This is a genomic window from Pseudomonas fungipugnans (assembly GCF_029955235.1).
Taxonomy (GTDB): domain Bacteria; phylum Pseudomonadota; class Gammaproteobacteria; order Pseudomonadales; family Pseudomonadaceae; genus Aquipseudomonas; species Aquipseudomonas fungipugnans.
On sequence record NZ_JARBWL010000002.1, the window covers coordinates 1,149,541 to 1,207,211 of the forward strand.

The 57,671-nt window shown below is 58.6% G+C and carries 48 protein-coding genes, 3 tRNA genes and 1 other RNA gene (1 of these 52 running past the window's edge); 37 read left to right on the top strand and 15 right to left on the bottom strand.

What is annotated here, in order from left to right; genetic code table 11:
• Positions 1 to 10: 10 nt before the first annotated feature.
• Positions 11 to 1,900: a DEAD/DEAH box helicase gene (locus POF45_RS20025; RefSeq protein WP_282316523.1), complete on the top strand. Its 1,890-nt coding sequence runs from the start codon at positions 11 to 13 to the stop codon at positions 1,898 to 1,900.
• Between the two features lie 52 nt (positions 1,901 to 1,952).
• Here POF45_RS20025 and ssrA read toward each other — a convergent pair.
• From ssrA to POF45_RS20060, 7 genes are all read right to left on the bottom strand, one after another.
• Positions 1,953 to 2,341, bottom strand: a transfer-messenger RNA (tmRNA) gene (ssrA, locus tag POF45_RS20030).
• Between the two features lie 98 nt (positions 2,342 to 2,439).
• Entirely contained in the window at positions 2,440 to 2,721 is a 282-nt protein-coding gene (locus tag POF45_RS20035) for a hypothetical protein (protein ID WP_259499208.1), read from the bottom strand.
• 129 nt (positions 2,722 to 2,850) lie between these two features.
• Complete coding sequence (locus POF45_RS20040) at positions 2,851 to 5,661, bottom strand: FAD-binding and (Fe-S)-binding domain-containing protein (RefSeq protein WP_282316524.1); 2,811 nt, start codon at positions 5,659 to 5,661, stop codon at positions 2,851 to 2,853.
• Positions 5,658 to 6,329, bottom strand: coding sequence for a LutC/YkgG family protein (locus tag POF45_RS20045; protein ID WP_282316525.1), 672 nt, complete (start codon positions 6,327 to 6,329; stop codon positions 5,658 to 5,660). Before POF45_RS20045 ends, POF45_RS20040 begins: the two co-directional genes overlap by 4 nt.
• Positions 6,329 to 7,783, bottom strand: coding sequence for a LutB/LldF family L-lactate oxidation iron-sulfur protein (locus POF45_RS20050; RefSeq protein ID WP_259499214.1), 1,455 nt, complete (start codon positions 7,781 to 7,783; stop codon positions 6,329 to 6,331). The genes POF45_RS20045 and POF45_RS20050 overlap by 1 nt, the downstream gene beginning before the upstream one ends.
• A complete protein-coding gene (locus POF45_RS20055) occupies positions 7,780 to 8,604 on the bottom strand; it encodes a (Fe-S)-binding protein (RefSeq protein WP_259499216.1) in 825 nt (274 codons plus the stop codon). Before POF45_RS20055 ends, POF45_RS20050 begins: the two co-directional genes overlap by 4 nt.
• Positions 8,605 to 8,754: 150 nt before the next feature.
• A complete protein-coding gene (locus POF45_RS20060; RefSeq protein ID WP_259499218.1) occupies positions 8,755 to 10,449 on the bottom strand; it encodes a lactate permease LctP family transporter in 1,695 nt (564 codons plus the stop codon).
• A gap of 261 nt (positions 10,450 to 10,710) precedes the next feature.
• On the opposite strand from POF45_RS20060, the gene POF45_RS20065 reads away from it, so the two are divergent.
• A complete protein-coding gene (locus tag POF45_RS20065) occupies positions 10,711 to 11,478 on the top strand; it encodes an FCD domain-containing protein (protein WP_282316529.1) in 768 nt (255 codons plus the stop codon).
• 150 nt (positions 11,479 to 11,628) lie between these two features.
• Here POF45_RS20065 and smpB read toward each other — a convergent pair whose 3' ends face one another.
• Positions 11,629 to 12,111 (bottom strand): SsrA-binding protein SmpB, encoded by a 483-nt coding sequence (smpB, locus tag POF45_RS20070; protein WP_028623113.1) that lies wholly within the window; start codon positions 12,109 to 12,111, stop codon positions 11,629 to 11,631.
• Positions 12,112 to 12,229: 118 nt separating this feature from the next.
• Here smpB and POF45_RS20075 point away from each other — a divergent pair, with 118 nt between their 5' ends.
• Genes POF45_RS20075 through POF45_RS20085 form a run of 3 tightly spaced genes read left to right on the top strand, consistent with a single transcriptional unit; the run spans position 12,230 to position 14,382 of the window.
• Positions 12,230 to 13,633, top strand: a complete 1,404-nt coding sequence (locus tag POF45_RS20075) for a sodium-dependent transporter (RefSeq protein WP_259499222.1) — start codon at positions 12,230 to 12,232, stop codon at positions 13,631 to 13,633.
• Between the two features lie 7 nt (positions 13,634 to 13,640).
• Positions 13,641 to 14,075, top strand: coding sequence for a type II toxin-antitoxin system RatA family toxin (locus tag POF45_RS20080; protein ID WP_259499224.1), 435 nt, complete (start codon positions 13,641 to 13,643; stop codon positions 14,073 to 14,075).
• The gene (locus POF45_RS20085; protein WP_282316531.1) at positions 14,068 to 14,382 is read left to right on the top strand and encodes an RnfH family protein; all 315 of its coding nucleotides are present in this window, start codon (positions 14,068 to 14,070) and stop codon (positions 14,380 to 14,382) included. Before POF45_RS20080 ends, POF45_RS20085 begins: the two co-directional genes overlap by 8 nt.
• 60 nt (positions 14,383 to 14,442) lie before the next feature.
• Here the strand turns inward: POF45_RS20085 and POF45_RS20090 are convergent, their stop codons facing one another.
• The gene (locus POF45_RS20090) at positions 14,443 to 14,973 is read right to left on the bottom strand and encodes an outer membrane protein assembly factor BamE (RefSeq protein WP_259499227.1); all 531 of its coding nucleotides are present in this window, start codon (positions 14,971 to 14,973) and stop codon (positions 14,443 to 14,445) included.
• A gap of 97 nt (positions 14,974 to 15,070) precedes the next feature.
• Between POF45_RS20090 and fur the strand changes: the two genes are divergently transcribed.
• Complete coding sequence (gene fur / locus POF45_RS20095) at positions 15,071 to 15,475, top strand: ferric iron uptake transcriptional regulator (protein ID WP_259499229.1); 405 nt, start codon at positions 15,071 to 15,073, stop codon at positions 15,473 to 15,475.
• Between the two features lie 74 nt (positions 15,476 to 15,549).
• Here the strand turns inward: fur and recN are convergent, their stop codons facing one another.
• A complete protein-coding gene (recN, locus tag POF45_RS20100; RefSeq protein WP_282316532.1) occupies positions 15,550 to 17,223 on the bottom strand; it encodes a DNA repair protein RecN in 1,674 nt (557 codons plus the stop codon).
• A gap of 240 nt (positions 17,224 to 17,463) precedes the next feature.
• Between recN and grpE the strand changes: the two genes are divergently transcribed.
• From grpE to POF45_RS20140, 8 genes are all read left to right on the top strand, one after another.
• Positions 17,464 to 18,030: a nucleotide exchange factor GrpE gene (gene grpE, locus POF45_RS20105; RefSeq protein WP_259499232.1), complete on the top strand. Its 567-nt coding sequence runs from the start codon at positions 17,464 to 17,466 to the stop codon at positions 18,028 to 18,030.
• A gap of 102 nt (positions 18,031 to 18,132) precedes the next feature.
• The gene (gene dnaK / locus POF45_RS20110) at positions 18,133 to 20,049 is read left to right on the top strand and encodes a molecular chaperone DnaK (protein ID WP_259499234.1); all 1,917 of its coding nucleotides are present in this window, start codon (positions 18,133 to 18,135) and stop codon (positions 20,047 to 20,049) included.
• A 299-nt stretch (positions 20,050 to 20,348) separates the two neighbouring features.
• Positions 20,349 to 21,473 carry a molecular chaperone DnaJ gene (gene dnaJ, locus POF45_RS20115; protein ID WP_201194330.1) on the top strand — a complete coding sequence of 375 codons (1,125 nt, stop codon included), beginning with the start codon at positions 20,349 to 20,351 and terminating at the stop codon, positions 21,471 to 21,473.
• A 9-nt stretch (positions 21,474 to 21,482) separates the two neighbouring features.
• On the top strand, positions 21,483 to 22,289 hold the full coding sequence (dapB, locus tag POF45_RS20120; protein ID WP_282316535.1) for a 4-hydroxy-tetrahydrodipicolinate reductase: 807 nt from the start codon (positions 21,483 to 21,485) through the stop codon (positions 22,287 to 22,289).
• A gap of 259 nt (positions 22,290 to 22,548) precedes the next feature.
• On the top strand, positions 22,549 to 23,685 hold the full coding sequence (gene carA, locus POF45_RS20125; RefSeq protein WP_282316536.1) for a glutamine-hydrolyzing carbamoyl-phosphate synthase small subunit: 1,137 nt from the start codon (positions 22,549 to 22,551) through the stop codon (positions 23,683 to 23,685).
• A gap of 118 nt (positions 23,686 to 23,803) precedes the next feature.
• Positions 23,804 to 27,025 carry a carbamoyl-phosphate synthase large subunit gene (gene carB, locus POF45_RS20130; RefSeq protein WP_259499241.1) on the top strand — a complete coding sequence of 1,074 codons (3,222 nt, stop codon included), beginning with the start codon at positions 23,804 to 23,806 and terminating at the stop codon, positions 27,023 to 27,025.
• A complete protein-coding gene (greA, locus tag POF45_RS20135) occupies positions 27,022 to 27,498 on the top strand; it encodes a transcription elongation factor GreA (protein WP_282316537.1) in 477 nt (158 codons plus the stop codon). The genes carB and greA overlap by 4 nt, the downstream gene beginning before the upstream one ends.
• Before the next feature lie 28 nt (positions 27,499 to 27,526).
• Complete coding sequence (locus POF45_RS20140; RefSeq protein ID WP_282317446.1) at positions 27,527 to 27,931, top strand: MFS transporter; 405 nt, start codon at positions 27,527 to 27,529, stop codon at positions 27,929 to 27,931.
• A 9-nt stretch (positions 27,932 to 27,940) separates the two neighbouring features.
• On the opposite strand, the gene POF45_RS20145 is transcribed toward POF45_RS20140, so the two are convergent.
• Positions 27,941 to 28,249, bottom strand: coding sequence for a YhbY family RNA-binding protein (locus POF45_RS20145; RefSeq protein WP_162437901.1), 309 nt, complete (start codon positions 28,247 to 28,249; stop codon positions 27,941 to 27,943).
• 105 nt (positions 28,250 to 28,354) lie between these two features.
• On the opposite strand from POF45_RS20145, the gene rlmE reads away from it, so the two are divergent.
• The 16 genes from rlmE (at position 28,355) to POF45_RS20225 (ending at position 43,886) form a co-directional block, all read left to right on the top strand.
• Positions 28,355 to 28,987 carry a 23S rRNA (uridine(2552)-2'-O)-methyltransferase RlmE gene (gene rlmE / locus POF45_RS20150; RefSeq protein ID WP_003177853.1) on the top strand — a complete coding sequence of 211 codons (633 nt, stop codon included), beginning with the start codon at positions 28,355 to 28,357 and terminating at the stop codon, positions 28,985 to 28,987.
• Positions 28,988 to 29,187: 200 nt separating this feature from the next.
• The gene (ftsH, locus tag POF45_RS20155) at positions 29,188 to 31,098 is read left to right on the top strand and encodes an ATP-dependent zinc metalloprotease FtsH (protein WP_259499253.1); all 1,911 of its coding nucleotides are present in this window, start codon (positions 29,188 to 29,190) and stop codon (positions 31,096 to 31,098) included.
• An 8-nt stretch (positions 31,099 to 31,106) separates the two neighbouring features.
• On the top strand, positions 31,107 to 31,958 hold the full coding sequence (gene folP / locus POF45_RS20160; RefSeq protein ID WP_282316538.1) for a dihydropteroate synthase: 852 nt from the start codon (positions 31,107 to 31,109) through the stop codon (positions 31,956 to 31,958).
• A gap of 16 nt (positions 31,959 to 31,974) precedes the next feature.
• Positions 31,975 to 33,312: a phosphoglucosamine mutase gene (gene glmM, locus POF45_RS20165; RefSeq protein ID WP_259499257.1), complete on the top strand. Its 1,338-nt coding sequence runs from the start codon at positions 31,975 to 31,977 to the stop codon at positions 33,310 to 33,312.
• Between the two features lie 66 nt (positions 33,313 to 33,378).
• Complete coding sequence (gene tpiA, locus POF45_RS20170; RefSeq protein ID WP_259499259.1) at positions 33,379 to 34,134, top strand: triose-phosphate isomerase; 756 nt, start codon at positions 33,379 to 33,381, stop codon at positions 34,132 to 34,134.
• 4 nt (positions 34,135 to 34,138) lie between these two features.
• Positions 34,139 to 34,522 (top strand): preprotein translocase subunit SecG, encoded by a 384-nt coding sequence (gene secG, locus POF45_RS20175; protein ID WP_201194393.1) that lies wholly within the window; start codon positions 34,139 to 34,141, stop codon positions 34,520 to 34,522.
• A 22-nt stretch (positions 34,523 to 34,544) separates the two neighbouring features.
• Positions 34,545 to 34,630 (top strand) — tRNA-Leu (locus tag POF45_RS20180).
• 96 nt (positions 34,631 to 34,726) lie between these two features.
• A tRNA-Met gene (locus POF45_RS20185) sits at positions 34,727 to 34,803 on the top strand.
• A gap of 138 nt (positions 34,804 to 34,941) precedes the next feature.
• Positions 34,942 to 35,400, top strand: a complete 459-nt coding sequence (gene rimP, locus POF45_RS20190) for a ribosome maturation factor RimP (protein ID WP_259499261.1) — start codon at positions 34,942 to 34,944, stop codon at positions 35,398 to 35,400.
• A 47-nt stretch (positions 35,401 to 35,447) separates the two neighbouring features.
• Positions 35,448 to 36,929, top strand: a complete 1,482-nt coding sequence (gene nusA, locus POF45_RS20195; protein ID WP_007900474.1) for a transcription termination factor NusA — start codon at positions 35,448 to 35,450, stop codon at positions 36,927 to 36,929.
• Between the two features lie 27 nt (positions 36,930 to 36,956).
• Positions 36,957 to 39,482: a translation initiation factor IF-2 gene (gene infB / locus POF45_RS20200; protein WP_259499264.1), complete on the top strand. Its 2,526-nt coding sequence runs from the start codon at positions 36,957 to 36,959 to the stop codon at positions 39,480 to 39,482.
• Positions 39,483 to 39,641: 159 nt separating this feature from the next.
• Complete coding sequence (gene rbfA / locus POF45_RS20205) at positions 39,642 to 40,043, top strand: 30S ribosome-binding factor RbfA (protein WP_259499266.1); 402 nt, start codon at positions 39,642 to 39,644, stop codon at positions 40,041 to 40,043.
• A gap of 3 nt (positions 40,044 to 40,046) precedes the next feature.
• Positions 40,047 to 40,964 carry a tRNA pseudouridine(55) synthase TruB gene (gene truB / locus POF45_RS20210; protein ID WP_054616162.1) on the top strand — a complete coding sequence of 306 codons (918 nt, stop codon included), beginning with the start codon at positions 40,047 to 40,049 and terminating at the stop codon, positions 40,962 to 40,964.
• Between the two features lie 142 nt (positions 40,965 to 41,106).
• On the top strand, positions 41,107 to 41,376 hold the full coding sequence (rpsO, locus tag POF45_RS20215; RefSeq protein ID WP_003176135.1) for a 30S ribosomal protein S15: 270 nt from the start codon (positions 41,107 to 41,109) through the stop codon (positions 41,374 to 41,376).
• A 195-nt stretch (positions 41,377 to 41,571) separates the two neighbouring features.
• Entirely contained in the window at positions 41,572 to 43,677 is a 2,106-nt protein-coding gene (pnp, locus tag POF45_RS20220; protein WP_201114931.1) for a polyribonucleotide nucleotidyltransferase, read from the top strand.
• A 133-nt stretch (positions 43,678 to 43,810) separates the two neighbouring features.
• Positions 43,811 to 43,886: transfer RNA gene (locus POF45_RS20225), tRNA-Thr, on the top strand.
• An 11-nt stretch (positions 43,887 to 43,897) separates the two neighbouring features.
• Here the strand turns inward: POF45_RS20225 and POF45_RS20230 are convergent.
• Positions 43,898 to 44,437: a hypothetical protein gene (locus tag POF45_RS20230; protein WP_259499269.1), complete on the bottom strand. Its 540-nt coding sequence runs from the start codon at positions 44,435 to 44,437 to the stop codon at positions 43,898 to 43,900.
• Between the two features lie 295 nt (positions 44,438 to 44,732).
• On the opposite strand from POF45_RS20230, the gene POF45_RS20235 reads away from it, so the two are divergent.
• Positions 44,733 to 45,038 carry a DUF6388 family protein gene (locus POF45_RS20235; protein ID WP_259499271.1) on the top strand — a complete coding sequence of 102 codons (306 nt, stop codon included), beginning with the start codon at positions 44,733 to 44,735 and terminating at the stop codon, positions 45,036 to 45,038.
• 49 nt (positions 45,039 to 45,087) lie between these two features.
• On the opposite strand, the gene nadC is transcribed toward POF45_RS20235, so the two are convergent.
• Positions 45,088 to 45,936 carry a carboxylating nicotinate-nucleotide diphosphorylase gene (gene nadC / locus POF45_RS20240; protein ID WP_259499273.1) on the bottom strand — a complete coding sequence of 283 codons (849 nt, stop codon included), beginning with the start codon at positions 45,934 to 45,936 and terminating at the stop codon, positions 45,088 to 45,090.
• 363 nt (positions 45,937 to 46,299) lie between these two features.
• Between nadC and POF45_RS20245 the strand changes: the two genes are divergently transcribed.
• The 5 genes from POF45_RS20245 (at position 46,300) to POF45_RS20265 (ending at position 52,838) form a co-directional block, all read left to right on the top strand.
• A complete protein-coding gene (locus POF45_RS20245) occupies positions 46,300 to 48,510 on the top strand; it encodes a DUF1631 domain-containing protein (RefSeq protein ID WP_282316549.1) in 2,211 nt (736 codons plus the stop codon).
• 64 nt (positions 48,511 to 48,574) lie between these two features.
• Positions 48,575 to 49,135: a 1,6-anhydro-N-acetylmuramyl-L-alanine amidase AmpD gene (gene ampD / locus POF45_RS20250; RefSeq protein ID WP_259499278.1), complete on the top strand. Its 561-nt coding sequence runs from the start codon at positions 48,575 to 48,577 to the stop codon at positions 49,133 to 49,135.
• Positions 49,132 to 49,968 carry a regulatory signaling modulator protein AmpE gene (ampE, locus tag POF45_RS20255; RefSeq protein WP_259499279.1) on the top strand — a complete coding sequence of 279 codons (837 nt, stop codon included), beginning with the start codon at positions 49,132 to 49,134 and terminating at the stop codon, positions 49,966 to 49,968. Before ampD ends, ampE begins: the two co-directional genes overlap by 4 nt.
• A 1,598-nt stretch (positions 49,969 to 51,566) precedes the next feature.
• Positions 51,567 to 52,271, top strand: coding sequence for a methyl-accepting chemotaxis protein (locus POF45_RS29925; protein WP_409077945.1), 705 nt, complete (start codon positions 51,567 to 51,569; stop codon positions 52,269 to 52,271).
• A 177-nt stretch (positions 52,272 to 52,448) separates the two neighbouring features.
• Entirely contained in the window at positions 52,449 to 52,838 is a 390-nt protein-coding gene (locus POF45_RS20265) for a hypothetical protein (protein WP_282316553.1), read from the top strand.
• Here the strand turns inward: POF45_RS20265 and POF45_RS20270 are convergent, their stop codons facing one another.
• Together POF45_RS20270 and cra are read right to left on the bottom strand one after the other, a co-directional pair.
• Positions 52,839 to 53,615, bottom strand: coding sequence for a TatD family hydrolase (locus POF45_RS20270; protein ID WP_282316555.1), 777 nt, complete (start codon positions 53,613 to 53,615; stop codon positions 52,839 to 52,841).
• 3 nt (positions 53,616 to 53,618) lie between these two features.
• The gene (gene cra, locus POF45_RS20275; protein ID WP_282316556.1) at positions 53,619 to 54,614 is read right to left on the bottom strand and encodes a catabolite repressor/activator; all 996 of its coding nucleotides are present in this window, start codon (positions 54,612 to 54,614) and stop codon (positions 53,619 to 53,621) included.
• Between the two features lie 290 nt (positions 54,615 to 54,904).
• Here cra and ptsP point away from each other — a divergent pair, with 290 nt between their 5' ends.
• Positions 54,905 to 57,671, top strand: the 5' portion of a protein-coding gene (gene ptsP / locus POF45_RS20280; protein WP_282316557.1) for a phosphoenolpyruvate--protein phosphotransferase. It continues 95 nt past the right edge of the window; only the first 2,767 of its 2,862 coding nucleotides appear in the window; it begins with the start codon at positions 54,905 to 54,907; the stop codon falls past the right edge of the window.

Genomic DNA, 57,671 nt, shown 5'->3' on the forward strand with positions numbered 1-57,671 from the left:
GGCATACGACATGGCTTTACATTTTCCCTCTCGCACCACCTGCCGGTTTGATACTGCGGGCGAACGCCGCCTGGCTGAACGCCTGGAGAAGAAACTTTCGGACAATTGGCTGTGCTGGTTCAATGTGCCTGTGGGCCCGAAGGGCTTGCGGCCAGACTTTGTAGCGATGCATCCGCAGCGGGGAATTCTGGTGCTGGAGGTCAAGGACTGGAAGGTCGAGACCATCGCAAGCATGACTGCCGAGCACGCCAGGATTCACGCCGAAGGCCAATTGAAAACCGTCGCCAATCCGCTGGAGCAGGCGCGGATCAATACCATGGCGGCCGTGAGTCTGCTGCAGAGAGACCCTGCCTTGAAGCAACCGGCAGGCGCCATCCGTGAGGGTAATTTGCTGATGCCCTACAGCTGGGGCGTGGTGCTGACCGAGATCACCCGTAAGCAGTTCGAGAGCGCTGGGCTTGCCGATGTGCTTGCCCCACAGCGAGTGATCTGCCGAGATGAAATGACCGAGACGGTGGAGAGCGAGGATTTTGAGGCGCGTCTGGTACGGATGTTTGTTCAGATGTTCTCGTGCCGCCTCACAGAGGAGCAGATTGACCGAGTACGCTACCACCTGTTTCCAGAAGTGCGAGTAAACGTCTCACCCGGTCAGTTCGGTCTGTTCAGCGAACATGACGCGCCGGTGCCGAGTTTTATCAAAGTGATGGACCTGCAACAGGAGCAGTTGGCGCGGTCCATGGGCGAAGGCCATCGCGTGATTCATGGTGTGGCTGGCAGTGGCAAGACCATGATCCTGGGATATCGCTGCGTGTACCTGGCGCAAACCAGCAGCAAACCCATCCTGGTGCTGTGCTACAACAAATCCCTGGCTGGGCGTCTGAAACAGGTACTGGCCGCGCGTGGCCTCAGCGACAAAGTGTCGGTGCGGAACTTCCACGGCTGGTGCTGGGACCTGTTGAAGGCTTCGGGCGGCGAACTGCCAGACAATAAAATGAGCCCCGGGGACGCCAAGGCATTGCTTGAACGCAACGTGCTTCTGGGCGTTGCAAACGGGCAGATTGCCAAGGATCAATATGCCGGCATCTTGATCGATGAAGGCCACGACTTCCAGCCCGAGTGGTTCAAATTGGCCGTTGATCTACTAGATCCCGCCAGCAACTCCCTCTTGGTGCTCTACGACGATGCGCAATCCATCTATCGCGGCAGAGCCGGCAAGGGCGGCATGGAGTTCAGCTTCGCCAGCGTCGGTATCCAGGCATCAGGACGTACAACCATCTTGCGGCTCAACTACCGCAACACTCTGGAAGTGCTGTCTGTGGCCCGGGCCTTCTCCCTGGAACTGTTGAATGCCCGCGAAGCTCAGGAAGACAACGTCCCTATCGTCGCGCCACAAAGCGCCGGCAGACGAGGCCGCCTTCCGGAACTGCTGCACTGTGCAGCGCCTTGGCTGGAACGAGATTGTATCGTCGAGCGCCTTCGCGACGAACAACGCAGAGGGCGCGCGCTGGAAGACATGGCCGTCATTTACCGACACTCAACCCAGGCTGTGCGGATTGAAAAAATCCTGACGGACGCTGGCATCCCTTTCGTCTCCGGGCGCTCCAACAAAGACCGCAGCAAACTTTACGACGGTGCGGATGCGGTCAAAATTGTCAGCATGCACTCCAGCAAGGGCCTGGAGTTTGGCCTGGTGATCATCCCTTCTCTGCATGACATGCCGATCAAGGGCGAAGATGAGGCAGACGAAGCGCGCCTGCTGTACGTCGCCATGACCCGGACGATTGATCGGTTGGTGATGATGTACCGTGATCACTCCAGTTTCACCCGACGGGTCCACGAGGCGATCAGCACGGTCAGCGAACACCTGGCGCAGGTCGATACGGTAGCGTCGGTGGGGTGAACCCCAGATGCAACAAAACCCGCACTTGGCGGGTTTTGTTTTGCTTCGAGTTTGGTGGAGCCGGGGGGATTTGAACCCCCGTCCGCCAGTACTCCGCTGTCGGTACTACATGCGTAGCCGTTTCTATTAAGTTAACCCTCAGCGACCCGAAGGGCAGGGTGCTTTGGGCGAGTTGTGTAAGTTTTAGCCGCTTCGTCCACAACGTACTGCACGGCGATTCTGTTCTATATGACAATCACTTCGGGTTTACAGACATCCCCTAGTGATTGCTGGACCCGAAGGTACCAGGAGTGATGTCAGCTGCAATTAAGCAGCGAGAGCAACACCGTATTGGTCGTCATTGGCAACTATAAGTAGTTGCAACAGTGGATTTACGAGTTCTGTTACCAACTCGGCATGCACCTAAAGTTTCGCAACCGGCGTCGAATCCTAAACGGCCCCGAGCCTGTTGCTCTGTGAATCAAAGTGAGCAACAAGCCTGTGCAGTGTACGCCAACGCGGCTCAGAAGGCCAACCCGAAGGTTGACCTTGAGCGGCTATCAGCTTTTACCGTCTTTGTTCGCGTTGCGCAGCAACTGGATGGTCTGGGTGGTTTCGACAGTGCATTCCTTGGCGCTCTCTTTGGTGTTTTGCGCGTTGAGCGCCTTGGCTTTTGCAAGGCTAGCCTCTACCTGAGGTGCGATATCCGTCGTCGAGTACTGTGCCTTGGCGTTCTCGATGGTGTGAATATTTTCCGTGCATTCGTCTTTTGTAGCGGCAAACGAGGTGGACGCCATCAGCGATGCAGTAACGAACAGACCTAACAGTACAGAACGTTTCATGTGTATCTCCTTGAACTGAAGGTCCAGGCATCGCTGGCCATCAGGACGGGCTACCGGGTTTGGGAAGGCCCCGTATTGGCCGGGGCTTGATCAATGGACTACGGCGGCGCGTCAGGGTTCTATTTTTCTTCAGCGCGCCCTTGGCCGGGTGACGCGATCCACCAGATAGACCAGCCCGTGGTAGTCAATTTCACCGTGTTGCGTCAGACCGATCTCACAGGTGCGGCTGGTAGAAATCCCTTCGCCGCAGTGCTGCACCGCCTCTTTCAATGTCCTTAGCGAATGCGCGTTCAACTCTGGCGTCGTGAAGCCCTTGTCACCGGCAAATCCGCAGCAATGAATGCCCTCGGGGATCACCACGTTGTTGCTGCATTTTCGCGCCAGATCGATCAGCGCCTGGCTCTCGCCCAGATGCTGGGTGCTGCAGGTGACGTGCACCGCGATCGGTGCTTCCTGCGGCGTGAACTCCAGGCGATCCATCAAGTGCGTACGGATGAACCGCACCGGGTCGTACAGGTCCAGTCGAACTTCGCCCAGGTCCTGAACCAGTCGCAGAGTACAGGGGCTGGTGTCGCAGTAGATTGGGTCGAGCCCGCCACGGCTGGCGTGCAGCAACGCGCCGATCAATTCCTGACGCTTGTGTTCAGCTTGCTCGGCATAGCCTTTGGAGGCGAACGGCTGGCCGCAGCAGAGGTTGTCCTGATTGTCGGGGAAGACCACCTGGTAACCGGCTTTTTCCAGCAGCCCGCGGGTTTTGTCGTACAACGACATCTGCTCTTTATCACTTGCCGCCGGGCCCATGACCCGCGATACGCAAGCCGCCAGGTACACCACCCGAGGGCGTTCGTCCGACAAGGTCGGGCTAAAGCGAATGGCTTTTTCCGGCTGCGGCATGGCGCTGGTCCATTGCGGCACTTGGCCTTTGGACAGCCTCGTCAGTGTTGCTGAAACTTTCGCCAGTCGCGGCGCTCCCAGCAGCATCCGCGCACCGTTGGCCACGTGCAGGGTGAAGCGTGCACCTTGCAGAGCAGTGGCGAAATTCCCTTCAAGCCAGTTGGCGGTTTTCGTGTGCGTCGCGTTACGGCCGCGGAGCTTTTTCACCAGCTCGCCGGTATTGATTCCTACAGGGCAGCGCTGGGCACAGAGGCCGGTGGCGGCACAGGTCTCGATGCCTTGGTATTCGTAAGCCTGTTCCAGTTCAGTGGTGTCGATACCGGCACGTTTCTTTGCCTGAATATCGCGCCAGATCACGATGCGCTGACGCGGGCTGAGGGTCAGGCCTTTCGAGGGGCACACCGGTTCACAGAAACCGCACTCGATGCACTTGTCCACAATCTCGTCAGCGGCCGGCAGTGGTTTCAGGTGCTTTAGGTGAATTTGCGGATCGTCGCTGAGCACCACGTCCGGATTGAGAATGCCGTTGGGGTCGAGCAGGTGTTTGAGTTGCCACATCAACTGATAGGCATCGCTGCCCCATTCCAGTTCGACGAAGGGCGCCATGTTACGACCGGTGCCGTGCTCGGCTTTCAGCGAACCACCGAATTCCACCGCCACCAGTTGCGCCACGTCGTCCATGAACGCCTGGTAGCGTGCGACTTCTTCCGGGCTGTTGAAGCCTTGGGTGAAGACGAAGTGCAGATTACCTTCCAGCGCGTGTCCGAAAAGGATTGCTTCGTCGTAGTGATGTTTGTCGAACAGCTCGATCAGGCGGTTGACGCCAATGGCCAGTTGTTCCACCGGGAACGTCACGTCTTCGATGATCACGGTGGTTCCGGTTTTGCGCACCGCACCGACGGCGGGGAAGGTGTCCTTGCGGATTGCCCACAGTCGGGCGTTTTCCAATGGGTCTTCGGTGAAGTCGACCTGTTTCTCAACCGGGAATGCGGTCAGCGACGCCATGATCTGCGCCAGCTGTTCCTGTAGCAGAGTGGACGATGCGGCGCGGGATTCGATCAGTAGTGCACAGGCCTTATCCGACAGCTGCTGTACGAAAGCCGGCATGCCTGGTTTGTCCTGCACCGATCGCAAACTGCGTCGGTCCAGCAGCTCCACGGCGGACACCGACTGGTTTTTCAGCACGGTGACTGCGTTGCAGCAGGTTTCCACATCTGGAAACACGATCAGTGCCGAGGCCTTGTTCGGGTGGTCGATCACCGTGTCGTAAGTCACCGCGCTGATGAAACCGAGGGTGCCTTCGGAGCCGACCAGCAAGTGGCTCAAGATATCCACAGGCTCGTCGAAATCTACCAGGGCGTTGAGTGACAGGCCGGTGGTATTTTTCAGACGGTATTTGTGGCGGATTCTGGCAGCCAGTTCGGCATTTGCGCGAGTCTCGCGGCCCAACGTCGCCAGACGTTCCAGCAGTTCGCCATGGCTTTCGCGGAACGCCGCAATGCTGGTGGCGTCTTCGGTGTCGAGACGGCTGCCATCGGCCAATACCAAGCGAATGCCGGCCAGGGTGTGATAGGTGTTTTGTGCTGTGCCGCAGCACATGCCGCTGGCGTTGTTGGCGACGATGCCGCCGATCTTGCAGGCATTGATCGAAGCCGGGTCGGGGCCGATCTTGCGTCCGAACGGTGCCAGCCAGGCGTTGGCCTGGGCACCGATCACGCCCGGTTGCAGGCGGATTTGCATGCCCTGGCCGCGAATCTCGCGAGCGTTCCAGTTATCCCCCAATACAATCAGGACCGAGTCACTGATGGCCTGCCCTGAAAGACTGGTGCCAGCCGCACGGAAGGTGACCGGGACCTGGTCCCGTTGCGCCAGTTTCAGCAGCGCCACCACTTCGTCTTCAGACTCGACGCGGATCACCAGTTGCGGGATCAGCCGGTAAAAACTGGCGTCGGTGCCGAAGGCCAGTGTCGACAGGGGATCGTCGAAACGCCGACCTTTCGGGATCAGTTGCTGCGCATCACGCAGGAAAGCCGCGGGTAGGGTCATTGGTCCTCCAGGATCAACACCACCAGGTCTTTCGGGCCGTGAGCGCCGTAGGCCAGCACTTGCTCGATGTCGGCGGTTTTGGACGGGCCAGACACCAGCAGGGCATTGGTCGGCATGCCTTGAGCCCACTCGAACTCCTGCTGCACCTGATAGAAGTTGTCACGAATTTCACTGGCCTTGAGCAGGGCGAAATGCACCGGCGGCACCAGGCTCATCAGCCGCGGTTCTTCGCGCGTCGGCCACAGGATCAGACTGCCTGTGGCGGCAATTGCACCGAGGGTGCCGGTCAGGCTGGCGGGTGTGTCGTTAAACAATTCGGCTTTCCATTCCTCTACCGGGCGGTCGTAGGATTTGAGAGCAGGCAGGTCAGGATTATTCGCCCAATGCTGTGCGATGCGTTGACCGTGCGGCGTAGTCGGTGCGATCAACAGGCTGGGTAATTGCCGATCCCGCAGCAGCTGTACCAGCAGCTCGGGCCAGCCTTCACCGGAGCTCAGGTGGATTTCGGTGTGAACCGCTTCCATCAGTTTGCGCAACTGCGGGATGCGTTGTTCGGCGCTGTAAGTGTAGGGCTGGGTCACCAGTTCGACGTCGAAGTTGTCAGGCACTGGTGTGGCGCCGGTCAGACTTGTGCGCAATTTGGCGAGGATATTTTGCTTGGCGCTCATCAACGGTCTCCCTGTTTGGCCAGATGCTCGCGGGCCATGTCGTGCAATGAGCGGGCGGCGGGTTTCGGCGCGCTGTGATTTTGCGTCCATGGCCCGACGTTGCTCGGTGCGAGGGCGCGCAGGCGTGTGGCGAAGAAGACGAAAAGTCGATAGAGCGTCGGCGAGCTGTTGAGTCGGGCCCAGGCGTTCCAGATGAAACGTTCTTTGCGCGAATATTTGCTGCCCTGACCGCGCATGACTTGATGCGGGCTGTCCGGGGCCTTGACGTTTTCTTCTCGCAGGCGACGCAGCAAGGCCGGGATCGGAATTTTTACCGGGCAGACTTCACCGCAGGCGCCACACAGTGACGACGCGCTCGGATGGTCCGGGACTTTTGCCAGGCCCACCATGTGCGGCGTGATGATTTTTCCGATAGGGCCAGGATAAACCTCGCCATAGGCGTGGCCGCCGATTCGGGTGTAGACCGGGCAATGATTCATGCAGGCGCCGCAGCGGATGCAGTTCAGGGTCTGACGCAATTCACTGTCGGCGAAGGCCTGGCTGCGACCGTTGTCGAGCAATACCAGGTGCACTTCCTGTGGGCCGTCGAGCTCGTGTGCCTTGCGTGGGCCGGAGATCATGTTGACGTAAGTGGTGATCGGCTGGCCGAGGGCGGAGCGGGTCAGCAACGACAATAGCGGCACAACGTCGCGCAGGTTTTCAACGACTTTTTCGATGCCAGTGACGGCGATGTGCACCGGTGGCACGGTGGTCGACATGCGCCCGTTGCCTTCGTTTTCCACCAGCAGCAGAGTGCCGGTTTCGGCCACGGCGAAGTTGACACCGGAGACGCCGATGTCCGCTTCGAAGAATTTCTGCCGCAAGACGTTGCGACCGATCTGAATGAGTTGGTCAACGTCCTTGGTGTATTCCACGCCAAGTTTGTCGTGGAACAAGGACGCGACCTGACCGGCATTCTTGTGGATTGCCGGCATAATAATGTGTGAAGGCTTCTCGTGGTCGAGCTGGACGATGTACTCGCCCATGTCCGATTCCAGGCATTCAATGCCCTGTTCAGCGAGGACATGGTTCATCTCCATTTCTTCGCTGACCATCGATTTGCCCTTGATCACTTGCCGCCCCTCGTGAGCGCGGATGATCGAGAGGACGATGCCATTGGCCTCGTCCACCGTTTCCGCCCAATGCACTGTCACACCGTTGCGGGTCAGGTTCTGTTCAAGCTGTTCGAGCAAGTCGGGCAGCTTGGATAACGCACGGGCGCGGACAGCATTGCCCAGCACCCGAAGGTGTTCTCTTTCATGGGCATCGCTGAAGGACGCTGCCCGTTTGGTCATCAGTGAATCCATCGCGGTGCGAAAGTTGTTTCGCAATTGCGTGTCAGCCAAAGCCTCGTGAGCCCGGGCGCGGAAATCTTCTTCTACGGTAACCGTAGGAATAATCGTGGAAGTGCTCATCGGGCACCCCCGGTACGCGTCCACAGGAAGCTGGCCAGGTGTTGACCGCGTAACGCTTCCTTCTGTTTCTCCAGCGAGCCGTTGATGTTCATCAGACAGCCGCAGTCGGCACTGAGTACCTGGTGCGCGCCGGACTCCTTCAACGCGCGGGTCTTGTCAGCCACCATCGCGCCGGAAATGTCTGGCATACGGACGCTGAAAGTCCCGCCGAAGCCACAGCATTCACTTTCGTGGCTGTGATCAACGCGCTCCACGTTGCTCAACTGCGCCAACAGCTCGCGGCCATGCAGGTGGGTATTCATTTCACGGCGTGCCGAACACGAGGTGTGCAGCGCCACCTTGACCGGTTCACCGCTGTCCTTGAGCTGCACCTTGCAGACAAACAGCAGGAATTCGGCCAGCTCGTAGGTTCGGGCGGCCAGGGCCTGAACCTGTTTCAGCGTGTCCGGTTCGTCCTTGAACAGGTCGGCATAGTGCTCACGCAACATGCCGGCACAAGATCCCGACGGCACCACCACCGGATAGTCCCCGGCGAACAACGCCAGTTGCGAGCGCGCCACGCTGCGGGCCTGTTTGGTGTAACCCGAGGTGTAGGCCGGTTGTCCGCAGCAGCTTTGCCCTTGTGGATACTCGACACGAATGCCTTCGCGCTCCAGCAAGTGAATCGCGTCCATTCCGGCTTGCGGGTAGAACAAATCCACCACGCAAGTCCCGAACAAATAGACCCGCGACGGTTTTTCGTTGGGGTATTGCCGAGGCTCGGGCAGTGGCGGGGCGACACGGGTCGCGTTCGGCACAGCGTTGTAAAAAAGCTCGCTCATCAGGCGTGTCTCCGGGTGGTCCCGGTTATCCGTCCGTTGAGGCTGCTGAATATAAAGAGAGTTTCTTTCAGCAGCCTTACAGACCCGGTTGTGAATAGCTGACGCCGGAATCGTGGTCCGGCGTCGGTTTTTTCCGTGTTGCTTGTAGCTTTAGTGCACCAGCATGCCGGTGAACCAGTAGGCCTGAGCCAGGGTGATCAGACCGACAATCGTTGCAAAGAATAGGCTGTGCTTGAGGGTGAAGCGGAACAGATCCGACTCCTTGCCCACCAGACCCGTTGCAGCGCAGGCCACGGCGATCGATTGCGGCGAAATCATTTTGCCGGTCACGCCGCCACTGGTATTCGCCGCCACCAGCAACACATCGTTGACACCGATCTGGTGCGCGGTGGTCGCTTGCAGCGAACTGAAGAGCGCGTTGGAAGAGGTGTCGGAGCCTGTCAGGAACACGCCTAGCCAACCCAGGAACGGCGAGAAGAACGGGAACGCCGCGCCCGTTGCCGCCAGCACCAGGGCCATGGTCGAAGACATCCCTGAATAGTTGGTAACAAAGGCAAATGCCAACACCATGCCGATGGACAAAATTGGCCATCTCAGTTCGTAGAGGGTTTCTTTAAAAGTGGTAAGACCAGTTTTAAAATTGATCTTCAGCACCAGCATCGAGATCAGCGCGGAGAAGAAAATCGCCGTGCCGGTAGCGGAAATCGGATCGAGTTTGAACACGGCTGGAATGGCCGTCGGCGTGGTTACGATCGGCGCCACCTTGATCACCAGTTGATCAAGGTGCGGGATGGCGAAGTTGAATACCGAGCTGTACATCGCGCCGCCAGCGGCGAACATCGCCTTGAACGGTTTCAGGGTCCAGATAGTGACCAGCACAGTGAGGATCAGGAACGGCGACCAGGCCTTGAAAATGTCCAGCAGGCTGTAGGGCGATGCCACGCTGGTGCGCGGCTGGCCGAAACCGCCGACGCTGGCGGTGACGGTTGCGCCAGCCGTGGCGCCGGCAATCTGTGCGCCGGCAGTGCGTTTTGGCTGCCAGACTTTCAGGAACAGCGTCAGGGAAATCAGGCTGACCAGCGCCGAAGTGATGTCCGGCAGTTCAGGGCCGATGAAGTTCGAGGTGAAATACTGGGTAACGGCAAAACTCAAACCGGCAACCAGTGCTGCTGGCCAGGTTTCGCGCACGCCACGCATGCCGTCCATCATGAACACCAGCCAGAACGGCACGAACAGTGACAGCAGTGGCAGTTGGCGACCGGTCATGGCGCCGATCTTGAAGGCGTCGATGCCGGTCACTTGCCCGGCGACGATGATCGGGATGCCCAGCGCACCGAATGCGACCGGCGCGGTGTTGGCGATCAGGCACAAGCCTGCGGCATAAAGTGGGTTGAAGCCCAGCCCTACCAGCAGCGCGGCGGTAATCGCCACCGGCGCACCGAAACCGGCGGCACCCTCCAGGAACGCGCCGAAGCAGAAGCCTATCAGCAGCACTTGCAGGCGTTGGTCGTCGGTGATCGACAGCACTGAGCTGCGGATCACTTCGAACTGACCGCTCTTGACCGTCAGTTTGTAGAGGAATACCGCTGCGACAATGATCCAGGCAATCGGCCACAGGCCATAGGCAAAGCCATATCCGGCAGCAGCGAAGGCCATGTCGACCGGCATCTGGAAGGCGAAAATGGCGACGGCGATGGCCAATGCCAGCGTGATGCTGCCGGCCACGTGGCCTTTGAGGCGGAATACGGCCAGAGCCAGGAAAAAGAAAACGATGGGAATGACGGCCGCGAGCGCGGACACGCCGAGACTGCCGAGCGGGCTGTAGAGCTGTTGCCAGGTTTGCATATGGGGTGGCCCCTAATTGTTGTTGGTCAGGCACTGTCAGCGTTCTTGGTTAATTGGTAATACCAATTTACAATCGCTGTTGGCTAGGGTAAAAGCCTTGTGTGGGGTGTGTCAATTTGTCGCCCTGAAACTTTTGTCGAATAAGCGGTGCAGAGCGCATCTGACCCGCTCGATCAAGTGCGTTCTGGTAGGTGCTGGCGCAACGTCAATAGGCCAGAATAGAGAGCCCGGCGAGCTGCCGGGATCGTGGAGAAATGAGTTATGGGGTTTGATCAGATTCGTCAGCGCCGTCTGTCTGACGATATTGTCGAGCGGCTTGAGGGAATGATCCTCGAGGGCACGCTCACGTCCGGTGAGCGTCTGCCGGCTGAACGCGCGCTGGCCGAGCAGTTCGGCGTGTCACGCCCCTCGCTGCGCGAAGCAATTCAGAAGCTGGCGGCCAAAGGCTTGCTGGTCAGTCGTCAGGGTGGCGGCAATTATGTAGTGGATTCGTTGGGTTCGACGTTCAGCGATCCGCTTTTGCATCTGTTGGAAAGCAACCCTGAGGCCCAGCGCGATTTGCTGGAGTTTCGTCATACCCTGGAAGCGTCTTGCGCCTACTACGCAGCGTTGCGCGCCACCGATGTCGATCGTGAACGGCTGACGGCAGCGTTTGAAGAATTGCAGGATTGCTATTCGCGCCACGACGAGGTGAGTCGAGTGGAGGAAGGCGCGGCGGATGCGAAATTTCATCTGGCGATTGCCGAAGCCAGTCATAACGCGGTGTTGCTGCACACCATTCGTGGGCTGTTCGATCTGCTCAAACGCAACGTGGTGACCAACATCGGCGGCATGTACAAGCAGCGTACCGAGACGCGCGACATGCTGATCAGTCAGCACCGGGAGTTGTACGTGGCGATTATCGAAGGGCGGGCGGAGCAGGCGCGGGAAATTTCCAGCCGACACATCTTGTATGTGCAGGAAGTGCTGGAAGAGGTGCGTCAGGAAGTGCAGCGCATGGCTCGGGCGGAGCGGCGCAAGGGGATGTAGCGTCAGATTATTGTGGCGAGGAAGCTTGCTCCCGCTGGGGCGCGAAGCGGCCCTCGTTTGTCGCCGCCATCTCGAAGAATGCCGGCGACTGCTTCGCAGCCGAGCAGGAGCAAGCTCCCTCGCCACAAGACCCGCGGTCAGGCTGGAAGATTAATCTTCCTTGCCCTTGTTCCGCACTGCGCGCTGCAATTCGCGACCGGCATCGCGTTCGCGTTCGGTATCGCGCTTGTCGTATTCCTTCTTGCCCTTGCCCAGAGCGATCTCGCACTTGACCATGTGCTTGCTCCAGTACCAGGACAGGCACACGCAGGCATAACCCTTTTGCTGCACGGCAGCGGCCAGCTTTTCCAGCTCGCGCCGGTTGAGCAGCAATTTGCGGGTGCGGGTCGGGTCAGCAATGACGTGGGTGCTGGCGGTCATCAGAGGCGTAATGTGGCTGCCGAGCAGCCAGGCTTCGCCATCCTTGAGCAGCACGTAACTGTCGACCAGTTGCAGCTTGCTTGCCCGCAGACTTTTTACTTCCCAGCCGGCCAGGACCAGACCAGCCTCGAACCGATGTTCGATGAAGTAATCGTGTCGCGCCTTTTTATTTTGCGCGATGGTCCCTGTTGGGTGTTTCTTCTGTTTAGCCATAGGGGCGGCATTATAGGGAGTTGCACGCGAGTCGGCTACGGTATCGCTACGTGCTTGAGCAGGTTGATTGAATCCCGGACAATGCGGCCTCTTTTTCGAACGCTTGGGCGTGATAACGATGTCGACAGAAAAGGTTTCTGTCCACGGCAGTTGGGCTAGCCGTTGGGTCTTCATACTCGCCGCGACCGGTTCGGCCGTTGGGCTGGGTAGTATATGGAAATTCCCCTACATGGTCGGCGTCTATGGCGGCGGCGCGTTCGTGTTGATGTTTCTGGTCTGTATTGCACTGATCGGGGTGCCGGTCATGCTGGCCGAAACCCTGATTGGCCGGCGCGCCCGGCAAAGCCCGGCCAATGCCTTGAAGGTGCTGGCGGTGGAGGCGGGGCACTCGGGCAAATGGTCCTGGGGGGCCTTCGCCGGGATGATCACGGCGCTGCTGATCCTGTCTTTCTATAGCGTGGTCGGCGGCTGGTCGCTGGATTACATCATCGACATGGGCCGTGGCGACTTTCAAGGCGTGACGGCAGATCAGGTTGGCGCCTACTTTGGCAATGTGATCTCTGATCCGTGGCGCCTGACACTTTGGCACACAATATTCATGGTGCTGTCGGCCGTGGTGATTGCCAAGGGCGTGGTCGCCGGCCTGGAGCGCAGTCTGCGCATCATGATGCCGCTGCTGTTCGTGATGGTTATCGTGCTGTTGGGTTACAGCATGACCACCGGCCACTTCATGGAGGGCGTGCATTTCATGTTCGACTTCCACCCGGAGAAAGTCCTCGACGGCTTGCTGCCGGCCATGGGGCACGCATTCTTCTCCCTGAGCGTGGGCGTGGGGTCGATCATGATCTACGGCGCCTACATGCCGAAGAACTCGTCGATTTCCGGCACCGTCGTCGGCGTCGCGTTGCTCGACACCTTTGTTTCTCTGGTGGCCGGTCTGGCGTTGTTTCCGATTGTGTTCGCTGCGGGCCTGAACCCGAGCGAAGGTCCGGGCCTGATGTTCGTCAGCCTGCCATTTGCCTTTGGTAACGTCGCGTTCGGCCAGTTGATGGGCGTGGTGTTCTTTGTCCTGGTGGCGGTTGCCGCGTGGAGTTCTGCGATCTCCCTGCTGGAGCCGATGGTGGCCTACCTGGTCGAGCGCACTAAAGTCAGCCGCGCCTGGGTGACATTCTGGTTGGCGTTTACGTGCTGGTTTTTCGGTTTGGGCACGGTGTTTTCCTTCAATATCTGGAAGGAAGCCAAATTTTTCGTGAACGAAGGCGGGATGTTCCATCTCTACCAATGGGGCGCTGCCGGCGGGCTGGACTTCTTTGGGGTAATCGATTTCTTCACCTCGCGGATCATGTTGCCACTCGGTGGTTTGTGTTTCGTGGTGTTTGCAGGCTGGATAATGGGGCGTGAGGCGGTGCGTGACGAGTTGTCGATTCGCAGCCCGGCCCTGTTTGCCCTGTCCCTGTTTTTGATGCGCTATGTGGCGCCCATCGGCATTCTCGTAGTATTTGCCGCCCAGCTGTGGAAGTGACGCTGACATGACGACACACATTCAACGTTCGGCCCTGCTGCCGTATCCGGCGCAGGCGCTATATGACCTGGTCAATGACGTGGCTCGCTACCCTGAGTTTTTGCCGTGGTGCTCGGCTGCCGAAGTCCTTGAAAGCTCCCCTGAGCACATGCGTGCCAGCGTTGGCGTGGCCAAGGGCGGGCTCAGTCAACACTTCGTGACGCGCAATACGCTGGTGCCGGGGCAGTCGATCGAGATGAATCTCGAAGAGGGGCCGTTCAACCAGTTGCACGGCGTCTGGGTGTTCAAGCCTTTGGGCGAGAAGGCCTGCAAGATCAGCCTGGACCTGTCGTTCGATTATGCCGGGCCACTGGTTCGCGCAACGTTGGGGCCTTTGTTCAATCAGGCCGCCAATACGCTGGTGGACGCGTTCTGTCAGCGTGCCAAGCAGATTCATGGTTGAGCCGGTGGTCGACATTGAAGTGGTGTTTGCTGCCATTGATCGCCAGGTGCTGCTCACGGCGACGGTGCCGGCAGGCACAACGGTGCGGGCTGCTCTGCTGTTATCCGGTGTGGGCGCAGAATTTCCCGAGCTGGATCTGACGGATTGCCCGGTGGGGATCTTCGGCAAGGTGGTCGCCGATCCGGATACTCGCGTCGTTCAAGCGGGGGACCGCATCGAGATTTACCGACCGCTGCTTGCCGATCCTAAAGAAGTTCGACGGTTGCGCGCCGCGAAGGCTGCTGAGGCGAAAGCTCGAAATCAGTAATCGACCGAACGCCAGACAATAAAAAACCCGGACATGCCGGGTTTTTTATTGCGTCGCAAATTATTGCGGCGAAGCGTCGAGCGGTGTTGGCGTCGGGACTGGAACGGTTTGTACACCGTCGACGTCCTTCTGGATCTGGTCCAGCAACGAGCCAGGCTTGGCCGGTGTTTCCGGCTTCGGCTGCTCGGTGTTTTCTACAGGAGCGGTCACAGGAGGCGTGCCGGGTTCCTTGCCGAGAATGGCTTCGTCGCGGCTCACGCCAGGCCTGAAGTCGCCCGACAGGCTGACGAGCTGGTCGTTAGGGTTAAAGATAACGCTGATACGTTCTTGTTGGCGTTCACCGCCACCCGGTTGCAGGCTATACAGATAATCCCAGCGATCGGCATGGAACGTGTCGGTCAGCAGAGGGTTGCCCATGATAAACCGTACTTGCCGACGGGTCATTCCCGGGCGTAACTGGTCTATCATGTCCTGCGTGACGACATTGCCCTGCTGGATGTCGATTTTGTAAACCCCGGGGAATGAACAACCGGCGAGTGCGAGCAGTCCCACAAAGGTGAAACTGGTTAGCAAGAGCTTGGTGTTTTGCATCGGTGGGCGACTTCCACTATCTTGGCTGGGACAACGTAAACGCCGATCATACCCGCATTAAGAGAAGCTGCGAAGCAGCATCGCGAGAAAGCTGACCATGGTTGAAAATAGCGAACTACGCAAAGCCGGCCTCAAAGTGACCCTGCCACGGGTCAAGATTCTGCAAATGCTCGATTCCGCCGAGCAGCGTCACATGAGTGCCGAAGACGTTTACAAGGCGTTGATGGACGCTGGTGAGGACGTCGGTCTGGCCACGGTTTACCGTGTACTGACTCAGTTCGAGGCAGCTGGCCTTGTGGTGCGACATAACTTCGACGGCGGCCATGCGGTCTTCGAACTGGACGACGGCAAGCATCACGACCATATGGTCAACGTCGAAACCAGTGAAGTGATCGAGTTCTTCGACGAAGAGATCGAGCGACTGCAAAAGGCAATCGTCGATAAGTATGGCTTCGAGATGGTTGATCACAATCTGGTGCTGTACGTACGCAAGAAAAAGTAAGCATGTCGCGCGAACTCTGGTTCGCGAAACGAACGAAGGCGACCCCAGGGTCGCCTTCGTGCTGTCCGTTCGTCTTAAATTTTTGCAGTAACGACCATTTTCTTTGCGTGAGCCAAGGATTCCTTGGTGAGGTCGATGCCCCCCAGCATGCGCGCGACTTCTTCGACCCGTTCGCTCTTGCTGAGCTTCGAGACGGCAGTATGGGTCGCGTCCTGGCCACGTACCTTGTGCACGAACAGGTGCTGGTGGCCCTGCGCGGCCACTTGCGGCAGGTGAGTCACCGTCAGTACCTGGCCGCGCTCGCCGAGTCGGCGTAACAGTTGGCCAACGATTTCCGCTGTAGGGCCGCCGATGCCCACGTCTACTTCGTCAAACACCAGTGTTGGAACCCGGGACGTCTGTGCCGTGATCACCTGAATGGCCAGGCTGATCCGCGACAGCTCGCCACCCGAGGCTACTTTGGCCAGGGCTTTCAGCGGCTGGCCCGGGTTGGCGCTGACCAATAATTCCACCTGTTCAAGGCCGTTGTGCAGCAGTTCGTCGCTGCTGTTGGGGCGCAGCTCGATGGTGAAGCGGCCACCGGGCATGCCCAAGCGCTGGATCTCCTGCTCCACGGCGCTGGCCAGGTTGCCGGAGGCCTGATGACGCAAATCGCTCAGCTCGCGGGCCTTCTCCTGATAATGACAAGCGTAGGAGGCCAGCTCTTCACTCAGGCGCTCGATGGATTCGTCGTTGGCGTTCAGGGTCTCGATTTCATCCAGCAAGCGTTGCTGCATCTCGGCGACGTCGGTCGGCTGGATGCGGTGTTTGCGTGCCATGGTGTAGATCGCATCAAGGCGTTCTTCCAGGTATTGCAGTCGCGCCGGGTCGGCATCGAAGTTGTCCAGGAACCGGTTCAGCTCGCCAACGGCTTCTTCGACCTGAATCTGGGCGCTGGTCAGCAGGCTGCTGGCTTCGCCCAGCGCGCCGATTGAGTTGTTCACGCTCGACAGGCGATTAAGGCTGGCGGTGAGGGCGTTCAATACATTGCCGGAATCACTTTCGCTGCATTGCTCGACCACCTGGCGGCAGATCCCGAGCAAGGTCTCGGCATTGGTCAGGTTTTTGTGTTCCTGCTCAAGCTGTTCCAGTTCGTTTTCGCCCAGGCCGAGGTTTTCCAGCTCTTCAAGCTGATAGCTGAGCAATTGATGGCGGGCGCGCTGCTCATCGCCGGAGTTGGACAGGCGCTCCAGTTCCTGGCGGGTCTGGCGCCAGCGTTGGGCTGCAAGCTGCACCTGGCGGGCAAGGTCGGTAGCGCCGGCATATTCGTCGAGGAGCCGACGATGGGTATCGGTCTTGAGCAGGGATTGGTGTTCGTGCTGGCTGTGGATGTCGATCAGTAGCTCGCCCAGCGCCTTGAGGTCGCCGAGCGGGCAGGGCGTGCCATTGATATAGCCGCGCGAGCGACCTTCGGCGGTGATTACCCGGCGCAGGATGCACGGGCCGTCGCTTTCCAGATCGCGCTCGGCGAGCCACGCACTGGCTTCCGGGATGTCGATCAGGTCGAAGGTGGCCAGGATGTCGGCCTTGTCGGCCCCGGGGCGGACCACGCCGCTGTCGGCGCGATCACCGAGGGTCAGGCCCAGGGCGTCGAGCATGATCGATTTGCCGGCGCCGGTTTCCCCCGTGATCACGCTCATGCCGCGATCGAGTTCGAGATCGAGATGTTCAACGATGGCGTAGTTGTGTACGGACAGGTGCACCAGCATAAAGGCCGCTCCCAGGCTTTAGGTCTGGTTATTTATACAGTGTTTTGTTTCTGGCTGACAATGCCCTCGATCGGCTCGATTTGCCTGATCCGACGAAATACGTGGCGCACCAGGCAATGACAATGCAGCTCTTTTTGTAGGGTTAATCATTGTGAGCCCCTTGAAGCCCGATTTTGCGGCCCCATATAGCTGTGCAGAAGCGCGAGTTGAGCTCGCGGACGATATTGAAAGGAGAAATCTATGGCTGACGAACAGACAGTGGATACGCAAAATCTAGACGCCAACCAGGGCCCAGCGGCTTCGGGTGAAGACCTGGCGGCTCGTGTACAAGTGCTCGAAGAGCAGCTGGCAGGCGCGCAGGATCAGGCTTTGCGTGTTGCCGCCGATCTGCAGAACGTCCGCCGTCGCGCCGAGCAGGATGTAGAAAAGGCTCACAAGTTCGCGCTGGAGAAATTCGCCGGCGACCTGCTGCCGATCATCGACAGCCTGGAGCGTGGCCTGGAGTTGTCCAACCCGGACGACGAAAGCATCCGCCCAATGCGTGAAGGCATCGAGCTGACCCTGAAAATGTTCCAGGACACCCTGAAGCGTTATCAGCTGGAAGCGATCGATCCGCATGGCGAACCGTTCAACGCCGTTCATCATCAGGCGATGGCCATGCAAGAGAGCGCCGACGTCGAGCCGAACAGCGTACTCAAGGTTTTCCAGAAGGGTTATCAGCTCAATGGACGCCTGCTGCGCCCGGCCATGGTCGTGGTCAGCAAGGCTCCAGCGCCTGTTTCGCCATCGATTGACGAGCAGGCTTGAAATCCGCCGCAAGGCCCCCATTTATAAGTCAAGCGTTTAAGTGCTACCGCAGTTAGCCACCACTGCTGCGGCATCCAAATCCAAAGTTTCGGGAGAGTAAACATGGGCAAAATTATCGGTATCGACCTGGGGACTACCAACTCCTGCGTCTCCGTGCTTGAAAACGGCGTAGCCAAAGTTATTGAAAACGCTGAAGGCGCGCGTACCACGCCGTCGATCATCGCTTACGCCAACGATGGCGAGATCCTGGTTGGCCAATCGGCCAAGCGTCAGGCAGTGACCAATCCGCACAACACCCTGTACGCGGTGAAGCGTTTGATCGGTCGCAAGTTCGACGAAGAAGTCGTACAGAAAGACATCAAGATGGTCCCGTACAAAATCGCCAAGGCTGACAACGGTGACGCCTGGGTAGAAGTGAACGGCCAGAAAATGTCGCCGCCGCAAATCTCGGCTGAAATTCTGAAGAAAATGAAGAAGACCGCCGAAGACTACCTCGGCGAGCCAGTGACCGAAGCGGTGATCACCGTTCCGGCCTACTTCAACGACAGCCAGCGTCAGGCAACCAAAGACGCCGGCCGCATCGCGGGCCTGGACGTTAAACGTATCATCAACGAACCAACCGCAGCCGCTCTGGCTTACGGTATGGACAAGGCCAAAGGCGATCACACCGTGATCGTTTACGACCTGGGCGGCGGTACTTTCGACGTTTCCGTGATCGAGATCGCTGAAGTCGATGGCGAGCACCAGTTCGAAGTATTGGCGACCAACGGTGACACGTTCCTGGGCGGTGAAGATTTTGACATTCGTCTGATCGACTACCTCGTCGACGAATTCAAGAAAGAAAGCGGCATGAACCTCAAAGGTGACCCGCTGGCCATGCAGCGTCTGAAAGAGGCCGCTGAAAAAGCCAAGATCGAACTGTCTTCGAGCAATTCGACCGACGTGAACCTGCCGTACATCACTGCAGACGCTACCGGTCCTAAGCACTTGAACGTGAAAATCTCCCGCGCCAAGCTCGAAGCGCTGGTAGAAGACCTGGTTCAACGCACCATCGAACCATGCCGCATTGCCCTGAAAGACTCCGGCATCGACGTTGGCGCGATCAACGACGTGATCCTGGTTGGCGGTCAGACCCGTATGCCGCTGGTTCAGAAACTGGTGACCGAGTTCTTCGGTAAAGAAGCTCGTAAAGATGTGAACCCGGACGAAGCCGTTGCCATGGGTGCTGCTATCCAGGGCGCAGTATTGGCCGGCGACGTGAAAGACGTTCTGCTGCTGGACGTTAGCCCGCTGACCCTGGGTATCGAAACCATGGGTGGCGTGATGACTGCGCTGATCGAGAAAAACACCACGATTCCTACCAAGAAATCGCAAGTGTTCTCGACTGCCGACGACAACCAGGGCGCTGTGACCATTCACGTGCTGCAAGGTGAGCGTAAGCAAGCGGCTCAGAACAAGTCCCTGGGCAAGTTCGACCTGGCCGAGATTCCACCAGCACCACGTGGCGTGCCACAAATTGAAGTGACCTTCGACATCGACGCCAACGGCATTCTGCACGTAGGCGCCAAAGACAAGGCCACCGGCAAGACTCAGTCGATCGTGATCAAGGCCAACTCCGGTCTGTCCGAGGAAGAGATTCAGCAGATGATTCGCGATGCTGAAACCAACGCCGACGAAGATCGCAAGTTCGAAGAGCTGGCCGCTGCCCGTAACCAGGGTGATGCACTGGTTCACTCGACACGCAAAATGGTCGCTGATGCCGGCGACAAAGTGACTGCTGAAGAGAAGACTGCAATCGAAGCCGCCGTAGTTGCCCTGGAAGCCGCTGTCAAAGGCGACGACAAGGCTGCCATCGACGCCAAGGTTGAAGAGCTGTCCAAGGTCTCCGCGCCAGTGGCTCAGAAAATGTATGCCGAGCAGGCTCAGCCAGCTGAAGGCGCTGCACCGCACGACGAAAAAGCTGAAAAAGCCGACGACGTTGTCGATGCCGAGTTCGAAGAAGTAAAAGACCACAAGTAAGTTGTTGGTCGGCCGGTTGACTGCCTTCGGGCGGTGACTGGTAGGATGTCGCCGCGCGGGAGCTTGCTCCCGCGTTGGCGTGTCTGGAACACGCGAATTTTTACAGCATGCGACAAGCGTTCGGGTGCTGCGTGGTATGGCCGGAAATGCTCCTGCTTTTCGAGCCACAGGTACCACATCGAATCAAAGACCAGGATCGTTGAATTGACGTGAGTTGGGTCCGGGCCTGTATTGGGGCTCAACGAGTTTGGCGAAGCTCAGGAGGGGTTTGCCGAACGTCCTTAAGAGTGCAAAGACTTATGGCAAAGCGTGACTATTACGAAGTATTGGGTGTTGAGCGCGGCTCAAGCGAAGCGGACCTGAAAAAGGCCTACCGTCGCCTGGCGATGAAGCATCACCCGGACCGTAATCCCGATGACAAAGCGTCGGAAGAAATGTTCAAAGAGGCCAATGAGGCCTATGAAGTTCTGTCTGATTCCAGCAAGCGCGCGGCGTATGACCAGTATGGTCATGCCGGTGTCGACCCAAGCATGGGTGGCGGCGGTGCCGGGTTTGGCGGTCAGAACTTCTCCGATATTTTTGGTGACGTCTTCAGTGACTTCTTCGGTGGTGGTCGCGGCGGTTCCCGTGGCGGCGCTCAGCGCGGCAGCGATCTGCGTTACACCCTGGAGCTGAACCTGGAAGAAGCGGTACGCGGCACGACTGTGAATATCCGCGTTCCGACACTGGTCAACTGCAAGCCGTGCGACGGTTCGGGTGCCAAGAAAGGCTCGGCGCCAATCACCTGCCCGACCTGTGGCGGCATTGGCCAGGTTCGTATGCAGCAAGGCTTCTTCTCGGTGCAGCAGACCTGCCCGCGTTGCCATGGCCAGGGCAAGATCATTTCCGATCCGTGCGACTCCTGCCACGGCGAAGGCCGTGTCGAAGAGTACAAGACCCTGTCCGTGAAAGTACCTGCCGGCGTTGATACCGGTGATCGCATTCGTCTGTCCGGTGAGGGCGAGGCGGGTGCCCAGGGCGGTCCGACTGGCGACCTGTATGTCGTGATCAATGTGCGCGAACACGCAATCTTCCAGCGTGACGGCAAGCATCTGTTCTGCGAAGTGCCGATCAGCTTCGTCGACGCGGCATTGGGCGGCGAACTGGAGATTCCGACCCTCGACGGTCGCGTCAAACTGAAAATCCCGGAAGGGACTCAGACCGGTAAACAGTTCCGTGTGCGTGGCAAGGGCGTTGCGCCAGTACGTGGTGGTGGCGCAGGCGATCTGATGTGCCGTGTTGCCGTCGAAACCCCGGTCAACCTGGGTCGTCGTCAGCGTGAATTGCTCGAGGAGTTCCGCAGTTCGCTGGCGGACGACAACAGCCACTCGCCGAAAACCACGGGCTGGTTTGAAGGCGTGAAGCGGTTCTTCGGCGATTTGTAAGGAGTCGGCATGCGACGTATAGCTGTGATGGGCGCTGCAGGGCGCATGGGCAAGATCCTGGTCGAAGCGGTGCAGCAACGCGCGCCGCTGACCGGCCTGACAGCGGCCATCGTACGTCCCGGCAGCACGCTGATTGGCGTCGACGCCGGTGAGCTGGCCTCGCTTGGGCGGATTGGCGTGCCATTGTCCGGCCATGTAGAGGCGGTGGCTGAAGAGTTCGATGTGCTGATCGACTTCACCCTGCCGGAAGTCATGCTGAAAAACCTGGCCTTCTGCCGTAAGGCGGGCAAGGCCATGGTGATCGGCACCACTGGGCTGGATGCTGCGCAAAAGCAGTTGCTGGCCGAGGCGGGCAAGGACATTCCCATCGTTTTCGCCGCCAATTTCAGCGTCGGGGTCAACCTGTCGCTGAAACTGCTCGATATGGCTGCTCGCGTTCTCGGTGATGAGGCGGACATCGAGATCATCGAGGCTCACCATCGTCACAAGATCGACGCTCCTTCGGGTACGGCGTTGCGCATGGGTGAGGTGATTGCCGGTGCGCTGGGTCGCGACCTGCAGCAGGTGGCGGTCTATGGTCGCGAAGGTCACACCGGTGCCCGCGAGCGAGAAACCATCGGCTTCGCCACTGTTCGCGGTGGAGATGTGGTGGGCGATCATACGGTGCTGTTCGCCTGTGAAGGCGAGCGACTGGAGATCACGCACAAGGCTTCGAGTCGCATGACCTTCGCCAAGGGCGCGGTGCGTGCCGCCTTGTGGCTGGACGCTCGCGAGCCTGGCCTCTACGACATGCAAGACGTGCTCGATTTGCGTTAAGATGCGCCCGAAATCGGGCTCGAACCCAGCATTTGAGCCCGGTTTTACTCCGCCAAGCGACGTCCTGTCGCATTCCATAGCCTTTCAGGCTCATTGGCGGTAGACCAAAAAAGCCTTTTTCTGTAAGCTACAGCTTTAGTGTGTCCACTAAAAGCGCGCAGAATAATTCAGTGAAGAAGCGGGGTGACGTGTCCATACGTCACTCCGCTTTTTTGCAACCTGCGATCGCCCTTTCAGGCTTTATTTACGGGAGGTCTTCTTGACTAAGCCAGCCATACTCGCCCTTGCTGATGGCAGCATTTTTCGCGGCGAAGCCATTGGAGCCGACGGTCAAACCGTTGGTGAGGTGGTGTTTAACACCGCAATGACCGGCTATCAGGAAATCCTTACCGATCCTTCCTACGCCCAACAGATCGTTACCCTGACTTACCCGCACATCGGCAATACCGGCACCACGCCGGAAGATGCCGAGTCCGACCGCGTCTGGTCCGCTGGCCTGGTCATCCGTGACCTGCCACTGGTTGCGAGCAACTGGCGTAACACGATGTCCCTGTCCGACTACCTGAAAGCCAACAACGTTGTGGCAATCGCCGGTATCGACACCCGCCGCCTGACGCGCATCCTGCGTGAGAAAGGCGCACAGAACGGCTGCATCATGGCCGGTGACAACATTTCCGAAGAAGCCGCCATCGCTGCCGCACAGGGTTTCCCTGGCCTCAAAGGCATGGACCTGGCGAAAGTCGTCAGCACCAAAGAGCAGTACGAGTGGCGCTCGACTGTCTGGGACTTGAAAACCGACAGCCACGCGACCATCGACGCTTCCGAGCTGCCGTACCACGTGGTTGCCTACGACTACGGCGTCAAGCTGAACATCCTGCGCATGCTGGTCGAGCGCGGTTGCCGCGTCACCGTTGTGCCGGCTCAGGCGCCAGCCGCCGACGTACTGGCGATGAAGCCGGACGGTGTATTCCTGTCCAACGGCCCAGGTGATCCGGAGCCATGCGACTATGCGATCCAGGCAATCAAGGACGTGCTGGAAACCGAAATTCCGGTATTCGGCATCTGCCTCGGTCACCAGCTGCTGGCTCTGGCCTCCGGCGCCAAGACTCTGAAAATGGGCCACGGCCACCACGGTGCCAATCACCCGGTTCAGGATCTGGACACCGGTGTCGTGATGATCACCAGCCAGAACCACGGTTTTGCGGTAGACGAAGCGACCCTGCCAGCCAATGTTCGAGCGATTCACAAATCGCTGTTCGACGGCACCCTGCAAGGGATCGAACGTACCGACAAGAGTGCCTTCAGCTTCCAGGGGCACCCTGAAGCCAGCCCTGGCCCGAACGACGTAGCGCCACTGTTTGATCGCTTCATCAACGAGATGGCCAAGCGACGCTGATCGCTGGCCTTGATGTTGCAAAGCTTGAGGGTGGTCCCGGCTACCGGCGGCCCCTCAAGGCTTCACAGATTGAACAAGACGGCTTGCCGACTGACCTGCGGATTTGAGTGACAAACCCATGCCAAAACGTACAGACATTAAAAGCATCCTGATTCTCGGCGCTGGCCCGATTGTGATCGGCCAGGCTTGCGAATTCGACTACTCCGGCGCCCAGGCTTGCAAAGCCCTGCGCGAAGAGGGTTATCGCGTCATCCTGGTGAACTCCAACCCGGCGACCATCATGACCGACCCGGACATGGCTGACGCTACTTACATCGAGCCGATCAAGTGGCAGACCGTTGCCAAGATCATCGAGAAAGAGCGTCCAGACGCGCTGCTGCCGACCATGGGTGGCCAGACCGCTCTGAACTGCGCCCTGGACCTGGAGCGCGAAGGCGTTCTGGAGAAGTTCGGCGTAGAGATGATCGGCGCCAACGCTGACACCATCGACAAGGCTGAAGACCGCTCGCGCTTCGACAAGGCGATGAAATCCATTGGCCTGGACTGTCCGCGTTCGGGCATTGCCCACAGCATGGAAGAGGCCAACGCGGTGCTCGAGAAGCTTGGCTTCCCGTGCATCATCCGCCCGTCCTTTACCATGGGCGGCACTGGCGGCGGCATCGCGTACAACCGTGAAGAGTTCGAAGAAATCTGCGCTCGCGGCCTGGATTTGTCGCCGACCAAAGAGCTGCTGATCGACGAATCCCTGATCGGCTGGAAAGAATACGAGATGGAGGTTGTCCGCGATAAGAAGGACAACTGCATCATCGTCTGCTCCATCGAAAACTTTGACCCGATGGGCGTGCACACCGGTGACTCGATCACTGTTGCGCCAGCACAGACCCTGACGGACAAGGAATACCAGATTATGCGCAACGCCTCCCTGGCGGTACTGCGTGAGATCGGCGTGGAAACCGGCGGCTCCAATGTCCAGTTCGGTATTTGCCCGGACACTGGCCGTATGGTTGTTATCGAGATGAACCCGCGTGTCTCCCGGTCCTCGGCCCTGGCTTCGAAAGCCACCGGTTTCCCGATTGCCAAGGTCGCGGCCAAGCTGGCGGTGGGATACACCCTGGACGAGCTGTCGAACGACATCACTGGCGGCAAGACCCCGGCGTCCTTCGAACCGTCCATCGACTACGTCGTCACCAAACTGCCACGTTTTGCCTTCGAGAAGTTCCCGAAAGCCGACGCACGCCTGACCACTCAGATGAAGTCGGTTGGCGAAGTCATGGCCATCGGCCGGACGTTCCAGGAATCCCTGCAGAAAGCCCTGCGCGGTCTGGAAGTGGGCGTTTGCGGTCTGGACGAGAAGCTTGACCTGAGCAACCCGGAAAGCATGAGCGTGCTCAAGCGCGAACTGACCGTGCCAGGCGCCGAGCGCATCTGGTATGTGGCTGACGCTTTCCGCGCCGGCCTGTCGGTCGAAGACATTTTCGGCATGAACATGATCGACCCGTGGTTCCTGGTGCAGATCGAAGATCTGATCAAGGAAGAAGAGAGGGTCAAGACCCTGGGTCTGGCCAGCATCGACCGCGACATGATGTTTCGCCTCAAGCGCAAAGGCTTCTCCGACATGCGTCTGGCCAAGCTGCTGGGCGTAACCGAGAAGAACCTGCGTCGCCATCGTCACAAGCTGGAAATCTTCCCGGTCTATAAACGCGTTGACACCTGCGCGGCCGAGTTCGCCACCGACACCGCCTACCTCTACTCGACCTACGAGGAAGAGTGCGAGGCTGCACCGTCGGGCCGCGACAAGATCATGATTCTGGGTGGCGGTCCTAACCGTATCGGCCAGGGCATCGAGTTCGACTACTGCTGCGTGCACGCGGCGCTTGCCCTGCGTGCCGACGGTTACGAGACCATTATGGTCAACTGCAACCCGGAAACCGTATCCACCGACTACGACACCTCTGATCGCCTGTACTTCGAGCCAGTGACCCTGGAAGACGTGCTGGAGATCGTCCGCGTCGAGAAGCCTAAAGGCGTGATCGTCCAGTACGGCGGCCAGACCCCGCTGAAACTGGCTCGCGCTCTGGAAGAAGCTGGCGTGCCAATCATCGGCACCAGCCCAGACGCCATCGACCGCGCTGAAGACCGTGAGCGCTTCCAGCAGATGGTCGAGCGTCTGAACCTGCGCCAGCCGCCAAACGCCACCGTGCGCAGCGAAGACGAAGCGATTCGCGCTGCCGCTAAGATCGGTTATCCGCTGGTGGTTCGTCCGTCCTATGTACTGGGCGGTCGTGCGATGGAAATCGTCTACGAAGAAGAAGAGCTCAAGCGCTATCTGCGTGATGCGGTGAAAGTGTCCAATGACAGCCCGGTGCTGCTCGACCACTTCCTCAACTGCGCCATCGAAATGGACGTGGATGCTGTCTGCGACGGCACTGACGTGGTAATCGGCGCAATCATGCAGCATATCGAGCAGGCCGGCGTTCACTCCGGTGACTCCGCGTGCTCCTTGCCACCGTACTCGCTGCCTGGGCACATTCAGGACGAGATGCGCGAACAGGTCAAGAAAATGGCCCTGGAACTGGGTGTTGTCGGCCTGATGAACGTGCAGTTGGCGCTGCAAGGCGAAGACATCTACGTCATCGAGGTCAACCCGCGCGCTTCCCGTACCGTACCGTTTGTGTCCAAGTGCATCGGTGTTTCCCTGGCAATGATCGCGGCACGCGTGATGGCCGGTAAAACCCTGAAAGAAATCGGCTTCACCAAGGAAATCATTCCTAACTTCTACAGCGTGAAAGAGGCGGTGTTCCCATTCGCCAAATTCCCTGGTGTGGACCCGATCCTGGGCCCTGAAATGAAGTCCACCGGTGAAGTGATGGGCGTGGGTGACACCTTCGGCGAAGCATTCGCCAAGGCTCAAATGGGCGCCAGCGAAGTGTTGCCGACAGGCGGTACTGCCTTCATCAGCGTGCGTGATGACGACAAGCCACTGGTTGCAGGTGTGGCCCGTGATCTGATCAACTTGGGCTTCGAAGTGGTCGCCACTGCCGGTACTGCCAAGATGATTGAAGCCGCCGGCCTGAAAGTGCGTCGTGTTAACAAGGTGACCGAAGGTCGTCCGCATGTGGTCGACATGATCAAGAATGACGAAGTCACCCTGATCATCAATACCACCGAAGGTCGTCAGTCGATCGCTGACTCCTACTCCATTCGTCGTAATGCCTTGCAGCACAAGATCTACTGCACCACCACCATTGCTGCTGGCGAAGCCATCTGCGAAGCGTTGAAGTTCGGTCCCGAGAAGACCGTGCGCCGCTTGCAGGATCTACACGCAGGATTGAAGGCATGATCAAATACCCAATGACCGTCCAGGGCGCCAAAGGCCTGGAAGAAGAGCACGCTCACCTGACCAAGGTCGTCCGTCCGAAGCTCAGCCAGGACATCGGTACGGCCCGCGAGTTGGGTGACCTCAAGGAAAACGCCGAATACCATGCTGCCCGCGAGCAGCAAGGTATGGTTGAGGCGCGCATCCGTGACATTGAAGGCCGTATCCAGAACCAGGTGGTCATCGACGTCACGACCATTCCTCATACCGGTAAAGTGATTTTCGGTACCACGGTTGAAATCGCCAACGTCGAAACCGACGAAAGCGTGACCTACCAGATCGTGGGCGAGGATGAAGCTGACTTCAAACTGGGTAAAATCTCTGTCGGTTCGCCGCTTGCCCGCGCCTTGATTGCCAAGGAAGAGGGTGATGTGGTTTCCGTGAAAACGCCTGGTGGCGTTATCGAGTACGAGATTGTCGAAGTTCGCCACGTCTGAAAGAAGGCGCCCGCTACGTGCGGGCGCCATGCTTTGGCAATTGACTCAGATGTTGTGGGTGGGTGGCCTGTGGTTGTTACATATCGGTCTGCTGCCGGCGTTGGGCAAGATTGGCCTGGCGCCGCTGCTGATCGATGAAATCGAAGACATGCTTGATGCACTGATGGTGGGACTCTCCACAGTGTGCGTGATAGTTCAGGCTTTGGTGCTGGTACAGGCCGAGGGCCTTGTCAGTCTATGGCAGGATATTCGCGGGCAATTGCTGCTGACGGCGATGGGTGCGTCTGCGATGTATTTCGCGGTGCGCTTCGGCTGGCCGGAATCGGCTCGCTGGCAGTTGTTCAGCTATCTTGTGCTGGGGCTTTCCGGGCTGGTGCTGGTACTGCAGCCAGTGCCAGGATGGAGCGGCAGGGTGCGCGAAGCACACCCTTGACCCTTGTCATCACTTGAAGCGATGGACGTTCGACAGCTGCTTGTTGACGCTGAAGTTCTTGCGGTAAATCAGTGCCATCTTGCCGATGACCTGAACCAGATCCGCTTTGCCGACCTTGCACAGTTCTGCAATGGTCGCCAGACGTGATTCGCGATCGAGGATGTTGAGCTTGATTTTAATCAGCTCGTGATCCGCCAGCGCGCGTTCAAGTTCGGCTAACACACCTTCAGTCAAACCATTGTCGGCCACAATCAAAACTGGTTTCAGATGATGGCCAATGGATTTGTACTGTTTCTTCTGCTCTTGAGTGAGCGGCATAATCTGACCCCTGCGTCTGATCTTGTAAAAAGCGGCGGCCAGTTTACCCGAGCGAGTCCGGGACCGCCCAGTTAATCACGACCCGTTTTATTTTCGAGGTGGCCCGTGGCCCGTTCCAAGACAAGCCTTAAATGGCTGCAAGAACATTTCAACGACCCATTCGTCAAAATGGCGCAAAAGGACGGGTATCGCTCCCGTGCCAGCTACAAACTGCTTGAGATCCAGGAAAGAGACCGTCTGATCCGTCCGGGCATGAGTGTGATCGACCTGGGCGCTGCTCCGGGTGGTTGGTCCCAGGTGACCAGTCGTCTGATTGGTGGGCAAGGTACACTGATCGCTTCCGACATCCTGGAAATGGACAGCATCCCTGATGTGACCTTCATTCAGGGCGATTTCACCGAGGACGCCGTGCTGGCGCAGATTCTCGAGGCTGTCGGAAAAAACGAGGTGGACCTTGTGATTTCCGATATGGCCCCCAATATGAGTGGATTGGCGTCTGTTGATATGCCGCGATCGATGTTCCTGTGCGAGTTGGCACTGGATCTTGCAACCAGGGTGTTGAAGCCGGGTGGTGATTTCTTGATCAAGGTCTTCCAGGGTGAAGGCTTCGACGAGTACCACAAGAGCGTTCGCAAGCAGTTCGAGAAGGTCACGACGCGCAAGCCTAAATCGTCGCGCGACCGTTCTCGCGAGCAGTACCTGCTGGGCCGTGGTTTCCGTGGTCGCAGCGAGGAGTAAGAGGTTTTTCGACCGGGGCGATAGGTTTTTCGTATTTCGCCCCGTGAGCATTAGCGAATATTGTGTAGAAAGTGTTTCACAAAGGGTTACAGACGGCGCCTGCCAGAGCCGTAGGTAATGTAGTAAGTTAGGCCGGTGAATATCATGCGAAGCGCGCGCCAGTAGCGGAGCTTGCTTCAGAGGGTAGTTAATTGAACGATATGGCAAAGAATCTGATCCTGTGGTTGATCATCGCGGCTGTCCTGGTGACAGTGATGAACAACTTCTCCAGCCCTAACGAGCCGCAGACCCTCAACTATTCCGACTTCATCCAGCAGGTCAAGGATGGCAAGGTCGAGCGCGTAGCCGTGGATGGCTATGTGATTACCGGCAAGCGCAACGATGGCGACAGCTTCAAGACCATTCGTCCGGCAATCCAGGACAACGGTCTGATCGGCGACCTCGTGGACAACCACGTCGTGGTCGAAGGCAAGCAGCCTGAACAGCAAAGCATCTGGACTCAGCTCCTGGTTGCGAGCTTCCCGATTCTGGTGATCATCGCCGTGTTCATGTTCTTCATGCGGCAGATGCAGGGCGGTGCTGGTGGCAAGGGCGGACCGATGAGCTTCGGCAAGAGCAAGGCGCGCCTGCTCTCCGAAGATCAGGTGAAAACCACCCTGGCTGACGTTGCAGGTTGCGACGAAGCCAAGGAAGAAGTCGGCGAGCTGGTCGAGTTCCTGCGCGATCCAGGCAAGTTCCAGCGTCTGGGCGGTCGCATTCCTCGCGGCGTACTGATGGTCGGTCCTCCGGGTACCGGTAAAACCTTGTTGGCCAAGGCGATTGCCGGTGAAGCCAAGGTGCCGTTCTTCACCATTTCCGGTTCCGACTTCGTCGAAATGTTCGTCGGTGTCGGTGCCAGCCGTGTTCGTGACATGTTCGAGCAGGCCAAGAAGCACGCGCCGTGCATCATCTTCATCGATGAAATCGACGCCGTCGGTCGCCACCGTGGTGCCGGCATGGGCGGTGGTCATGACGAGCGCGAGCAGACGCTCAACCAGTTGCTGGTAGAGATGGACGGCTTTGAAATGAATGACGGCATTATCGTCATTGCCGCTACCAACCGTCCTGACGTACTGGACCCAGCTTTGCTGCGTCCGGGTCGTTTCGACCGTCAGGTTGTGGTGGGGCTGCCGGACATTCGTGGTCGCGAACAGATTCTCAAGGTTCACATGCGCAAAGTGCCGATGGGTGACGATGTCGCTCCGGCCGTGATCGCTCGTGGTACACCGGGTTTCTCCGGTGCTGACCTCGCCAACCTGGTCAACGAGGCGTCGTTGTTTGCTGCTCGTACTGGCAAGCGCGTCGTCGAGATGAAAGAGTTTGAGTTGGCCAAAGACAAAATCATGATGGGCGCCGAGCGCAAATCCATGGTCATGTCTGAAAAAGAGAAACAGAACACCGCTTATCATGAAGCCGGCCACGCAATCGTCGGTCGTGTCGTGCCCGAGCATGATCCGGTCTACAAAGTGTCGATCATTCCGCGCGGTCGTGCGCTGGGTGTGACCATGTTCCTGCCGGAAGAAGATCGCTACAGCCTGTCCAAGCGTGCACTGATCAGTCAGATCTGCTCGCTGTACGGCGGTCGTATTGCTGAAGAGATGACCCTGGGCTTTGACGGCGTCACCACCGGTGCTTCCAACGACATCATGCGCGCCAGCCAGATTGCGCGGAACATGGTGACCAAGTGGGGCCTGTCGGAAAAACTCGGTCCTTTGATGTACGCCGAAGAAGAGGGCGAAGTGTTCCTTGGTCGCGGTGGCGGTGGTCAGAGTGCAAGCTTCTCTGGTGAGACGGCCAAGCTGATCGACTCTGAAGTGCGCAGCATCATTGACCAGTGCTACGGCACGGCCAAGCAGATCCTCACGGATAACCGTGACAAGCTCGACGCCATGGCGGATGCCTTGATGAAGTACGAAACGATCGACGCCGATCAAATCGACGACATCATGGCGGGTCGCACGCCTCGCGAACCTCGCGACTGGTCGGGTGGCACGGGTACTTCCGGAACGCCTCCGGTAGTGCAGGATCCGCGTCCGGAAGCACCGATTGGCGGTCCGGCTGCTGACGTATAAGGCTTGAAATGATTTCTGTTCAGTCCTCGACCCGGTTGCCGTGCGGCAACCGGGTTCTTGATTTGGCCCAGACGCATGTCATGGGCATTCTCAATGTCACCCCTGATTCCTTTTCTGATGGTGGTCGTTACAGCCAGCTCGATGCGGCCCTGCGCCACGCTGAAGCAATGGTGTCGGCCGGCGCGACGCTGATTGATGTCGGCGGTGAGTCGACCCGGCCAGGCGCCAGGGTGGTTTCTCCACTTGAAGAGCTGGAGCGAGTCGCACCGATCGTCGAGCTGATCAATCGCGAACTGGATGTCATCATCTCGGTCGATACGTCCACGCCAGCGGTCATGCGCGAAACTGCGCGACTGGGGGCAGGCTTGATCAATGACGTGCGCTCGTTGCGTCGCGATGGTGCTCTGGATGCTGCTGCTGCCACTGGCCTGCCGGTGTGCCTGATGCACATGCTCGGCGAGCCGGGCGACATGCAGGACAATCCGCAATACCAGAACGTGACTGAGCAAGTGGGGGAGTTTCTCGCCGAGCGCATGGCTCAATGCGCGTCGGTGGGTATTGCAGCTGAGCGGATCATTCTGGATCCGGGTTTCGGTTTCGCCAAAACCCTGCAGCACAATCTAAGCTTGTTCAAGCATATGGAAGCCCTGCATGCCTTGGGGCGCCCCCTGTTGGTCGGGGTGTCACGCAAGAGCATGATCGGGCAGGCATTGAATCGCCCGGTGGGAGATCGCCTGTTTGGTGGTCTGGCGCTTGCGGCACTGGCATCGGTCAAGGGTGCGCGTATATTACGCGTCCATGATGTGGCCGAAACAGTCGACGTAGTGCGGATGATCGCTGCGGTGGAATCAGCCGAATAAGAATGATGGAGTACCTATGACTAAAAAATACTTTGGCACCGACGGCATTCGTGGTCGTGTCGGTGAATACCCGATTACTCCAGACTTCATGCTCAAGCTTGGCTGGGCTGCGGGCATGGCTTTCCGCAAAATGGGCGCCTGCAAGGTGTTGGTCGGCAAGGACACTCGCATCTCGGGCTACATGTTCGAGTCGGCACTTGAGGCCGGGCTGACGTCGGCAGGTGCTGATGTGATGCTCCTGGGGCCGATGCCGACCCCGGCCATTGCCTATCTGACGCGCACTTTCCATGCCGAAGCCGGCATCGTGATCAGTGCTTCGCACAATCCGCACGATGACAACGGCATCAAGTTTTTCTCCGGCAAGGGGACCAAGCTTCCGGATGAGCTTGAGTTGATGATCGAAGAGCTGCTCGATACGCCCATGACGGTGGTCGAGTCGAGCAAGATCGGTAAAGTGTCACGAATCAACGACGCCTCCGGTCGTTATATCGAGTTCTGCAAAAGCAGTGTTCCGACCGGAACCAGTTTTACCGGTTTGAAAGTGGTGATCGACTGCGCTCACGGTGCGACCTACAAGGTGGCGCCAAGCGTCTTCCGTGAGCTGGGCGCCGAGGTTGTCGTCTTGTCCGCTCAGCCCAATGGCCTGAACATCAATGAAAATTGTGGTTCGACCCATATGGGGCAGTTGCAGGCTGCTGTATTGGCCGAGCACGCGGACCTGGGTATCGCCTTTGATGGTGATGGCGACAGGGTTCTGATGGTGGATCACACTGGAGCCATCGTTGATGGTGACGAGTTGCTGTTCATCATTGCTCGTGATCTGCACGAGCGCGGCAAATTGCAAGGCGGTGTGGTCGGAACGCTGATGAGTAACCTGGGGCTGGAGCTGGCCCTGGCCGATCTGGGAATTCCATTCATACGTGCCAACGTCGGCGACCGTTACGTGATCGCCGAGCTGCTGGAGCGCAACTGGGTGGTCGGTGGTGAGAACTCGGGGCATGTCGTTTGCTTCAATCACACCACGACCGGCGATGCGATCATCGCCGCGTTGCAGGTGTTGATGGCGTTGAAGGCTCGCTCCGAAGGGCTGGCCCAGACCCGCCAGGCGCTGCGCAAGTGCCCGCAGGTGCTGATCAATGTGCGTTTCGGCGGTGGTGCGAGCCCCCTCGATCACTCATCGGTCAAGGAAGCCAGCGAGCGAGTTACGCAAGCAATGGCAGGTCGCGGCCGCGTGTTGTTGCGCAAGTCCGGGACAGAGCCACTGGTGCGGGTCATGGTCGAAGGCGAGGACGAAACACAGGTTCGTGGTTACGCCGAAGAGCTGGCAAAACTGGTAACTGAAGTTTCTGCCTGAATTCGGCTTGCCAGCCATGATTGTGTTGGGTAACATCTGCGCCCACTTTGACCGACGAGGTACAGCATGCGTCGCACTATGGTAGCTGGTAACTGGAAGATGCACGGTACCCGCGCCAGCGTCGCTGAGCTGATCAACGGCCTTCGTCATCTGGCCTTGCCAAGCGGTGTTGATGTCGCGGTATTCCCGCCTTGCTTGTATATCAATCAAGTGATTGATGGCTTGAAAGGCAAGTCGATTTCGGTCGGCGCGCAGAACTCTGCGGTGGAATCCATGCAAGGCGCATTGACCGGTGAAATTGCACCGAGTCAGCTGGTGGATGCAGGTTGTTCCCTGGTTCTTGTCGGGCATTCCGAACGCCGCCAGATCATGGGTGAGCGAGACGGCATGTTGAATCGCAAGTTCGCAGCGGCACAGGCATGTGGCTTGATTCCGGTGTTGTGCATAGGGGAAACCCTGGAGCAGCGCGAAGCCGGGAAAACTCTTGAGGTTGTCGGGCGTCAGCTGGGCAGCATCATCGAGGAGCTGGGTGTAGGTGCCTTTGCAAAGGCAGTAATTGCTTACGAGCCGGTCTGGGCCATTGGCACCGGGCTGACTGCTTCGCCGCAACAGGCGCAGGATGTGCACGCAGCCATTCGCGCTCAGTTGGCGGCAGAGAATTCTGAGGTCGCACGAGGTGTGCGGCTTCTATACGGCGGCAGCGTGAAGGCGGCCAATGCGGTCGAACTGTTCGGCATGCCGGATATCGATGGGGGGCTCATTGGTGGAGCTTCCCTGAATGCAGATGAGTTCGGTGCGATTTGTCGCGCCGCGGGAAACTGAAAAAATGCTGGAAACAGTCGTAGTCGTTTTTCATCTGCTGGGTGCATTGGGCGTAGTTGCTCTGGTATTGCTGCAGCAGGGTAAAGGTGCGGATGCTGGCGCGTCTTTCGGAGCAGGTGCTTCAAATACTGTGTTCGGAAGCCAAGGTTCCTCTACCTTTCTTAGTAAGTTTACTGCTATACTTGCCGCAGGTTTTTTCATAACCAGCTTAGGGTTAGGTTACTTTGCTAAAGAGAAAGCTCACCAGCTGACTCAAGTAGGTTTGCCAAATCCAGCGGTTCTGGAAGTTCCAAAGCAAAAACCGGCTTCTGATGATGTACCGGTGCTTCAAGAGCAAAAGTCGGCTACTCCAGCGACTGACGTGCCTCCAGCTCAAGAGCAAAAGTAAGAAGGGTTTCAAACGTAGTATTGCCGAGGTGGTGGAATTGGTAGACACGCAACCTTGAGGTGGTTGTGCCCATAGGGTGTAGGGGTTCGAGTCCCCTTCTCGGTACCAATTATCAGGAGAGCCCGCTGTTGCGGGCTTTCTTGTAGGTGGAAGGTTACATTGACCCTGTCAGGGATCGGTCGTATACTTCCGCCCCAGCTTTGTCGCGGGGTGGAGCAGTCTGGTAGCTCGTCGGGCTCATAACCCGAAGGTCGTCGGTTCAAATCCGGCCCCCGCAACCAGTTTAAAGAGCCCCTTTTAAGGGGCTTTTTGTTAGCTGGACACTTTCAACGCCGCTGTTCGACGGCGTTTCAAGGATGGGCGTTTCGCCCATTTTTTTATTTTGCACAGCATGCACATACATGCACGAGGGGGTTCAGGTGTCGAGCAAGCTAGAAGAGTTGCAGGCCTTGCTGGCCCCGGTGGTCGTGGCCCTAGGCTATGAATGCTGGGGTATTGAGTTTTCGGCTCAGGGTCGTCACTCAATGTTGCGTGTTTATATCGATAAGGAAGGCGGCGTACTGGTGGACGATTGTGCCATCGTGAGCCGTCAGATCAGCGGTGTTCTGGATGTTGAAGATCCGATCGCCGTTGAATACACCCTTGAAGTTTCCTCGCCTGGCATGGAACGCCCACTGTTCACTCTTGAGCAGTTTGCAAAATTTGCCGGTGAACAAGTGAAGATCAAGCTGCGTTCGCCTTTTGAAGGTCGACGCAACTTTCAGGGCCTTCTGCGCGGTGTAGAAGAGCAGGACATCGTGGTGCAGGTTGAAGACCATGAGTTCCTGTTGCCGATCGATATGATCGACAAGGCCAACATTATTCCCAGTTTTGACTGAGACGCGGATCCCGCGGATCCAATGGCTTGCGAAAGGCGAGGCGTACGATGAGCAAAGAAGTACTGCTGGTTGTTGAGTCGGTATCCAATGAAAAGGGCGTACCGGCAAACGTAATTTTTGAGGCGCTGGAGCTGGCTCTGGCCACTGCTACCAAAAAGCGTTTTGAGGACGAAGTCGATCTGCGTGTGGAAATCAATCGCCACACTGGTGCTTACGAGACATTCCGTCGCTGGACGGTCGTCGAAGAAGCAGACCTGGACGATCCGGCCATCGAAACCTGGCCAAGCAAGGTTGCCGAAACGCATCCTGGTGCCAAGGTGGGTGATGTAGTCGAAGAAAAAATCGAATCCATCGAGTTCGGTCGCATCGCTGCACAGACTGCCAAGCAAGTCATCGTGCAGAAAGTACGCGAAGCCGAGCGCGCTCAAGTTGTTGACGCTTATCGCGAGCGCCTTGGGGAAATCATCTCCGGCACCGTGAAAAAAGTCACCCGCGACAACGTGATCGTCGACCTGGGCAACAACGCTGAAGCGTTGCTGGCTCGTGAAGACATCATTTCTCGCGAAACTTTCCGGGTTGGCGTGCGCTTGCGTGCGTTGCTCAAGGAAATCCGCACCGAGAACCGCGGCCCGCAGCTGATCCTGTCGCGTACCGCGCCGGAAATGCTGATCGAGTTGTTCCGCATCGAAGTGCCGGAAATCGCTGAAGGCCTGATCGAAGTAATGGCGGCGTCCCGTGATCCGGGTTCGCGTGCCAAGATCGCGGTCCGCTCCAAGGACAAACGCATTGATCCGCAGGGCGCTTGCATCGGTATGCGCGGTTCGCGCGTCCAGGCAGTGTCGGGCGAGTTGGGCGGTGAGCGTGTGGACATCGTCCTGTGGGACGATAACCCGGCTCAGTTCGTGATCAATGCAATGTCGCCGGCAGAAGTGGCGGCAATTATCGTTGACGAAGATGCCCATGCAATGGACATCGCCGTTGGCGCAGACAATCTTGCTCAGGCCATCGGTCGCGGTGGTCAGAACGTGCGTCTGGCTAGCCAGTTGACTGGCTGGACCCTGAACGTGATGACCGAATCGGACATCCAGGCTAAGCAGCAAGCAGAAACCGGCGACATCCTGCGCAACTTCATCGACGAGCTGGAAGTCGACGAAGACCTGGCACAGGTGCTGGTAGATGAAGGCTTCACCAGCCTGGAAGAGATTGCCTACGTACCGCTGGAAGAAATGCTCAACATCGACGGCTTTGACGAAGAAACCGTCAACGAGCTTCGCGCTCGTGCCAAGGATCGTTTGTTGACCAAAGCCATCGCTACTGAGGAAAAGCTGGCAGACGCCCATCCGGCCGAAGACCTGCTCTCGCTTGAGGGTATGGACAAGGATTTGGCGATGGAACTGGCGGTGCGCGGCGTAATTACCCGCGAAGACCTGGCCGAGCAGTCTATTGACGACCTGCTCGACATCGACGGCATTGACGATGATCGTGCCGGCAAGTTGATCATGGCCGCCCGAGCCCACTGGTTCGAGTAATTAGGCGCGGCCTGAGGAGAGAAGTGCATGACGCAAGTCACGGTGAAACAACTGGCCGATGAGGTCAAAACACCGGTAGAGCGCCTGTTGCAGCAGATGCGTGAGGCAGGTCTGCCGCACACCGCCGCCGAAGAACATGTGACTGACAGTGAGAAGCAATCTTTGCTGACTCACTTGAAAAGCAGCCACAAGGCGAAAGTGGAAGAACCACGCAAGATCACGCTGCAGCGTAAAACCACCAGCACCCTGCGGGTTGCTGGCAGCAAAAGCATCAGCGTTGAAGTCCGCAAAAAGAAAGTTTTCGTACAGCGTAGCCCGGAAGAAATTGAAGCCGAACGCAAGCGTGAACTGGAAGAGCGTCGCGCAGTAGAAAATGCTGCCCGTCAGAAGGCTGAAGAAGAAGCCAAGCGTCGCGCCGAAGAAGAAGCGCGTCGCCAGCCTGCTGCTGCGCAAAACGCTACTACCGACGCTGTCGCGGCTCCTGCTGCAGTTGCCGAACCTGTGCGTGAAAGCGCGCCGGTGGCTGCTGCACCAGCACCGTCTGCCGACGTTCGTAACAAGCAGAACGAACAGCGCCGTCCGGACAAACCACGTGCCGACGATAACAATCGTCGTGGCAGTGGCGATGGTGAGCGCAAAAACGCTCCGCATCGTGCTTCGGTCAAAGAGAAGGCGCCTGCTCCACGTGTTGCGCCACGTACTACCGACGAAGAAAGCGATGGCTTCCGTCGTGGTGGTCGCGGCAAGGCCAAGCTGAAGAAACGCAACGCTCACGGTTTCCAGAGCCCAACCGGCCCTGTTGTGCGCGAAGTGAAGATCGGCGAGACCATCACTGTTGGCGATCTCGCCCAGCAGATGTCGGTCAAGGCTGCTGAAATCATCAAGTTCATGTTCAAACTGGGTACCCCGGCGACCATCAACCAGGTTCTCGATCAGGAAACTGCTCAACTTGTGGCTGAAGAGTTGGGCCACAAAGTGACCCTGGTCAGCGACACCGCCCTGGAAGATTCCCTGGCCGAGTCCCTGAAATTTGAAGGCGAGACGTTCTCCCGTGCACCGGTTGTGACCGTAATGGGCCACGTTGACCACGGTAAGACATCGCTGCTCGACTACATCCGTCGTGCCAAGGTAGCGGCTGGCGAAGCCGGCGGTATCACCCAGCACATCGGTGCGTACCACGTTGAAACTGATCGCGGCATGGTCACTTTCCTCGATACCCCGGGTCACGCTGCGTTTACCGCAATGCGTGCTCGTGGTGCCAAGGCGACTGACATCGTGATCCTGGTCGTTGCAGCGGACGACGGCGTAATGCCGCAGACCATTGAAGCTGTCCAGCATGCCAAGGCTGCAGGCGTTCCACTGGTTGTTGCAGTGAACAAAATCGACAAGCCGGGCGCTGATCTCGATCGCATCCGTAGCGAACTGTCGGTTCACGGCGTGACCTCGGAAGAGTGGGGCGGCGACACCCCGTTCGTATCGGTTTCGGCGAAAGTCGGTACTGGCGTGGACGAGTTGCTCGAAGCTGTTCTGCTGCAAGCTGAAGTTCTGGAACTCAAGGCAACCCCGTCGGCCCCAGGTCGTGGTGTTGTGGTTGAATCGCGTCTCGACAAGGGCCGTGGCCCGGTTGCGACGGTTCTGGTTCAAGACGGTACCCTGCGCCAAGGCGACATGGTCCTGGTCGGTTCGAACTATGGCCGTGTACGTGCCATGCTCGACGAGAACGGCAAGCCAATCAAAGAAGCCGGTCCTTCCATCCCTGTCGAGATTCTCGGCCTGGACGGTACTCCGGACGCTGGCGACGAGATGAGCGTTGTTGCCGACGAGAAGAAAGCCCGTGAAGTGGCTCTGTTCCGTCAAGGCAAGTTCCGCGAAGTCAAACTGGCCCGCGCTCACGCTGGCAAGCTTGAAAACATCTTCGAGAACATGGGCCAGGAAGAGAAGAAGACGCTTAACATCGTCCTCAAATCCGACGTCCGTGGTTCGCTGGAAGCGTTGAACGGCGCCTTGAATGGCCTGGGTAACGACGAAGTGCAAGTGCGTGTTGTCGGTGGCGGTGTCGGTGGTATCACCGAGTCCGACGCCAACCTGGCACTGGCCTCCAACGCTGTACTGTTCGGCTTCAACGTGCGTGCCGATGCTGGCGCTCGCAAGATCGTCGAGCAGGAAGGTCTGGATATGCGTTACTACAACGTGATCTACGACATCATCGAAGACGTCAAGAAAGCCCTCACCGGTATGCTGGGCAGCGATGTTCGCGAGAATATCCTGGGTACTGCTGAAGTGCGTGACGTGTTCCGTTCGCCGAAGTTTGGCGCGATCGCCGGTTGCATGGTTATCGAAGGTGTTGTTCACCGTAACCGTCCAATCCGTGTACTGCGTGAAGACATCGTTATCTTCGAAGGCGAGCTGGAATCCCTGCGCCGCTTCAAGGATGACGCTTCCGAAGTACGTGCCGGCATGGAATGCGGTATCGGCGTGAAGAGCTACAACGACGTCAAAGCTGGCGACAAGATCGAAGTCTACGAGAAGGTTCAGGTTGCTCGCAGCCTCTAACTCGCGCACTTCAAGGGCCACGGCGAGCCGCTGCATGCAAGTGCGCGGCACGGCGTCAGGACTCTAAACGCAACGCCCGGTCTGGCTTTTGTCAGGCCGGGCGTTTGCCGCTTTCAGACCCCACGGGTTTCACCGTGAGGCAGTAACAGGTAACAAGACATGGCAAAAGAATACAGCCGTACCCAACGTATCGGCGATCAGATGCAGCGTGAGCTGGCACAGCTGATCCGTCGTGAAGTCAAAGACCCGCGCGTCGGCCTGGTCACCATTACCGCTGTTGAAGTCAGCCGTGACGTCGGTCACGCCAAGATCTTCATCACCGTGATGGGCCAGGACAGCGCTGAAGACATCGCGCAAAGCATCAAGGTGCTCAACTCCGCCGCCGGCTTCCTGCGCATGCAGTTGGCTCGTGAGATGAAGTTGCGCAGCGTTCCACAGTTGCACTTCCACTACGACGAAAGCGTCGTGCGTGGCGCGCACCTGTCGGCCCTGATCGAGCGTGCGGTGGCTGAAGATAATCAGCACCCGGAAGCGGCTGAACCCGAAGACGCCAAGGAGTAATCGGTGGCTCAGGTCAAACGTATCCGTCGTAACGTCAGCGGCATCATCCTGCTCGACAAACCGTTGGGGTTCACCTCCAACGCCGCGCTGCAGAAGGTTCGCTGGTTGCTGAACGCCGAGAAGGCCGGACACACCGGCAGTCTCGATCCGCTGGCCACCGGCGTGCTGCCGTTGTGCTTCGGTGAGGCCACCAAGTTCTCGCAATACCTGCTCGATTCCGACAAGGCATATGAAACCTTGGCGCAACTGGGCAAGACCACCACCACGGCCGATGCCGAAGGTGAGGTTTTGCAGGAACGCCCGGTGACCGTTGGTCGCGCCGATGTCGAAGCTGCCTTGCCCGGTTTTCGTGGGCAAATCAGCCAGATACCGCCGATGTACTCGGCCCTCAAGCGTGACGGGCAGCCGCTGTACAAGCTGGCCCGTGCAGGCGAAGTAGTGGAGCGCGAACCGCGTTCTGTTACTATTGCGCGCTTGGAATTGCTGGCCTTTGAGGGTGATACTGCGCGGCTTGCGGTGGATTGCAGCAAAGGCACTTATATCCGCACCCTGGTGGAGGATATTGGTGAGCAACTCGGTTGTGGCGCTTACGTTGCAGAACTGCGACGTACCCAGGCCGGGCCTTTCACGCTGGCGCAGACGGTCACGCTCGAAGAGCTGGAAGCGGTACATGCCGAAGGCGGCAACGAAGCGGTCGACCGCTTCCTGATGCCATCGGACAGCGGCTTGCTGGATTGGCCGCTGTTGCAGTTCTCGGAGCACAGCTCGTTCTACTGGCTTAACGGCCAGCCGGTACGCGCCCCGGATGCACCGAAGTTCGGCATGGTACGGGTACAGGATCACAATGGTCGCTTCATCGGTATTGGTGAAGTGAGCGAAGACGGGCGCATCGCGCCACGTCGACTGATTCGGTCGGAATGACCGAAACCGGTCTGCGTAACAGCAGGCTGGCGAGGGTGGCTGTTAGCAGGCACGGTCACTACTCATTTTTAGATACAGGGATTTGTCCCTGGCCTGTTGAAGCTGTTTCTTTGAAACAGTTTCCTAATAAAAGGATTGCCTCATGGCTCTCGACGTTCAAGAAAAAGCACAAATCGTAGCTGACTACCAGCAAGCTGTTGGTGACACTGGTTCGCCAGAAGTGCAAGTTGCACTGCTGACCCACAACATCAACAAGCTGCAAGGTCACTTCAAGGCCAACGGTAAAGATCACCACTCCCGTCGTGGTCTGATCCGCATGGTAAACCAGCGCCGTAAGCTGCTGGACTACCTGAAAGGTAAAGATCTGGGCCGTTACCAGGCTCTGATCGGTCGCCTGGGTCTGCGTCGCTAATAAGCGATTGCGCTAGAGGTTGGTTGTCTGTCGTGCGTCAGTGGGTTTCCCGCTGGTGCATGGCAGGCTCCCAGCCTCAAGTTTTATCTGGATACACGTTTTACCCTGGACAGGCGTTGGGCCGATTCCCGACATTGCCCAAGAATTTCGCAAGAAGACAAGTTCCCCAAGAGCCACAAAAGAAGGTAGGACACCGTGAACCCGGTAATCAAAAAATTCCAGTTCGGTCAGTCGACCGTTACCCTCGAGACAGGCCGTATCGCCCGTCAGGCCTCCGGCGCAGTATTGGTCACCGTTGACGACGACGTCAGCGTATTGGTGACCGTAGTCGGTGCCAAGCAAGCAGATCCAGGCAAGGGCTTCTTCCCTCTGTCCGTTCACTACCAGGAAAAGACTTACGCTGCCGGTAAGATCCCTGGCGGTTTCTTCAAGCGCGAAGGCCGTCCTTCCGAGAAAGAAACCCTGACTTCCCGACTGATCGACCGTCCGATCCGTCCGCTGTTCCCAGAAGGCTTCATGAACGAAGTGCAGGTTGTCTGCACCGTCGTTTCCACCAGCAAGAAGACCGATCCGGACATCGCTGCGATGATCGGTACTTCGGCTGCACTGGCCATCTCCGGTATTCCTTTCGATGGCCCGATCGGCGCTGCCCGCGTTGCGTTCCACGAAAGCACCGGCTACCTGCTGAACCCGACTTACGAACAACAGAAAGCTTCGAGCCTGGACATGGTCGTTGCCGGTACGTCGGAAGCCGTTCTGATGGTTGAATCGGAAGCCAAAGAGCTGACCGAAGACCAGATGCTGGGCGCGGTACTGTTTGCTCACGACGAGTTCCAGGTTGTGATCAACGCCGTTAAAGAACTGGCTGCCGAAGCCGCCAAGCCAACCTGGGCCTGGGCTCCACAGCCAGAAGCGACCGCTCTGCTGGGCGCTATCCGTGCCGAGTTCGGCGACGCGATCTCCCAGGCCTACACCATCACCATCAAGGCCGACCGTTACGCTCGCCTGGGTGAGCTGAAAGACCAGGTAGTTGCCAAGCTGTCCGGCGAAGAAGGCCAGCCTTCTTCCAGCGAAGTCAAAGCAGCTTTCGGCGAAATCGAATACCGCACCGTTCGCGAAAACATCGTAAACGGCAAGCCACGTATCGATGGTCGCGACACCAAGACCGTACGTCCCCTGAACATCGAAGTCGGCGTTTTGCCAAAGACCCACGGTTCGGCACTGTTCACCCGTGGCGAAACCCAGGCTCTGGTCGTAGCAACACTGGGCACCGCCCGTGATGCACAACTGCTGGACACCCTGGAAGGCGAGAAAAAAGACCCGTTCATGCTGCACTACAACTTCCCTCCGTTCTCGGTAGGTGAGTGTGGTCGCATGGGTGGCGCTGGTCGTCGCGAAATCGGTCACGGCCGTCTGGCCCGTCGTTCGATTGCTGCGATGCTGCCTGCTGCCGACGTGTTCCCGTACACCATCCGTGTTGTGTCGGAAATCACCGAGTCCAACGGTTCGAGCTCCATGGCTTCGGTCTGCGGCGCTTCCCTGGCCCTGATGGATGCCGGCGTTCCGATGAAAGCACCGGTTGCCGGTATCGCCATGGGTCTGGTTAAAGAAGGCGAGAAATTCGCCATCCTGACCGACATCCTGGGTGACGAAGACCACCTCGGCGACATGGACTTCAAAGTAGCCGGTACCGCCAAAGGTGTTACCGCGCTGCAGATGGACATCAAGATCAAGGGCATCACCGAAGAAATCATGGAAATCGCTCTGGGCCAAGCCCTGGAAGCGCGCCTGAACATCCTCGGTCAGATGAACCAGATCATTGGTCAGTCCCGTACCGAACTGTCGGAAAATGCTCCGACCATGATCGCGATGAAAATCGACACCGACAAAATCCGTGATGTCATCGGTAAAGGCGGCGCGACCATTCGTGCGATCTGTGAAGAGACCAAAGCTTCGATCGACATCGAAGACGACGGCTCGATCAAGATCTTCGGCGAAACCAAGGAAGCTGCTGAAGCTGCACGTCAGCGCGTTCTGGGTATCACCGCAGAAGCTGAAATCGGCAAGATCTACGTCGGCAAGGTTGAGCGCATCGTCGACTTCGGCGCATTCGTCAACATCCTGCCAGGCAAGGACGGTCTGGTTCACATCTCCATGTTGAGCGACGCTCGCGTAGAGAAAGTGACCGACATCCTGAAAGAAGGCCAGGAAGTGGAAGTACTGGTACTGGACGTGGACAACCGCGGCCGTATCAAACTGTCCATCAAAGACGTGGCAGCAGCCAAGGCGTCGGGCGTTTAATCACCCCTGCGACTGACCGCTGAACAACAAGACGCCCCGACTGGTTCGGGGCGTTTTGCTGTGTGCAGGAAAATAAAAGATCACAGTCTTCAAGTTGCCGGACCTCAAACCCGGTGCTAGGTTTAGCCCACACGCCCGTGTAGCTCAGCCGGTAGAGCAGCGCACTCGTAACGCGAAGGTCGCAGGTTCGATTCCTGTCTCGGGCACCAATTCCCCTCTGCTACTTCACCTTCCTGCTCAAATCTTCAACCGTGCGTTTGAGCTGGTCGATGGTCCGATCCTGATCGCTGACCTGGCGCTTGAGGTTCGACAGCTCGCTGGAGCTGGAACTCGAGCTGGACCCGCTACTGCGCTTGAGGTCGTCCACCTGCTTGCTGAGGTTTTTCAGGTCGCTGTCCTGGTCCTTGATCGTGCGCTTGATGTCGGATAAATCACTGTTGTTCGAGCTGGAACTGGAACCACTGCTACGCTTGAGTTCTTCGATCAGACGCGCTTGCTCGTTAATGGTGCGCTTCTGATAGTCCAGTTCGGTGGCATTGGCCTTCACGGTTTTCTGCATGTCCTGCAGGTCATCAACGCTGAAGCCGCTCTTGACCAGTTGGTTATCGTTGTACGAGTTACGAATGGCAGAAATTTGATCGTTGTACTGCGCAGGACCGGAGACGATTTCAACGGCGGCCTGAGCCGTGTTGACGAGTGCCAGGTTGCCAAGCAAAGCGGTGGCGAGGAGGGTGGCCGAAAGCGTCGAAAAACTGCGCATCACTGAGGTTCCTTGTGAAGTGCCGGCATGGCACATCGCTATGACGTCAGTTTCGGATTTATGTTCCCGGACCTCACACTGACAGGGCGACCGATAATTTGTGGGATTGATGTAAAGAGCCATGTAAATCGTCAGCCAAACGTCCTATATTCGGAGTCTGACTGAGCACCGCCCAGCAGTTTTCATGATCCAGAATGGTTCTGAAGGCCGGATAAACCGGGCCTGTACCGGTTTACGGCAGAGAGATCCTTGATGATCCAGATCCATCTTCCATTCCCAGATCAGCGAGAACGCCATGACCGTTAAAGAGTTGACCCAGGAAGCCCGACACGAAGAAGCCCTCAGGAAGTACGTGCTCGATGCCCCGCAATTGATGGACGAGATCAAGGACCTGAGTGCCGACGATCAGAAAGACCAGATTCAGTGGGCGTTCGAGGATGAGGCAGAAGCTCAGGGCTTGCAGCCGTGGGAACTGACACTCAAGTACACCTCAAGCCCCGAAGATTTCGAAGCTGCGCGGATTGTCCTGCACAAGGAGGCCGCCGAAGTATTGGGCGTCGAGTGGGATGAGTACTGCGAGATGAACAACCTGGTGGTTTGAAACGAAAACGCCAGCCTTCAGAGGGCTGGCGTTTTTTTGCGCGGCTTTCTCAGAGACTGAGGCGCATCGACAGGTCGACGGCCTTCACGTCCTTGGTCATCGCACCAATCGAAATGTAATCCACCCCGGTCTGCGCAATCGGCAGCAGCGTGCTTTCATTGATGCCGCCGCTGGCCTCCAGCTTGGCCTTGCCGGCATTCAGGCGCACGGCCTCGCGCATGTCATCCAGGCTCAACTCGTCGAGCATGATGATGTCGGCGCCTGCCGCCAGCGCTTCTTTGAGTTCGTCCAGGCTTTCCACTTCAATCTCCACCGGCTTGCCCGGAGCGATCTTGTGCGCAGCCCTAATGGCTTCAGGGATGCCGCCACAGGCTGCAATATGGTTTTCCTTGATCAGGAAGGCGTCATACAGGCCGATGCGATGGTTGTGGCAACCGCCGCAGGTCACCGCGTACTTTTGCGCCAGACGCAGCCCGGGCAAGGTTTTGCGAGTGTCGAGCAACTTCACCTGAGTCTCGGCGACGAAATCGGCCAGGTGTTGTGCGCGGGTTGCCACGCCGGAGAGCATCTGCAAGAAATTCAGCGCGCTGCGCTCACCAGTCAGTAGCGAGCGGGCCGGGCCTTCGAGGTGAAACAACGGCTGATTCGGTTTCACCCGCTCACCGTCGCGTACCTGCCAATGCACCGCCACTCGTGGGTCCAGTTGCCGGAACACGGCATCGACCCAGGCGGTGCCGGCGATAACGGCGTTATCACGAGTAATGATGGTGGCTTTGGCCAGGCGTTCTGCCGGGATCAGTTGCGCGGTGATGTCGCCGCTGCCGACGTCTTCGAGCAGCGCACGGCGCACGTTGGCTTCGATTTCGGCGGTCAGATCGGCGAGACGTAGATTCGGCATAACGGACTCCACAAACTAAGTGGCTCGATTATAGAGCCATGGCGCGGGGCAACCCAAGGCGTGCGAGGTGTTCACATCGCGCTGAAACCTGCATTTGGTCGATCCGCGTGAGTATCCAGGGCCGGGCCAAGGTCTGCCTTATGTATCTATTTCGACAAGAAACGCAGAGTCTGCTGGCACAGGAGACATCTTTTGCAAGATAATCCGCCTTGCATTTGACGTCATAGCTTTGACGTGCCTTTGGATCTCCGATTATTGAATGACAGCGGTTGGGCTTTGCTCCCCGTTGGGCGATGGCTGTGAGGCCTGCGCAGTCGATCTTTTTTTGCCGAACCCGAAGAATCACCGTGACAGGAGGCTTGGATGCACAACGACGGGAATGTAGTGCCTTTGCACAAGGCGGCTACCGATCAGGCGACACATTCGCCGCTCGCCCGCCTGCCTGTGATTCTTCTTCAGGTTCGCGACAAGGCTGTGCAACAGCTGCGCCATGGTTTGCAGGAGTTGTTCGATAATGCCGACGACACCTTGTTCGAAATGGCCGACCGGGCCCGCAACGACATCGAACAGAACATTTTTTTTGAAGCCATGCGCGATCTGCGCCTCAAGCGCAAAAGTATCGAGCGCGGGTTTCTTGAACAGTTTCTCGAAGCATTTATCAGCCTGACCCAACCCGATCTCCCGCATTGCGCATTGCCCCAGGCGTTCGAAGGGTTGCTGTCGCAAACCAACGACGATCTGGAGCGCAATGTGGCCGTCGAGGCCATGGTCAACAAAGTGCTGAACCGCGAAGGTTTTGCCCTCGATCAATTGACCACCCGGCTCAGCGTGCTGGTGGGCAAGGCGCTGCTGGAGCAGCACAACCCGTTAGGGCCCTCGAAACTGTGTGAGTACTTCTTGCAGGCCGGGCGCAACCTTGGCGTGGAGATCAAGGTCAAGCTGATCCTCCTCAAACTGTTCGACCGTTATGTACTCAGTACTGCCGATCAGCTTTACGCCGAAGCCAATCAACTGCTGGTCGCCACGGGCGTGTTGCCGGACCTCAAGCCGGCGCCGGCGCGGCGTGTCACTGATCGCGCGGCGGCCAGTGTGCAGGCCGACCTGGTTGAACCCGGTGTCCGCGCAGGCGTTGCGCCGATGGATGACGGCGTGCAGGAAGTCTTTGCCGCCTTGCAGGAGTTGCTGCTGCATATGCGCGGCAGTGTCGCACCCACACTTGAGGCCTGCGCCCAGACGTTGCCGATTTCGACCCGTGACCTGCTGCGCCTGTTGTCGCATTTGCAGCAGTACGTGCCGGCGCTGGCTGCCCAGGACGATTTCGATCTGCGCAATCAGCTTGAACAGCTGCTGACCCGGGTCAGTGTCAAAAGTGGCAAGTCGCGGGTGGTCGGGGTCGCCGATGAAGACGTGATCAACCTGATCGCCATGCTGTTTGAGTGCATGCTTGATGATCGCAACCTGCCGGACTCGCTCAAGGCATTGATCGCCCGGTTGCAAATCCCGATGCTCAAAATCGCGGTACTCGACAAGAGTTTCTTCAGCCGCAGCAGCCATCCGGCCCGCCGCTTGCTCAACGAAATTGCCGCGGCGGCGATGGGGTGGGGCGAGTGCGACGATCATCAGCGCGACAGTTTGTACCTGCGCATCGAGCAAGTGGTACAGCGCCTGTTGAACGACTTTGTCGATGACCCGGCGATTTTCTCCGAGTTGCTGGCGGACTTTCTCGCCTTTACCAGCGACGAGCGCCGTCGCAGCGAGTTGCTGGAACAGCGCACCCGTGACGCCGAGGAAGGACGCGCCAAGACCGAACTGGCCCGGCAACGGGTTGAGCAAGCGCTGAACCAGGCCTTGTTGGGCAAGGTGTTGCCGCAAGGTGTGGTGGCGTTTGTGCAGAATGCCTGGAGCAAGGTGTTGCTGCTGACGTGTCTCAAGCATGGCGATCAGTCTGCTGAATGGCATGCCGACGTACAAACCATGGCGCAATTGATCTGGAGCGTGCAGCGCCATGAGGCCGATGATGCGAGTTTGCGCCTGTTATCGCTGGTGCCTGGCTTGCTCAAGTCTCTGCGCGATGGGCTGAGCAGTTCGGCGTTTGATCCGTTTGCCACCAGTGAATTCTTCAGTGAGCTGGAGCACCTGCACGTTCAACTGTTCGAGCGCCCGGGCCAGGCCCTGGAGCAATCGGCTGTGGGCGATGCGCCGGTGATGGTTGAGGTGTTGCAGCAAATTGTCCTGCGTACGGCTGACGAAGGTCCGGTCGAAAATGTTGCTGTGGGTTTGCCCGCGGACGATGTTGGGATGTTGCAGGTCAATCAGTTGCGCCTGGGTTGCTGGGTCGAGTTTCAGGAGGACGAGGAAAACACCTTGCGCTGCAAACTGGCGGCGATCATCGAAGCCACCGGCAAGTACATTTTTGTCAACCGCACCGGCATGAAAGTACTGGAGCGCAGCCACACCGGCCTGGCTCTGGAGTTTCGCCGGGGCGCGGTACGCACACTGGACGATACGCTGCTGTTCGACAGAGCCCTGGAATCGGTGATCGGCAATCTGCGGCGACTCAATCGCGGCAAGTGATCGCGCGCCGAGGGTCTATCACGGCATACTGGGCACCAACACAGTCGTCGTTGAAGGAACCTGTATGCAGTTGGACCCCGCGAGCGGTTGGTGTCAGGGCGTAAACCTATGTCCTTCGCCCAACTTCAATGCGCGCCCCACGGGCGAAATTTCCCTGCTGGTGATCCACAACATCAGCCTGCCGCCGGCGCAGTTCGCCACCGGCAAGGTGCAGGAATTTTTCCAGAATCGTCTGGATGTCACCGAACATCCCTACTTTGAAGGGATCGCCGACCTGCGGGTATCCGCACATTTTCTGATTGAGCGTGACGGTGCTGTCACCCAGTTTGTCTCCTGCCTTGAGCGGGCCTGGCATGCGGGTGTCTCGAGTTTCGAAGGGCGGGAAGTCTGTAACGATTTTTCCGTGGGCATCGAGCTGGAAGGGACGGATGATCTACCGTTCACCGACGCGCAATATCAGGCATTGACGACCCTGACCCGACAGCTGCAAAACACCTTCACCGGCATCACCGCGCAACGGATCTGCGGGCATAGCGACATAGCACCGGGGCGCAAGACCGATCCCGGACTGGCGTTCGACTGGGCACGCTATCGCGCGGCTCTGGAAAAAGAGGAGCAACAATGAGCTTTCTGGTTTTGCTGTTGGCGGTCTGGATCGAGAAATTCTCAGCCCTGCGTCACCGGGTTCAGCGCGATGGCGGTTGGTTGCGTGAGCTGGCCAAACTGGAGGCCAGCCCGCGACTGGGCAATCGTCCGTGGCTGATATTGGCACTGCTGGTGCTGTTGCCGGTGGCGCTGCTCGGGTTGCTGCTGGTGGTGCTGGAACCCGTGGCTTATGGCTTGTTGGCGTTACCGGTGCATCTGCTGGTGGTGATCTACAGCCTGGGCCGTGGCGATTTGCTGGGTGGTCTCGGGCCGTTCCGCGACGCCTGGCGTCGGGAAGACCTGCAAGCTGCCGCTCATGTCGCCAACCGCGACCTGAACATCTGCGCTGACGACGGCGAACAGTTGCTGGAGCGTGTCCAGGCTCATCTGTTGTGGCAGGCGTATCAGAGCTTTTTCGCGGTGATTTTCTGGTATTTCGTGCTCGGCCCGGTGGCAGCACTGAGTTATCGCTTGCTGGCCCTGGCCGAAGAGCATGCGCAGAACCCGGCCCTGGCCGAGCGTGCCGGGCAATTGCGTCACGCCTTTGACTGGGTGCCGGTGCGCGTACTGGCGGCAAGTTTTGCCCTGGTCGGCAACTTTGTCGCAGTCAGCCGGGTGATGTTGCACGAACTGCTGAACTGGAACATCAGTGCTGTGCAGTTGATGGAAAAGGTCGGTCTGGCGGCCGGGGAAATCCCGGCCCCGGTGGTCGGCCCTGAAGGCATCAACAGCCTCGACCGGATCTGGGAGCTGCTGCTGCGTGCGGCAGTGCTGTGGTATGCCGGTTTTGCATTGTGGACGGTGTTGCCGTAAATCTCCTATGCACCGCAACAACTATGGGAGCGAGCCTGCTCGCGAAAGCGGTCTGTCAGCCAGCATCTCTGTTGAATATTAAGGCCGTTTCGCGAGCTGGCTCGCTCCCACAGGGGAAGTCGTCGTTCTGAAGAACGGCATCCCTGCCGTTAACCTTAAGTTACAAAACCTCCCTCCGATTTGAGCTATACAGAGATAGCGTCCAATAGTGGCTATCTGCTGCCTCTGTGCGCCTGCCAATAAAAATAAGAAATCAACAGGGAGACTTCACCGTGAAGCGCTTGCTCTATCCCGCCGTCGCGCTGATGAACCGCCTGAGCTTCGGCATGAAGTTCAGCCTGATCAGCGTGCTGTTTCTGGTGCCTATGCTGGTGACCAACTTCTTTCTGGTGCGTGATTCCTATCGCGAATTCCAGGGCACCCAGGTTGAACTGCAGAGCCTTGACCTGCTGGGCAGCAGCCTGACCCTGCGCCGGGATCTGGAAACCCTCAACAATCTGGTGCAGATCAACGTCACCCTTGCTCAGTCCGGCAAGGCGGGCGATGTCGAGTCGAAGATATCGACACTGGAACAAGGCATATTTGCGCGTCTACAGGGGCTCGCGGCAACGGCCACTGACCCTGAGCAGATCAAGGTGTTCGACGATAAACACGATGAAATGATCGCCGCGTTGAAGTCCCAGCAAGCGGAAAATTCGCTGCAAAGTAAAAGTGCGCAGATCGGCAAGTTGCTCGGCAATGCGCAGGTTTTCAGCCAGATCATTGCCAGTCAGGCTGGGCTCAGCCGTGACAATCAGAGCGATATGCGTCAGCTCAGCGAACTCGTTACCCAAGTGACGGCCTCTGTTACCCAAATCCTGGGCGAAGGGCGGGCGATGGGCTCGTACTCATTGGGACAGGGCTTTCTCAATTCTTCCTCCAGCACCCGCTTTGATGAACTGTTGGCGCAGATCGAAAAGCTACAGGCTGAATATGGCCTGAAATTGCAGGATGCCCTGAACTCCAGCAAGGCTGCGCGCGAAAACCTCGCCACCGAGGCAGAGAACAGCAAGACCTCACTGAAAAAGGCCAGTGAACTGTTCGAGCAACAAGTTGTGATGGCCGAAGCGCTCGATGCGCCATGGCAGCCCTTTTATGATCAGGTCACCGGCCTGATGGACCAGACTTATCAACTCAATGAAGCCACGCTGAAGTTTCTCGGTAGCCAGTTGCAGCAACGGCTTGAGCAGAACCGCACGCACATGGTCTTGCAGGCGGTGGCGCTGGCGGCGGTGTTTGTGCTGATTTTTTACCTGTACGGCGGTTTCTATGCCTCGACCCGCACCACGCTCAAACGCCTGGGCGCGATGATGGACAAGGTCGCGGCGGGCGACATGACCGTGAACTTCGTGGCTCAGAGCCGTGATGAGTTGGGCGAATTGGGCGAAGTGTTCAACGGCACCGTGAAGAAAATCCATGACCTGATCGAACGGGTCAGTCAGACCGTCGGCGAGGTCGAACGTCAGGCCGGGCAGGTGGAAAACGTATCGGCCCAAAGTAATCAGGCGGTATCCGGGCAGCGCACGCAGATTGAGCAGGTTGCCACGGCCATGAACCAGATGTCAGCGACCTCACTGGAGGTGGCGCGTAGTGCAGCCGCCGCGGTCAGCAGCGCCCACAGCGTCAACGATGAAACGTTGAGTGGCAGGGGGCTAGTTGAATCCCAGCAAGGCAGCATCGCAGCCCTGGCCAGCGAGATCGATCAGTCGGTGCGGGTGGTCAATCAATTGGCCAGCGACAGCCAGGCCATCAGCCGTGTGCTTGACGTGATCAAAAGCATTGCCGAGCAGACCAATCTGCTGGCGCTCAACGCTGCCATCGAAGCGGCCCGTGCTGGCGAGCAAGGGCGCGGCTTTGCGGTGGTGGCGGACGAAGTGCGGACGTTGGCCAAGCGTACCCAGCAATCGACCGAAGAAATCGAGCAGATGATCACCCGGCTCCACGGCGGTGTCAGTGCGGCGGTGAAAGCCATGGGCATCAGTCATGAAATGGCCAATGGCACCGTGGGGCAGTCGGAAAAAGTCCAGCGGGCCCTGGAAAACATTCTCGGCGCAGTGGGCATGATCGTCGACCAGAATCAGCAAATCGCTGCCGCCGTCGAGCAGCAGACCGCCGTGGCTCACGACATCGACCAGAATATCGTCGAGATCAATCGCGCCGGCGAGCGTACCGCCGACGGTGCGTACCAGACCGAAAATGCCAGCCGGGCGTTGTCGGCGCAGGTAGTGGAACTGAAGCAATTGATCAGCGCATTCCGCGTCTGAAACACCACACCAACCTGCTCCCACGTGGTTTCGTGATATCTGGAATGATGTCTGAACAATTTGTAGTACTTCTGCTCTACGTACGGCGGGTTATTTCCTGTTTTCCTGAGCACGCAGATTTTTCGTCTTCAATACAGGAAGATCCACCCTTCTGACCTGCCCTGAGGAAGCTCGGTTATGTCTGCCGTCACGATAGGAATCAAGGGCCGCTGCGGCCACTGTCAGACCATGCTGGCGCTCAAGCCATGGCAACTGAATGCCATCGCCATCAACGAAGCGTTTACCTGTAGCCACTGTCACAAAGCCTTGCAACTGCGCTGCCCCAGGCAGATCAAACGCTTCAGGTCGCTTGATTCCCTGGCGCTGGTGCGCGCAAGTGCAATGCTCATGGTCTGTACGGCAGTGCTGGTGGCGCTGGTGATGGAATGGCTGAGGATGATCAGCGTGGTGGAACAGCTGAATTTCTCCCTGATCGCGATCTTCGCCTACTGTGCGATTACCCGCGTTGTCCGACACCGGCGACACATGACGTTGATTCTCGAAGCCGCCAAGGCCCACATCGACTGACTACCAGTTGAACAGCTGGCAGGCATTGGCGGTGCTGACTGCCGCCAGTTGCTCGGGACTGATAGCCATGATCTCGGCAAGCGCCGCGCTGATCGCCGGCAAGTGTGCCGGGCTGTTGCGCTGGCCGGCAAACATGGCGGGCGCCATGTCCGGGGAGTCGGTTTCCAGGACCACCGCCTCAAGCGGCAAGTCGGCCAATACCCGGTGCATGCGCAGTGCCTGAGGCCAGGTCGCCGCGCCCCCCAGGCCGAGTTTGAAACCCAGCTTGATGTATTCCCGCGCCTCTTCCCGGCTGCCGGCAAACGCGTGGATGATGCCGGCGCGTTTCAGGCCAAAGCGCTTGAGCGTGGCGATCACCGCAGCGTGGCTGCGCCGTACGTGAATCAAGGCCGGCAGATTGAAGTCTGCCGCCAGTTGCAGCTGCGCCTCGAACAGCGCCTGCTGACGGGCGCGATCCAGGCTTTCGATAAAGTAATCCAGGCCGATCTCGCCCACCGCGCAGAGCTGCCGATGACCCGCCAGGCGTGTCAGCCAGTCGCCCAGTTCACTCAAGTCCTGCGCACGATGCTGGTCCAGATAGACCGGGTGCAAGCCGAAAGCCGCATGCAGATCCGGATCGCTTTGCACCAGATCCCAGACCCGTTGCCAATTGGCCTGATAAACCCCCAACACCACCATCCGCTGTACGCCGTGGGCGCGGCTTAGCGCCAGCAGCGCCCCGCGGTCCTCGTCGAAATCCGGAAAATCCAGATGGGTGTGGGTGTCGACAAACTCCACGGCTCAGTCCCGGTGAATACGTTGCTTGAAGGTCCGCGCGATGGCCAGCACGCCGGGCTGGTAGTCCGACTGCTCGATGGCCGCCAGCGCCAGCTCCAGTGCCTTGTCGGCGATCAACTGATGTTGCTGGGCCATGGCATTGACCGGTAGCGGCAGGAAATCCAGCAACTGTGTGTCACCAAACGTGCCGAGCCGCAGCGGACGGCTTTTCAGCGGGAAGTCATGCAAGGCATCGAACACACCCTGCAACAGCACGTAGGAAGTTGTTACCAGCGCATCGGGCAAATGCCCCAGGCGCTGTAGCAATTCTTCCATCAATTGTTTGCCGCACTCACGGCTGAACGACTCGCCTTGCTCGATCAGTATCTGACCTTCAAACCCGGCCAGCGCTTCTTTGAAGCCGGCGGCCCGTTCCTGGCTGATGCTCAGTTCGGGTCGGGCGCCGATCAGCGCAATCTGCTTGGGCAACGGGTCGAGCAGGCTTTGGGTCAGGTGCAGACTGGCCTCGCGGTCGTCACTGATCACCGAGCAGAAATGCTCGGGCTCCATGACCCGGTCGATGGCGATGATCGGGATGCCTTTGGCCTGCAACTGCCGATAACTGTCGTCATCGGTGGGCAGGCAACTGGCGACAATCAACGCATCGCAGCGGCGGGCGCGGAACAGTTGCAGCAATTGCCGTTCACTGTCCGGCGCATCGTCGGAGCTGGCGATCAATAATTGATAGCCGCGCGCCCGGGCGCCTTGCTCCAGCAGCTTGGCAATTCGCGCGTAACTGGGGTTTTCCAGGTCCGGCAGAATAAAGCCCAGCGTACGCGTGTGCCGGCTGCGCAGCCCGGCGGCCTGGGGGTTGGGCGTAAAGCCATGTTGCTCGACCACCGCACGCACGCGCTCGACGGTGGCGCTGCTGATGCGTTGCTGTGCGGCCTTGCCATTGATGACATAACTGGCGGTGGTCACGGACACACCGGCCAGTTGGGCGATATCACTGAGTTTCAACTCGGGATTTCCTTGTTTTTTCGAGCTTGCCCCGACATTTTCGCCAATCCTACCCGATTCAGGCAGACGACCAATGTCGCAACGCATCCGACAAGTTGGGCTTCAAGGATGAGACATTATCGAGTAACGTGCCAATCATTCTAGATTAAACGTTTCAGCAAGCGTATTTTCTACGTTTCAGGTGCCTTTGGCCGGTTCTGCCGCGAAACCGCCAAAAGTAGTGACCAAGCGCCTAAGCTGATTCATTCAAAACAATACCTGGTGTCATACGGCGCCAAAAAGGAGAAAGCATGCTCGAGCTCACCAAAGAGCAGATTTCCATGGGCCAATCGGCGGTGGATAAACCCGCTGCGTTGCAACTGCTGGCCGATCATCTGGTTGCCGATGGCCTGGTGGCAGCGGGGTATCTCGCCGGTTTGCAGGCGCGCGAAGCCCAGGGCTCGACGTTTCTCGGTCAAGGTATTGCCATCCCCCACGGTACGCCACAAACCCGCGACCAGGTGTTTTCCACCGGCGTGCGGCTGATGCAATTCCCCGACGGCGTGGACTGGGGCGACGGCCAGATCGTCTACCTGGCCATCGGCATTGCTGCCAAATCCGATGAGCATCTGCGCCTGCTGCAACTGCTGACCCGCGCCCTGGGCGAAACTGATCTGGGCCAGGCCCTGCGCCGCGCCAGCTCCGCCGATGCGTTGCTGAAACTGCTGCAAGGCGCGCCACAAGAGCTGGCGCTGGATGCGCAGATGATCGGCCTTGGCGTGTCGGCCGATGATTTCGAAGAACTGGTCTGGCGTGGCGCGCGGTTGTTGCGCCAGGCCGATTGTGTGAGCAACGGTTTCTCCGCCGTGTTGCAGCAGGTCGAAGCGCTGCCACTGGGCGATGGCCTGTGGTGGCTGCACAGCGAACAGACGGTCAAGCGTCCGGGCCTGGCCTTCGTCACCCCGGACAAACCCATGCGCTACCTCGGCCAGCCATTGAGCGGCCTGTTCTGTCTGGCCAGCCTCGGCGAAGCGCATCAGGCGTTGCTCGAACGCCTGTGCGCGCTGTTGATCGAAGGGCGCGGCCACGAACTGGGGCGCGCCACCAGCAGCCGTAAAGTCCTCGAAGTGCTGGGCGGTGAAGTGCCCGCCGACTGGCCGAGCGCACGCATTGCCCTGGCCAACGCCCACGGTTTGCATGCGCGCCCGGCGAAGATCCTCGCGCAACTGGCGAAAAGTTTTGATGGCGAAATCCGCGTGCGCATCGTCGACGGTCAAGACAGTGCGGTGTCAGTGAAGAGTTTGAGCAAGTTGCTCAGCCTCGGCGCCCGTCGCGCTCAGGTGCTGGAATTCATCGCCGAACCGAGCATCGCCGCCGACGCCTTGCCGGCCTTGCTGGCCGCTATAGAAGAAGGCCTCGGCGAAGAAGTCGAACCATTGCCGGCAGTCAGTCAGGCCCGCGAAGTGTTTGCCGACGTCGCCGAAGTGCTTCTTGCCCCAGTCTCCGGCAGCCTGATCCAGGCCATCGCCGCCGCGCCGGGCATTGCCATCGGCCCGGCACATATTCAAGTGTTGCAAGCCATTGATTACCCGCTGCGCGGTGAGTCTGCCGCCGTCGAACGCGAACGCCTCAAGCAAGCCCTGAGTGATGTTCGTCGCGATATCGAAGGCCTGATCGAGCGCAGCAAATCCAAAGCCATTCGCGAGATTTTCATCACCCACCAGGAAATGCTCGACGACCCGGAATTGACCGACGACGTCGACACCCGCCTCAAGCAGGGCGAAAGTGCCGAAGCGGCATGGATGGCGGTGATCGAAGCCGCCGCGAAACAGCAGGAGTCGCTGCAGGACGCGCTGCTGGCAGAGCGCGCCGCCGACCTGCGGGACATTGGTCGTCGAGTGCTGGCGCAATTGTGCGGCATCGAAACCCCGAGCGAGCCTGATCAGCCGTACATTCTGGTGATGGACGAGGTCGGCCCGTCCGACGTGGCGCGTCTCGATCCGGCTCGCGTGGCCGGCATCCTCACTGCCCGTGGCGGCGCCACCGCCCACAGCGCCATCGTCGCCCGTGCCCTGGGTATTCCGGCGCTGGTCGGTGCTGGCGCCGCCGTGTTGCTGCTCGCACCGGGCACGCCGTTGCTGATTGATGGGCAGCGCGGTCGCCTGCATGTGGATGCCGACGCTGCCACCTTGCAGCGCGCCACCGAAGAACGTGACACCCGTGAGCAACGCCTGAAGGTCGCCGCCGAACAACGCCATCAACCGGCGCTGACCACCGACGGTCACGCGGTCGAAGTCTTTGCCAATATCGGCGAAAGCGCCGGCGTCACCAGCGCGGTGGAGCAGGGCGCCGAAGGCATTGGCCTGCTGCGCACCGAACTGATTTTCATGGCCCATTCGCAAGCGCCGGACGAGGCCACCCAGGAAGCCGAATACCGTCGCGTACTCGATGGCCTCGCCGGGCGTCCGCTGGTGGTGCGCACCCTCGATGTCGGCGGCGACAAACCGCTGCCGTATTGGCCCATCGCCAAGGAAGAAAATCCCTTCCTCGGTGTGCGTGGCATTCGTCTGACCCTGCAACGTCCGCAGATCATGGAAGCGCAATTGCGCGCCTTGCTGCGTGCCGCCGACAACCGTCCATTGCGGATCATGTTCCCGATGGTCGGCAGTGTTGACGAGTGGCGTCAGGCACGGGACATGACCGAACGTTTGCGCCTGGAAATTCCGGTCGCGGACCTGCAACTGGGGATCATGATCGAAGTGCCGTCGGCGGCTCTGCTGGCGCCGGTGCTGGCCAAGGAGGTCGACTTCTTCAGCGTCGGCACCAACGACCTGACTCAATACACCCTGGCCATCGACCGTGGTCACCCGACCCTGTCGGCCCAGGCTGATGGCTTGCACCCGGCGGTGCTGCAGTTGATCGACATCACCGTGCGTGCGGCCCATGCCCATGGCAAATGGGTCGGCGTGTGCGGCGAGTTGGCGGCAGATCCATTGGCGGTGCCGGTGCTGGTCGGCCTCGGCGTGGATGAACTCAGTGTCTCGGGTCGCAGCATTGCCGAGGTCAAGGCGCGCATTC

Bases quoted from the DNA above. Each gene is read 5' to 3' on its own strand.
- ftsH (WP_259499253.1), top strand. From the start codon at position 29,188: ATGGCAAAGAATCTGATCCTGTGGTTGATCATCGCGGCTGTCCTGGTG.
- POF45_RS20145 (WP_162437901.1), bottom strand. From the start codon at position 28,249: ATGCCGCTCACTCAAGAGCAGAAGAAACAGTACAAATCCATTGGCCAT.
- rbfA (WP_259499266.1), top strand. From the start codon at position 39,642: ATGGCAAAAGAATACAGCCGTACCCAACGTATCGGCGATCAGATGCAG.
- POF45_RS20065 (WP_282316529.1), top strand. From the start codon at position 10,711: ATGGGGTTTGATCAGATTCGTCAGCGCCGTCTGTCTGACGATATTGTC.
- POF45_RS20230 (WP_259499269.1), bottom strand. From the start codon at position 44,437: ATGCGCAGTTTTTCGACGCTTTCGGCCACCCTCCTCGCCACCGCTTTG.
- POF45_RS20085 (WP_282316531.1), top strand. From the start codon at position 14,068: ATGGTTGAGCCGGTGGTCGACATTGAAGTGGTGTTTGCTGCCATTGAT.
- ampD (WP_259499278.1), top strand. From the start codon at position 48,575: ATGCAGTTGGACCCCGCGAGCGGTTGGTGTCAGGGCGTAAACCTATGT.
- greA (WP_282316537.1), top strand. From the start codon at position 27,022: ATGATCAAATACCCAATGACCGTCCAGGGCGCCAAAGGCCTGGAAGAA.
- POF45_RS20060 (WP_259499218.1), bottom strand. From the start codon at position 10,449: ATGCAAACCTGGCAACAGCTCTACAGCCCGCTCGGCAGTCTCGGCGTG.
- POF45_RS20090 (WP_259499227.1), bottom strand. From the start codon at position 14,973: ATGCAAAACACCAAGCTCTTGCTAACCAGTTTCACCTTTGTGGGACTG.
- tpiA (WP_259499259.1), top strand. From the start codon at position 33,379: ATGCGTCGCACTATGGTAGCTGGTAACTGGAAGATGCACGGTACCCGC.
- dapB (WP_282316535.1), top strand. From the start codon at position 21,483: ATGCGACGTATAGCTGTGATGGGCGCTGCAGGGCGCATGGGCAAGATC.
- POF45_RS20040 (WP_282316524.1), bottom strand. From the start codon at position 5,661: ATGACCCTACCCGCGGCTTTCCTGCGTGATGCGCAGCAACTGATCCCG.
- POF45_RS20050 (WP_259499214.1), bottom strand. From the start codon at position 7,783: ATGAGCACTTCCACGATTATTCCTACGGTTACCGTAGAAGAAGATTTC.
- POF45_RS20140 (WP_282317446.1), top strand. From the start codon at position 27,527: ATGCTTTGGCAATTGACTCAGATGTTGTGGGTGGGTGGCCTGTGGTTG.
- POF45_RS20265 (WP_282316553.1), top strand. From the start codon at position 52,449: ATGTCTGCCGTCACGATAGGAATCAAGGGCCGCTGCGGCCACTGTCAG.
- infB (WP_259499264.1), top strand. From the start codon at position 36,957: ATGACGCAAGTCACGGTGAAACAACTGGCCGATGAGGTCAAAACACCG.
- rpsO (WP_003176135.1), top strand. From the start codon at position 41,107: ATGGCTCTCGACGTTCAAGAAAAAGCACAAATCGTAGCTGACTACCAG.
- recN (WP_282316532.1), bottom strand. From the start codon at position 17,223: ATGCTGGTGCACCTGTCCGTACACAACTACGCCATCGTTGAACATCTC.
- POF45_RS20035 (WP_259499208.1), bottom strand. From the start codon at position 2,721: ATGAAACGTTCTGTACTGTTAGGTCTGTTCGTTACTGCATCGCTGATG.
- glmM (WP_259499257.1), top strand. From the start codon at position 31,975: ATGACTAAAAAATACTTTGGCACCGACGGCATTCGTGGTCGTGTCGGT.
- POF45_RS20080 (WP_259499224.1), top strand. From the start codon at position 13,641: ATGACGACACACATTCAACGTTCGGCCCTGCTGCCGTATCCGGCGCAG.
- POF45_RS20235 (WP_259499271.1), top strand. From the start codon at position 44,733: ATGACCGTTAAAGAGTTGACCCAGGAAGCCCGACACGAAGAAGCCCTC.
- POF45_RS20045 (WP_282316525.1), bottom strand. From the start codon at position 6,329: ATGAGCGCCAAGCAAAATATCCTCGCCAAATTGCGCACAAGTCTGACC.
- fur (WP_259499229.1), top strand. From the start codon at position 15,071: ATGGTTGAAAATAGCGAACTACGCAAAGCCGGCCTCAAAGTGACCCTG.
- nadC (WP_259499273.1), bottom strand. From the start codon at position 45,936: ATGCCGAATCTACGTCTCGCCGATCTGACCGCCGAAATCGAAGCCAAC.
- POF45_RS20055 (WP_259499216.1), bottom strand. From the start codon at position 8,604: ATGAGCGAGCTTTTTTACAACGCTGTGCCGAACGCGACCCGTGTCGCC.
- POF45_RS20025 (WP_282316523.1), top strand. From the start codon at position 11: ATGGCTTTACATTTTCCCTCTCGCACCACCTGCCGGTTTGATACTGCG.
- POF45_RS29925 (WP_409077945.1), top strand. From the start codon at position 51,567: ATGTCAGCGACCTCACTGGAGGTGGCGCGTAGTGCAGCCGCCGCGGTC.
- POF45_RS20245 (WP_282316549.1), top strand. From the start codon at position 46,300: ATGCACAACGACGGGAATGTAGTGCCTTTGCACAAGGCGGCTACCGAT.
- dnaJ (WP_201194330.1), top strand. From the start codon at position 20,349: ATGGCAAAGCGTGACTATTACGAAGTATTGGGTGTTGAGCGCGGCTCA.
- grpE (WP_259499232.1), top strand. From the start codon at position 17,464: ATGGCTGACGAACAGACAGTGGATACGCAAAATCTAGACGCCAACCAG.
- folP (WP_282316538.1), top strand. From the start codon at position 31,107: ATGATTTCTGTTCAGTCCTCGACCCGGTTGCCGTGCGGCAACCGGGTT.
- POF45_RS20075 (WP_259499222.1), top strand. From the start codon at position 12,230: ATGTCGACAGAAAAGGTTTCTGTCCACGGCAGTTGGGCTAGCCGTTGG.
- dnaK (WP_259499234.1), top strand. From the start codon at position 18,133: ATGGGCAAAATTATCGGTATCGACCTGGGGACTACCAACTCCTGCGTC.
- nusA (WP_007900474.1), top strand. From the start codon at position 35,448: ATGAGCAAAGAAGTACTGCTGGTTGTTGAGTCGGTATCCAATGAAAAG.
- secG (WP_201194393.1), top strand. From the start codon at position 34,139: ATGCTGGAAACAGTCGTAGTCGTTTTTCATCTGCTGGGTGCATTGGGC.
- smpB (WP_028623113.1), bottom strand. From the start codon at position 12,111: ATGGCTAAACAGAAGAAACACCCAACAGGGACCATCGCGCAAAATAAA.
- ampE (WP_259499279.1), top strand. From the start codon at position 49,132: ATGAGCTTTCTGGTTTTGCTGTTGGCGGTCTGGATCGAGAAATTCTCA.
- carB (WP_259499241.1), top strand. From the start codon at position 23,804: ATGCCAAAACGTACAGACATTAAAAGCATCCTGATTCTCGGCGCTGGC.